This window comes from Pseudomonas atagonensis (assembly GCF_011369485.1).
In the GTDB taxonomy this organism is placed as follows: domain Bacteria; phylum Pseudomonadota; class Gammaproteobacteria; order Pseudomonadales; family Pseudomonadaceae; genus Aquipseudomonas; species Aquipseudomonas atagonensis.
In genome coordinates this window covers 1-56617 of the sequence record NZ_VXCA01000017.1, presented here as the reverse complement: position 1 = coordinate 56617, position 56617 = coordinate 1, and the positions used below count along the sequence as shown (strand labels likewise).

General features: G+C 60.8%; 54 protein-coding genes (1 of these 54 cut by a window edge). 38 read left to right on the top strand and 16 right to left on the bottom strand.

All coding sequences use genetic code 11. The features are described 5' to 3' along the window. From F2P67_RS12170 to F2P67_RS12070, 21 genes are all read left to right on the top strand, one after another. Positions 1-433, top strand: the final stretch of a protein-coding gene (locus F2P67_RS12170) for a dihydrodipicolinate synthase family protein (RefSeq protein WP_166220641.1). It extends 479 nt beyond the left edge of the window; 433 of the gene's 912 nt are visible here — the last part of the coding sequence; its start codon lies off the left edge, out of view; its stop codon occupies positions 431-433. Positions 434-447: 14 nt separating this feature from the next. Next, positions 448-828, top strand: a complete 381-nt coding sequence (locus tag F2P67_RS12165) for an L-rhamnose mutarotase (RefSeq protein WP_166220639.1) — start codon at positions 448-450, stop codon at positions 826-828. Further along, positions 825-1847 carry a beta/alpha barrel domain-containing protein gene (locus F2P67_RS12160; RefSeq protein ID WP_166220637.1) on the top strand — a complete coding sequence of 341 codons (1023 nt, stop codon included), beginning with the start codon at positions 825-827 and terminating at the stop codon, positions 1845-1847. The genes F2P67_RS12165 and F2P67_RS12160 overlap by 4 nt, the downstream gene beginning before the upstream one ends. 15 nt (positions 1848-1862) lie before the next feature. Then, positions 1863-2603, top strand: coding sequence for an HAD family hydrolase (locus tag F2P67_RS12155; protein WP_166220635.1), 741 nt, complete (start codon positions 1863-1865; stop codon positions 2601-2603). Continuing rightward, a complete protein-coding gene (locus F2P67_RS12150) occupies positions 2600-3295 on the top strand; it encodes an SDR family oxidoreductase (RefSeq protein ID WP_166220633.1) in 696 nt (231 codons plus the stop codon). Before F2P67_RS12155 ends, F2P67_RS12150 begins: the two co-directional genes overlap by 4 nt. Positions 3296-3322: 27 nt before the next feature. Beyond that, entirely contained in the window at positions 3323-4048 is a 726-nt protein-coding gene (locus F2P67_RS12145) for an SDR family oxidoreductase (protein ID WP_166220631.1), read from the top strand. Continuing rightward, positions 4045-5058: a hypothetical protein gene (locus tag F2P67_RS12140; RefSeq protein ID WP_166220629.1), complete on the top strand. Its 1014-nt coding sequence runs from the start codon at positions 4045-4047 to the stop codon at positions 5056-5058. Before F2P67_RS12145 ends, F2P67_RS12140 begins: the two co-directional genes overlap by 4 nt. Positions 5059-5168: 110 nt before the next feature. Beyond that, positions 5169-6488: a lysine N(6)-hydroxylase/L-ornithine N(5)-oxygenase family protein gene (locus tag F2P67_RS12135; protein ID WP_166220627.1), complete on the top strand. Its 1320-nt coding sequence runs from the start codon at positions 5169-5171 to the stop codon at positions 6486-6488. After that, positions 6472-7542 carry an NAD(P)/FAD-dependent oxidoreductase gene (locus F2P67_RS12130; RefSeq protein WP_166220625.1) on the top strand — a complete coding sequence of 357 codons (1071 nt, stop codon included), beginning with the start codon at positions 6472-6474 and terminating at the stop codon, positions 7540-7542. Before F2P67_RS12135 ends, F2P67_RS12130 begins: the two co-directional genes overlap by 17 nt. Before the next feature lie 12 nt (positions 7543-7554). Further along, on the top strand, positions 7555-9558 hold the full coding sequence (locus F2P67_RS12125) for a class I tRNA ligase family protein (RefSeq protein WP_246226493.1): 2004 nt from the start codon (positions 7555-7557) through the stop codon (positions 9556-9558). Then, positions 9559-10371: an ABC transporter substrate-binding protein gene (locus F2P67_RS12120; RefSeq protein WP_166220623.1), complete on the top strand. Its 813-nt coding sequence runs from the start codon at positions 9559-9561 to the stop codon at positions 10369-10371. It begins immediately after the preceding gene. Between the two features lie 22 nt (positions 10372-10393). Then, the gene (locus F2P67_RS12115; RefSeq protein ID WP_166220621.1) at positions 10394-11797 is read left to right on the top strand and encodes a pyridoxal phosphate-dependent decarboxylase family protein; all 1404 of its coding nucleotides are present in this window, start codon (positions 10394-10396) and stop codon (positions 11795-11797) included. Positions 11798-12043: 246 nt separating this feature from the next. Further along, positions 12044-13090, top strand: a complete 1047-nt coding sequence (locus F2P67_RS12110; protein ID WP_166220619.1) for an isopenicillin N synthase family dioxygenase — start codon at positions 12044-12046, stop codon at positions 13088-13090. Positions 13091-13117: 27 nt separating this feature from the next. Continuing rightward, the gene (locus F2P67_RS12105) at positions 13118-13927 is read left to right on the top strand and encodes a MetQ/NlpA family ABC transporter substrate-binding protein (protein ID WP_166220617.1); all 810 of its coding nucleotides are present in this window, start codon (positions 13118-13120) and stop codon (positions 13925-13927) included. Beyond that, positions 13924-14724 carry a methionine ABC transporter ATP-binding protein gene (locus F2P67_RS12100; RefSeq protein WP_166220615.1) on the top strand — a complete coding sequence of 267 codons (801 nt, stop codon included), beginning with the start codon at positions 13924-13926 and terminating at the stop codon, positions 14722-14724. The genes F2P67_RS12105 and F2P67_RS12100 overlap by 4 nt, the downstream gene beginning before the upstream one ends. After that, positions 14721-15392, top strand: coding sequence for a methionine ABC transporter permease (locus tag F2P67_RS12095; RefSeq protein WP_166220613.1), 672 nt, complete (start codon positions 14721-14723; stop codon positions 15390-15392). Before F2P67_RS12100 ends, F2P67_RS12095 begins: the two co-directional genes overlap by 4 nt. An 8-nt stretch (positions 15393-15400) precedes the next feature. Next, positions 15401-16957: a sugar ABC transporter ATP-binding protein gene (locus F2P67_RS12090; RefSeq protein ID WP_166220611.1), complete on the top strand. Its 1557-nt coding sequence runs from the start codon at positions 15401-15403 to the stop codon at positions 16955-16957. Beyond that, on the top strand, positions 16950-17975 hold the full coding sequence (locus tag F2P67_RS12085) for an ABC transporter permease subunit (RefSeq protein ID WP_166220608.1): 1026 nt from the start codon (positions 16950-16952) through the stop codon (positions 17973-17975). Before F2P67_RS12090 ends, F2P67_RS12085 begins: the two co-directional genes overlap by 8 nt. A 24-nt stretch (positions 17976-17999) precedes the next feature. Continuing rightward, complete coding sequence (locus F2P67_RS12080) at positions 18000-19055, top strand: substrate-binding domain-containing protein (RefSeq protein WP_166220606.1); 1056 nt, start codon at positions 18000-18002, stop codon at positions 19053-19055. Positions 19056-19520: 465 nt separating this feature from the next. Further along, positions 19521-21908 (top strand): TonB-dependent receptor plug domain-containing protein, encoded by a 2388-nt coding sequence (locus F2P67_RS12075; protein WP_166220604.1) that lies wholly within the window; start codon positions 19521-19523, stop codon positions 21906-21908. Further along, positions 21898-23262: an APC family permease gene (locus F2P67_RS12070; RefSeq protein WP_166220601.1), complete on the top strand. Its 1365-nt coding sequence runs from the start codon at positions 21898-21900 to the stop codon at positions 23260-23262. Before F2P67_RS12075 ends, F2P67_RS12070 begins: the two co-directional genes overlap by 11 nt. On the opposite strand, the gene F2P67_RS12065 is transcribed toward F2P67_RS12070, so the two are convergent. The 7 genes from F2P67_RS12065 to F2P67_RS12035 all read right to left on the bottom strand — a co-directional run bounded on the left by F2P67_RS12065 (position 23259) and on the right by F2P67_RS12035 (position 29186). Beyond that, a complete protein-coding gene (locus tag F2P67_RS12065) occupies positions 23259-23720 on the bottom strand; it encodes a DUF3574 domain-containing protein (RefSeq protein WP_166220599.1) in 462 nt (153 codons plus the stop codon). The genes F2P67_RS12070 and F2P67_RS12065 overlap by 4 nt on opposite strands. A gap of 110 nt (positions 23721-23830) precedes the next feature. Beyond that, positions 23831-26209 (bottom strand): DUF3772 domain-containing protein, encoded by a 2379-nt coding sequence (locus F2P67_RS12060; RefSeq protein WP_166220597.1) that lies wholly within the window; start codon positions 26207-26209, stop codon positions 23831-23833. A 71-nt stretch (positions 26210-26280) separates the two neighbouring features. Further along, positions 26281-26739, bottom strand: coding sequence for a metallophosphoesterase family protein (locus F2P67_RS12055; protein WP_166220595.1), 459 nt, complete (start codon positions 26737-26739; stop codon positions 26281-26283). Beyond that, positions 26736-27161, bottom strand: a complete 426-nt coding sequence (locus F2P67_RS12050) for a PaaI family thioesterase (RefSeq protein ID WP_166220593.1) — start codon at positions 27159-27161, stop codon at positions 26736-26738. Before F2P67_RS12050 ends, F2P67_RS12055 begins: the two co-directional genes overlap by 4 nt. Before the next feature lie 204 nt (positions 27162-27365). Next, positions 27366-27911: a P-loop NTPase family protein gene (locus F2P67_RS12045; RefSeq protein ID WP_166220591.1), complete on the bottom strand. Its 546-nt coding sequence runs from the start codon at positions 27909-27911 to the stop codon at positions 27366-27368. 98 nt (positions 27912-28009) lie between these two features. After that, positions 28010-28450, bottom strand: coding sequence for a thiol-disulfide oxidoreductase DCC family protein (locus F2P67_RS12040; RefSeq protein WP_166220589.1), 441 nt, complete (start codon positions 28448-28450; stop codon positions 28010-28012). Between the two features lie 97 nt (positions 28451-28547). Further along, the gene (locus F2P67_RS12035; protein ID WP_166220835.1) at positions 28548-29186 is read right to left on the bottom strand and encodes a LysE family translocator; all 639 of its coding nucleotides are present in this window, start codon (positions 29184-29186) and stop codon (positions 28548-28550) included. A 181-nt stretch (positions 29187-29367) separates the two neighbouring features. Between F2P67_RS12035 and F2P67_RS12030 the strand changes: the two genes are divergently transcribed. Both F2P67_RS12030 and F2P67_RS12025 read left to right on the top strand, forming a co-directional pair. Further along, on the top strand, positions 29368-29820 hold the full coding sequence (locus F2P67_RS12030; protein WP_166220587.1) for an Lrp/AsnC family transcriptional regulator: 453 nt from the start codon (positions 29368-29370) through the stop codon (positions 29818-29820). An 86-nt stretch (positions 29821-29906) separates the two neighbouring features. After that, positions 29907-30143: a hypothetical protein gene (locus F2P67_RS12025; RefSeq protein WP_166220585.1), complete on the top strand. Its 237-nt coding sequence runs from the start codon at positions 29907-29909 to the stop codon at positions 30141-30143. Positions 30144-30153: 10 nt separating this feature from the next. Here F2P67_RS12025 and F2P67_RS12020 read toward each other — a convergent pair whose 3' ends face one another. Next, the gene (locus F2P67_RS12020) at positions 30154-30312 is read right to left on the bottom strand and encodes a DUF2986 domain-containing protein (RefSeq protein WP_166220583.1); all 159 of its coding nucleotides are present in this window, start codon (positions 30310-30312) and stop codon (positions 30154-30156) included. Between the two features lie 142 nt (positions 30313-30454). Further along, on the bottom strand, positions 30455-31363 hold the full coding sequence (locus tag F2P67_RS12015; RefSeq protein WP_166220581.1) for an alpha/beta fold hydrolase: 909 nt from the start codon (positions 31361-31363) through the stop codon (positions 30455-30457). A 189-nt stretch (positions 31364-31552) separates the two neighbouring features. On the opposite strand from F2P67_RS12015, the gene F2P67_RS12010 reads away from it, so the two are divergent. From F2P67_RS12010 to F2P67_RS12000, 3 genes are read left to right on the top strand one after another with little or no spacing between them, the layout of a single operon-like run. Then, positions 31553-32680: a saccharopine dehydrogenase family protein gene (locus F2P67_RS12010; protein WP_166220579.1), complete on the top strand. Its 1128-nt coding sequence runs from the start codon at positions 31553-31555 to the stop codon at positions 32678-32680. Between the two features lies 1 nt (position 32681). After that, complete coding sequence (locus tag F2P67_RS12005) at positions 32682-33173, top strand: DUF2269 family protein (protein WP_166220577.1); 492 nt, start codon at positions 32682-32684, stop codon at positions 33171-33173. Positions 33174-33191: 18 nt separating this feature from the next. Next, positions 33192-33641 carry a GNAT family N-acetyltransferase gene (locus tag F2P67_RS12000; RefSeq protein ID WP_166220575.1) on the top strand — a complete coding sequence of 150 codons (450 nt, stop codon included), beginning with the start codon at positions 33192-33194 and terminating at the stop codon, positions 33639-33641. Positions 33642-33680: 39 nt separating this feature from the next. On the opposite strand, the gene F2P67_RS11995 is transcribed toward F2P67_RS12000, so the two are convergent. Together F2P67_RS11995 and F2P67_RS11990 are read right to left on the bottom strand one after the other, a co-directional pair. Further along, positions 33681-34082: a GFA family protein gene (locus F2P67_RS11995; RefSeq protein WP_166220573.1), complete on the bottom strand. Its 402-nt coding sequence runs from the start codon at positions 34080-34082 to the stop codon at positions 33681-33683. 105 nt (positions 34083-34187) lie between these two features. Next, positions 34188-36314: a TonB-dependent receptor family protein gene (locus F2P67_RS11990; protein WP_166220571.1), complete on the bottom strand. Its 2127-nt coding sequence runs from the start codon at positions 36312-36314 to the stop codon at positions 34188-34190. A 186-nt stretch (positions 36315-36500) separates the two neighbouring features. Here F2P67_RS11990 and ppk2 point away from each other — a divergent pair, with 186 nt between their 5' ends. Then, positions 36501-37316 carry a polyphosphate kinase 2 gene (ppk2, locus tag F2P67_RS11985; RefSeq protein ID WP_166220569.1) on the top strand — a complete coding sequence of 272 codons (816 nt, stop codon included), beginning with the start codon at positions 36501-36503 and terminating at the stop codon, positions 37314-37316. 12 nt (positions 37317-37328) lie between these two features. On the opposite strand, the gene F2P67_RS11980 is transcribed toward ppk2, so the two are convergent. Continuing rightward, positions 37329-38228 (bottom strand): LysR family transcriptional regulator, encoded by a 900-nt coding sequence (locus tag F2P67_RS11980; RefSeq protein ID WP_166220567.1) that lies wholly within the window; start codon positions 38226-38228, stop codon positions 37329-37331. Between the two features lie 125 nt (positions 38229-38353). Here F2P67_RS11980 and F2P67_RS11975 point away from each other — a divergent pair, with 125 nt between their 5' ends. From F2P67_RS11975 to F2P67_RS11935, 9 genes are all read left to right on the top strand, one after another. Further along, positions 38354-39487: an MFS transporter gene (locus F2P67_RS11975; protein ID WP_246226492.1), complete on the top strand. Its 1134-nt coding sequence runs from the start codon at positions 38354-38356 to the stop codon at positions 39485-39487. Between the two features lie 43 nt (positions 39488-39530). After that, positions 39531-40355 (top strand): hypothetical protein, encoded by an 825-nt coding sequence (locus tag F2P67_RS11970; protein WP_343045153.1) that lies wholly within the window; start codon positions 39531-39533, stop codon positions 40353-40355. 158 nt (positions 40356-40513) lie between these two features. After that, positions 40514-41755: an ATP-grasp domain-containing protein gene (locus tag F2P67_RS11965; protein WP_166220562.1), complete on the top strand. Its 1242-nt coding sequence runs from the start codon at positions 40514-40516 to the stop codon at positions 41753-41755. Positions 41756-41843: 88 nt separating this feature from the next. Further along, complete coding sequence (locus tag F2P67_RS11960; protein WP_166220560.1) at positions 41844-42896, top strand: AbrB family transcriptional regulator; 1053 nt, start codon at positions 41844-41846, stop codon at positions 42894-42896. A gap of 37 nt (positions 42897-42933) precedes the next feature. Continuing rightward, the gene (gene dmpG / locus F2P67_RS11955; RefSeq protein ID WP_166220558.1) at positions 42934-43941 is read left to right on the top strand and encodes a 4-hydroxy-2-oxovalerate aldolase; all 1008 of its coding nucleotides are present in this window, start codon (positions 42934-42936) and stop codon (positions 43939-43941) included. A 14-nt stretch (positions 43942-43955) separates the two neighbouring features. Next, positions 43956-44834 carry an acetaldehyde dehydrogenase (acetylating) gene (locus tag F2P67_RS11950; RefSeq protein WP_166220556.1) on the top strand — a complete coding sequence of 293 codons (879 nt, stop codon included), beginning with the start codon at positions 43956-43958 and terminating at the stop codon, positions 44832-44834. 22 nt (positions 44835-44856) lie between these two features. Continuing rightward, positions 44857-46044, top strand: a complete 1188-nt coding sequence (locus F2P67_RS11945) for an aminotransferase class I/II-fold pyridoxal phosphate-dependent enzyme (protein ID WP_166220554.1) — start codon at positions 44857-44859, stop codon at positions 46042-46044. Positions 46045-46149: 105 nt separating this feature from the next. Next, positions 46150-47673 carry an FAD/NAD(P)-binding protein gene (locus F2P67_RS11940; protein ID WP_166220552.1) on the top strand — a complete coding sequence of 508 codons (1524 nt, stop codon included), beginning with the start codon at positions 46150-46152 and terminating at the stop codon, positions 47671-47673. A 128-nt stretch (positions 47674-47801) separates the two neighbouring features. Then, positions 47802-50006, top strand: a complete 2205-nt coding sequence (locus F2P67_RS11935; RefSeq protein ID WP_166220550.1) for an OsmC domain/YcaO domain-containing protein — start codon at positions 47802-47804, stop codon at positions 50004-50006. 61 nt (positions 50007-50067) lie between these two features. On the opposite strand, the gene F2P67_RS11930 is transcribed toward F2P67_RS11935, so the two are convergent. Together F2P67_RS11930 and F2P67_RS11925 are read right to left on the bottom strand one after the other, a co-directional pair. After that, positions 50068-51249 (bottom strand): PAS domain-containing sensor histidine kinase, encoded by a 1182-nt coding sequence (locus F2P67_RS11930; protein WP_166220548.1) that lies wholly within the window; start codon positions 51247-51249, stop codon positions 50068-50070. Next, on the bottom strand, positions 51239-52054 hold the full coding sequence (locus F2P67_RS11925) for an alpha/beta fold hydrolase (protein WP_166220546.1): 816 nt from the start codon (positions 52052-52054) through the stop codon (positions 51239-51241). The genes F2P67_RS11930 and F2P67_RS11925 overlap by 11 nt, the downstream gene beginning before the upstream one ends. Before the next feature lie 196 nt (positions 52055-52250). Here F2P67_RS11925 and F2P67_RS11920 point away from each other — a divergent pair, with 196 nt between their 5' ends. After that, positions 52251-52946 (top strand): tRNA (adenine(22)-N(1))-methyltransferase, encoded by a 696-nt coding sequence (locus F2P67_RS11920; protein WP_246226491.1) that lies wholly within the window; start codon positions 52251-52253, stop codon positions 52944-52946. 66 nt (positions 52947-53012) lie between these two features. Here the strand turns inward: F2P67_RS11920 and F2P67_RS11915 are convergent, their stop codons facing one another. Further along, positions 53013-53204 carry a PLDc N-terminal domain-containing protein gene (locus F2P67_RS11915; RefSeq protein ID WP_166220544.1) on the bottom strand — a complete coding sequence of 64 codons (192 nt, stop codon included), beginning with the start codon at positions 53202-53204 and terminating at the stop codon, positions 53013-53015. Positions 53205-53435: 231 nt separating this feature from the next. Between F2P67_RS11915 and F2P67_RS11910 the strand changes: the two genes are divergently transcribed. Further along, positions 53436-55355: a tyrosine-protein phosphatase gene (locus F2P67_RS11910; RefSeq protein ID WP_166220542.1), complete on the top strand. Its 1920-nt coding sequence runs from the start codon at positions 53436-53438 to the stop codon at positions 55353-55355. 41 nt (positions 55356-55396) lie between these two features. Here the strand turns inward: F2P67_RS11910 and F2P67_RS11905 are convergent, their stop codons facing one another. After that, positions 55397-56374: a helix-turn-helix domain-containing protein gene (locus tag F2P67_RS11905; RefSeq protein WP_166220540.1), complete on the bottom strand. Its 978-nt coding sequence runs from the start codon at positions 56372-56374 to the stop codon at positions 55397-55399. Between the last annotated feature and the right edge of the window lie 243 nt (positions 56375-56617).

The following is a 56617-nucleotide window of genomic DNA, read 5'->3' as shown; positions in this document are numbered from 1 at the left end:
ACAGAAGGTGCAGTTCAAGCCTGAATCCGCACCGACGGCGCCAAAGGTGTCGCTATTGCGTGATGCCACTGGGGGCCAGGCACGGATCTTCGAAGGTGACGGCGGCATGATGCTGGTCGACACCTATCAGCGAGGTCTGGCCGGGGTGATTCCAGCCACGGAGATTGCCGAGATAACGGTAGCGCTGTGGAATGCCTTGAAAGCTGGCGATGAAAAACTCGCTCGCGCGATTGGCTACCCGTTGTCTTATTTGATGTGTCACATGATGGCGAGCATTGACTGTTACTTGCAGTTGTCGAAACACCTGCTTAAACGCCGTCGACTGATGAGCAATACATTGATCCGCCCGCCGGTGGATTTCAGCATGGACCCGGAAACTCTTCGCGAAGTCGAAAAGGTCTATGACCAACTACTTGAATTCGTCACCCAGTAATAAGGAAGTTACTCATGAAGCGTTTTGGTTTTTCCATTGAACTGACCAGTCAAGAAGCCGTGGAGTTGTATAAGCAGTTACATCGCCAAGTACCAGAGCAAATTGCTGGCGACCACGGAGTTCTGCGAGAAATCGGTCTTCAACGTATGTCGATTTATCTGTTGCCACCGAGAACATTGTTCATGCAGGTAGAAGCCCACGAGCATTTTGACCCGCTGCGCGACTTCAGCCATGCCTTGTCTTTCCATCCGGCGGTGCAGGCTTGGGATGACCAGATGCACGGTGAGCAGAATCCGCTGTTGAAGCGCATCGCCGGCAACCACACTGAGTTGAACTGGTGGCGCCTGGAGCAGGTGTACGACTGGACCGTCGAAAAGGCAGGCAAGCAAAAATGACCGATCGGAGACAGTCATTCGCGTTAATGGATTGCACCTTCCGTGATGGTGGGTTCCAGACCGATTGGCGGTTTTCCGATGCCATGGCTCGGCAGTACTTCGGTACTTGCCAGGCCACTGGCGTGGACATCGTCGAACTCGGCTATCTGAATCTCGATCCCGCTGGCGCTACTTCATGCAAAGGCTCTTACAAGGCGCTGCCGGAGTCGCTGACCGAGCAGCAACGCGCGTTGGTCAATCCCGGTTCGATGAAGGTGACGGTCATGATCGATGCCGGACAGATCGTCGCACAAGCGCCCGAGACAGCTGCGCAATTGATTCTGGCTGCCATCGAACGAGCACCGTTTCGCATCGATATTCTGCGCATCGCGGCCAAGAGCAATGAGGTCGACGCCAGCCTGGCGCTGGCCCGCGCACTGAGTGGCAATGGTTTGCAGGTGATGCTCAACCTGATGCAAATCGGTGAGCTGCCGAGCAATGAGCTGGCGCGGATCGTTCGTGGTCTGGACGGTGAACCGCTCGCAGCGCTGTATTTCGCCGACAGTTTCGGGCGCATGGTGCCCGAGCAGGTTCATCGGCTGTTCCACCAGACGACAGAGATGACGGCGCTGCCACTGGGCTTTCACGCTCACGACAATTATGGGTTGGCTGTGGCCAACACCCATGCAGCGTTGGGGGCAGGGGCGCGATTTGCCGATGGCACCTTTTCCGGGATCGGCCGGGGCGCGGGCAACGCACCAACCGAAACCCTGGCGCTGCTCAAAGGTGAAAGCCCTGCGCAGGCGTCGTGCGAGCGCTTTCTGGCCGAGCATATCGAGCCGTTACGTCAGGTGGCGAACTGGGGGTATTCGCCGACCTATCGTTGCCAGGCCCGACACAACGTCCACCCGACCTATGCCCAGAAACTGTTTGAAGGCGCGCCACTGACCGGCCTTCAGCGCAACGACATTATCGGCAGGATTGCCGGGCATGGCGGATCGCACAAGTTCGACATGAGCATTCTCAACCAATACATGTGAGCACAGGACACGCTTATGACCAGGTTCAAGCTTGGCGATGTCATGGCGGGCAAGAAGCTGGTGTTCTTCGATTGCGACGGCGTATTGCTCGACTCCAACAGCGTGAAGCTGGCGGCTGTCGATCATGCGCTGGCGCATTACCCGCAGGCACTGCGCGACCATTGCAAGGAAAGCTTCAGGCTCAATTTCGGGCGGCCACGGCATTGGCACTTTGAAGCTTTCGAGCAACTGATCGCGCCCTGCGGGCCGGACGCCAGAGACTTCGTCGTTAACAGCATTGCCCGTTACGAACACTACCTGCGCAGGCACTACTGCGCTTCGCCAGTGGTCAACGGTGCGCCGCAGTTGCTGGCCTTGTTACAAGCGCAGGGATTGCTCTGCTTTGTGGTGAGTGGCGGCAAGGAAGAGGAGATCACCGAAGCGCTGGGCATCAATGGCATCGATCGTTACATGGCGCGGATTATCGGTTCGCCGACGGCGAAGGTCGCCGCCATCAATGCCTTGCTTCAACAGCATGATTGCGCGCCAGCCCAGGCAGTGTTTCTGGGGGACGCGGTGGCTGACGCCGAGGCGGCCATCGCGTGCAAGGTGCCATTCATTTTTGTCAGCGGTCATGCGCTGGTTGATCGTTCTACGCTTAGCGCCAAATGGCCTGCCAATTATTGTGCTGTCGAGGTGCCTGATTTGCTGCCGGACAACCCGGTCGTACATTTCGGTACGGCCTGTCAGATCGTCAAGGAGGATTACTCAGTATGAACACCAGGAAGTCGCTCAGGATCGCCATTACAGGTGTCAGTCGCGGGTTAGGCAAAGCCCTGAGTCAGGCACTGGCAGCACGCGGTCATCAGATCTACGGATGTCAGCTGGCAGTGGATGCGGAGTCAGGCGCGCAAGCCAATCCTTTGTTGTTCAACGCCTCGGTCACCGAGCCTGGCGAGATGCTGGAGTTCGCGCAGGCGGTGAGTCGCGACGGCGCGATGGACATTGTTGTCTGCAACGCTGGCGTCATCACTGCCCGCAAGCCAGCGTGGGAAATCGCTGTGGAGGATTGGCAGCGAGTGATGCAGGTCAACGTGCTCGGTGTGGTCAACACTCTGCATGCCTTCATGCCGGCGATGCTCGATCGCCGTCAGGGACTGTTTATTGCGATCAGCTCGGGCTGGGGGCGATCGGCGTCTTGGGGCCTGGCGCCATACTGTGCCAGCAAGTTCGCGGTTGAGGGGCTGATCGGCTCGCTCATTGCCGACTTGCCGGATGGGGTTGGAGCCGTGGCCCTCGACCCGGGCAACGGGGTCAACACCGAGATGCTTTCAATCTGTCTGCCGGATGAGCATGAGCAATACATCTCGCCAGCCATTTGGGCAGAACATGCTGCCGACTACATCGTCGATCAGCTGTATCGGCAGAACATTTCCGGTAGCTGCACGGTGCCGCATCCAGGTCTCTGACGGCTCGCTACTTAAAGGTGGTTAATCATGTTGAACAAGAAACGTGTTGTTGTGACCGGTGGCGGCCGTGATTTCGGTCAAGCGGTCTCGGTCTGGCTGGCGCGCGAGGGTGCCCATGTCGACCTCTGTGCGCGCCAGCTTTGCAGCGCGCAAGCCACGTGCGAAATCATCCAGAGCGAAGGCGGATCGGCCCGGGCTTACCAATGCGATATTGCCGACGCCGCCTCGGTGCGGGCATTCGCCGAACGTCTGCAGGAAGACGCGCAGCCCATTGATATTCTTGTGCTCAGTGCAGCGCAATGGCTGGAAGGGATGCTGGGTGAAGCGGACAGCGACGAGGACATCACCTCGACCATCAACTCCGGTCTGACCGGTTCGATCATGCTGACTCGGGCACTGCTGCCGAGTCTGCGCCGTTCAACGGCTGCCGACATCATGGCCATGGTGTCGGTCTGTGGCGTGCCGCAGTTCACTGACTCCATTGCCCATCCTGCGTTTTTTGCGGCCAAGCATGGTCTGAGTGGTTTCTGCCAGAACCTGGGTCACCACCTGGCCAGTGAGCAGATCCGTGTCACCGGTTTTTATCCGCCGGACTTTGAAGTGACGGGTCTGGATGCTGCGATCGATCCGCACAGCAAACTGCTCAACGGCCGATCCATCTGGGAAACCATGCGTTTCGTGCTGACCCAGCCTCGCAGCTGTCACATCGACGCCGTGCATTTTCGCGGCCCGACCCGCGAGAGCCTGCAATGATCAGCCCGATCACGGCGCGGCGTGTTCCGCCGACGCGTTATCGCTTGTCTTGCGATGACGAGGAGCTGCGCCAAGTGATGCCCGCCAACATCGCCGCCGGTTTCTTTGCGCCCGACTGCCAACCGGCGGTGTTCTATGACAAGTGCGTGCAACATCTGGCGATCAAGCGCTTCGCCTCTGAGCTGGCGTTCGAGGGGCAACAGTTGGCGTCACTTGACCAACTGCCGCCCGACGATGGCCGCGGTTGGGTGGTGCGTCCGGCGCGCTCGCCGCGCTCGCGCGGCTCGGCCGTGTTGCTGTGGGGGGAGGGCGTCAGTGCCAGCGAGGCCGCCGAATTGCTGCGCGAGTCGCCCGGACCGTTCCTGATTCATGTGCACGAAAGCGGTTATCCGGTGTTCATCAATGGCGTATTCGATGCCGGTCAGTTCACCGTCAGTGATGCCTGGCGCTGCCACACGCAAGACTTGCAGGGGCGCCGGCACCTCACGGCCGTGACCAGTCTGAACGTAGCTGCATTACCTGTCGGGCTGATACCGCGCCTGGCAGCGGTTGCGGCTGAATTGGGAATGTTGCAAGGGCCTTTGCATGCCGAACTGGTGATCACCGCCGCCGGCGGCGCGCGACTGGTCAAGTTGTCGCCGCGCCTGGCGAGCACACCGTTGCCGCAGCTGTGCCGGCTAGGTGGCTGGCCGAGCCAGCAGGACTGTTGGCAGCAGCCGGATGATCCGGGCAGGCGCCTGACACCGGCAACCGCAGTGGCCGATTACTCTTTCCTGATTACCCGTCAGGGCCGGATCAAGGCGTTGCGCTTCGACCGTGAAGTTCGTGCATTGGCAAGCTTCAGCCACTACTTCGCCGAGCCGGCGCTCGGTCAGGACGTGGCCGTCACCACGGACGGAACGACTTACGGTTGTACGATTTTTTTGCGCAACCCTGATCCGCTTGCGCTGGACGAGGACATCGCCAGGTTGCAGGCACTCAACCACCACGATGCCTTTGAGTTCGCGTAACCCTTAGTCATACCGGTACCACCCATTTTAAAACCGCCCAGGGGCCGTCGCCGTGCGATGACCTGCCTGCGGCCTCGCGCAGCCTGAAATTCTGTAGAAAAGGAGTTCGAATGAGTTTTGCAACCGATTTGGTCAGAAGCCCTTGCAAGCAAAAAATTCATGATGTGGTGGGGATAGGTTTCGGCCCCTCGAACATTTCGCTCGCGATTGCCCTGCAGGAAATGGCGCCAGAACTGGAAGTGATCTTCCTCGACAGCGCACCCGGCTTCGGCTGGCACAGAGGGATGTTGTTCAAGAATGCGACCATGCAAGTGTCTTTTCTCAAGGACCTCGCCAGTTTTCGCAATCCGCGCAGCCATTTCACCTTCGTCAATTACCTGCACACTAAAGGCCGCATCGCCGCGTTCTCGAACAAGAAAGACTTTTTTCCGGGACGTCTCGAGTTTCACGATTACCTGAGCTGGTGCGCCGCTGAGTTCAGCGATCAGGTGTTCTATGGGCACCGCGTGGTCAATATCAGCGAAGGCGGAATCGACCGCGACGGTTCGCCATTGTTCAGGGTCGAGATGCAGGTCGGCGACACCACGACGTCAGTACTGGCGCGCTCGGTGGTGCATTCGCTGGGCCTTGAACCGCAGTTGCCTGACGGCGTACAGGCCAATGAACGCATCACTCACGTTCATCACTTGCTCGCCCATCTGCAAGACACGCCTTTAAAGGCCGACAGCCATTGTGTCGTGGTCGGTGGCGGGCAGAGTGCTGCCGAGGCGGTGGAGTACCTGCTGGAGACTCACCCGGCGATGCGGGTGACCGCAATCATGGCGCGCTACGGCTACACGCCCGCGGATGACAGCCCGTTCGTCAATGAAATATTCAACGCCGATGTGGTCGACGACTTTCATGCTGCCGCACCGCATGTGCGCAAGCACATCCTGCGCACCCATGCTTCCACCAATTACTCCGCCGTCGACATGGCGCTGATCGAAAAGCTGTATCGCAACTGGTATGACGATGAGGTCAGCGGGCAGCAGCGGCTGATACTTGAGCGCATGAGCCGCCTGCAATCGACGCTCGTCCAGGACAACAACGTCGAGGTGACGTTTGCCCGCCAGATGAGCAACGAAGTCCAGACCATTCATTGCGATTACCTGGTCTGTGCCACGGGTTTTCGTCCGCGCAGCATCGCCGGTGTCTTGAGCCCCGCACTGGCAGCCCGGTTGATTCGCGATGAAGGGATGACACGTGTATCGCGCCATTACCGTCTTGCGTTTCAGGGCGAAGCCGCGCCGCTGCTGTACTCCACCGGCGTTGCCGAGGACTCTCACGGCTTGAGCGCGACACTGATTTCGAACATGGCCATTCGGGCCGGGGAAATCGTCGACGACCTCAAAGTCGCCTTGAAGCGGAGGCACTATGAGAAAGCCGTTTGATGTGATCATCGTCGGGGCGGGCATCATCGGTGCCACCTGTTTTAACGTGTTGAGCGCCGCCGGCAAACGTTGCCTGCTGATCGACGATCGCCAGTTGGGCAGCGGTGTCACCGGGGCTTCCGGGTGCATCGTGCGGGTGGCGCACGCCTCGCAGCAGGCGACCCGTGCCGCTGCGCAGGGCTACCACTTTTATCGTCGGCTGGCGCACGACTCGCAAGGCCAGGTGCCGTTCGCACAGACCGGTTATCTGCATTTTGCCGAGCCGCACGCCCTGGCCGAAATGCAGGGCTGGCTCGAACAGGAAGGCGTCGACGCTCAACTGCTCGATGCCGAGGCGTTGGCTCGCCAATACCCGACGATGCCGATCGCTGCTGAGCTGGCCTTGTTCGAACCCGGCTCTGGCTACATGGAGGCGAAGCCGACGCTGCAGTATCTGGTGCGCTCCTCCATCGACCGGGGTGGCATTTACCACGACGCGGTCAAGGTTCACGCCATCCGTGTCGATCCCGTGAGCCGGCAGGCCATCGGTGTACTGACGTCCAACGGCAACTACGAAGCTCCCCGGGTGATCGTCGCCATGGGCAACGGCACCAGTGAGTTTCTCATTCGCCAGTTCGGCCATTCGTTCGGGCTGTGGAATCAGCACATTCAGGTCACGCGCTTCAAGGGGGAGAGGGCCTTGGCCAGTGCTCCCTGTTTCATCGACGACACCCACCAACTCAATGGTCGCTGGTGCGCGTTGACCGGTGGTTTCTACGTCGGTTACCCCACCGGTCAACGCGTGCCTGCCAGCCAGGGCTATGTGGCTGCCGAGCAGAGTCATGCACAACTGACCCGCGAGCAGGGTCAACGACGGTTCCCGTGGTTGCAGGCAGCGTCGGTGGAAGGCGCGCTGTGTCACAGCGACTGCTACAGCGAACAACCGATTGGTCTGCTCGGTGAGCAACCGGGATTGCCCGGTGGTGTGCTGGTCGCCTCTGGGTTCAGTGGTGGTGGTTTCAAAATGGCGCCGCACGTCGCCAGTCAACTTGCCGATGTCATTACTCAAGGATAGAGAGAACGCAGCATGAAAAAGATCAACATGTTTTCCCCGAGCAAGCGCTTCTACAACGTCGACTCGCGGGTGGTGGATTTGCCTGGCACAGCACTTAACTTGATGGGCTGCACGCTGGCGCCGGGCGAGGAGAGCCAGCCGCACAACCATTTCGAAGACGAGCTGTTTGTTTTCACCGCAGGCCATGGTCTGGTCTGCACCGCGCAGGAAACGCTTGAGGTCAATGCGGGCGATGCGGTGCACTGCCAGCGCTTCGAATCACACACTATTCGCAACCTCAGTGACCGCGAACCACTGCATTTTCACTCGCTGTATTGGGATGCCGGCAAGCCAGCACGGAGCGCGCCGGAGCCGGCTATCGATACGCTGATTTTCTCCACGCCACCCACGCCCAACGGCGATTTGCATCTGGGTCACTTGTCGGGCCCGTACATTGCCGGCGATGTCCTCAAGCGAGTGCTGAGCAACCGCGGTGCCAAGGTGTTTTATGGCAGTGGTCGCGACGACAATCAGACGTATGTGTTGACCTGCGCAGCCAAGGAAAACATCGCCCCGAGCGCCTGCGCCGACCACTATGCGCAAGCGATCCGCGAGACCTGGCAAGGCTACGGCATCGACATGGATCTGTTCATCACGCCGGACAACCAGGGTGAATATGCCGACTTCGCGCACCATTACCTGCAGCGCCTGCACGAACAGGGATTGATTTACGCCAAGGACACCCCGGTGTTCGTCGATGATCAGGGTAATGCGTTGCATGAGGCATTTCTCAATGGCGGTTGCCCGCACTGCGGCGAGAGCAGTGATGGTAACGCCTGCGAGGCTTGCGGCCAGCCGAACCAGTGTACTGACCTCACTCAACCTCGGGTCAAACGCGATGGCCGCCAGCCGCAGCTGCGGATCGAAACCCGACTGTTTTTCCGCTTGAGTGCCTTGGCCGACGAACTGGCCAAATATGTGCAGACGGCCAACATGCCAGCGCATGTTTATCAGCTCTGTCACACCATGCTGACCCAGGGGCTGCCTGATATTTGTATCAGCCATCGCAGTGACTGGGGCATTCGCCACCGGTTGCCGTCGATGCAGGATCAGGTGATGTATGTCTGGTTTGAAATGGCTTTCGGTTATCTCTGGGGCGCCAGCGAGCTGCCGGTGCAAGGTGAAGACCGCTTTGCAAAAGCGGCGACGTGCTACTCCGGCGCCATGGACATCGTCCATTGTTATGGCTTTGACAACGCTTACTACCACACGCTGTTGTTCCCGGCGGTCTACCTGGCGCTGGGCCTGACTCCGCCGCGACATCATGTGGTCAACGAATTGCTGGATCTGGACGGCAGCAAGTTTTCCACCAGCCGTCGCCACCTGATCTGGGGCAAGGATTTTCTCGCTGAGACCGGCAGTGACTACGCACGCATGGCCCTGATGCTGACCCGTCCTGAAGGCATGCGCAGCAACTTCACCGTGGCGCAGATCAGCGAACGCATCAACGATCTGTTCCCGAACAAGTTGAGCGCCTGGATGCAGCGCTTGCAGGCGCGGCTGGCACCACACGGCGGCAAGGTGCCGGAGCCCGGAGCCTGGCTGAGCGATCAGAAAATCTACCACGACGAATTGCGCCAATGGATGGAGGGCTACCAGCAGGCTTGCGCGACGGCGACGTTCTCGCCGTTGCGCATGGCTGAACAGGTGGCGCAGGTCATCGACCGGGTGTCGCGCTTCAGTGCGGCGCAGGATTATCTGCTCAGTGCACCCGGGCAATCGCTGTCCAACCACGCCCGTTCGTCGTTGGCTCTGCAGGCGCTGACCGCGCGTTGGCTGGCGTTTGCTACCTCTGCGTTGATGCCGGACCTCAGCCAGCAATTGAGTGAATTGCTCAATCTTGACGAGCCTGATCGTGACCCGCAGCTAGCGAGCACATTCTTCGCTACCGGCCATGCCCTGGCTGTGCACCCGCGCCTGGAACTGCCGCGCGTGTCGGCCGAAGCGTTGGCGCAACTGATGCCGGGTCAGGCCTAGATGCGCCGCGTCACACCTGCGCGCCCGGTCGGTATCGTCGGGCCACTGAGCGGGCCGCGGGCGGCCTATGGCGAGTGGTTGCGCCGGGCCGCGCACGGTAGCGCGCTGCCCTTGTTGTGGGAGGACGATGCTGCCGATCCGACGGTGGCGATCAAGGCGGCGCAACGTCTGCTGGACGCCGGCGCCGAGGTGGTCATCGGCCATTTCAACAGCGAGTGTGCCAGGGCAGCAGGCCGGCTTTATCAGGACGCCGGCGTGGCCCTGTTACTGCCGGCGGCCACCGCCCCGGATCTGTGCCAGTCCGTCGGCGCCTTCCGCTTGTGTGCCAGCGAAGAGCGCCAAGTGCTGGTCATGGCCGATTATCTGAATCGTCATTCGCTGTGCATCGAGGAATTCTGGACCGATGGATCGGCATACGGGCAACGACTGGCCGTCGCCTTGCGCGCGCAGCTGACGGCTTTCACGGCGCCAGTGGAGGGCCGGGCAATCTGCGCCTTGATGGGCTCGCATGTAGCGGTGGCAGACGAGATCCGTCGCCGCGCGCAACCCGGGGCGCTCTATCTGGTGGCCGATGACTGCGTGGTCGAAGAGTTTGATGCACTGCTCACTGGAACCGCTGTGATCACCTTGTGCCCGCATGCCACCCCGGATTTTGGCGAGTGCGTGCGTCTGGCGCTTGAGCATGTCGCAGCGGCCGGTGCGCTCGGCAGTACAGTGACCGAATACCTGAACGGACACGCCGACTTCGAATGTCGGCAGTACCGTCAGGCCGACTACACGATCGTGCGGCGCCATTACCCGCGATTTGCCTGAAACAGACAAGGACGTGACCACCATGACTCTGCAATTGTCAGGCACTGCGCTTGAACTACCGTGCATCGGCGAGGGCGCTATGGCCCCCGCAGATATCGAACTCATGCTGGCCGCACTGCGCCAGGCCTTGACGCGGCCACGCGGCAAGCTCGCCGCGCCGCAGGAAGCGGAACAGATCACCTTGGCGGCCGAGCGGGCTGTGGGGCAGTCGATCTGCGAAGCCGGCATTGGCCTGCCTCAGGCGCTCGATTTGTACGCCAGCCTGCTTAGCCAGCAAGGGGTGCCCACCGATCACCCGGGTTATCTGGCCTACATCGGTGCTTCACCAACCCCGGCTGCGGCGCTGATGGACGGCTTGCTCTCGGCCAGTGGCATGATCGGTTCCGGATGGCTCGGCGGGGCTGGCCTGATCTGGGCCGAGAACCAGGCCTTGCGCTGGTTGGCTGATCTTGCCGGTTTGCCCGCTGCGGCCATGGGATGTTTCGTCAGTGGTGGCACTGCCGGCAATTTTTCCGCGCTGGTGGCGGCGCGGCATCGCTACCGCGAGAGGGGCGGCATGGGGGCCGGGTTGTTGCTGGTAGCGGAGGGCGCGCATTCCTCAATCATCGTCAGCGCCCGATTGCTCGACCTGCACGTGGTGATCGTTGCCTCCGATGACCTGGGGCGCTTGACCGCAACGGCATTGGCGCACACGTTGTCGGCGCTACAGGTCGAGGGGCGTCTGGACGAAGTGGTTGCGGTGGTGGCGGTCGCCGGTTCGACCAACGCGGGGCACATCGACGATCTGCTGGGGATCGGCCAGATCGCCCGTCAGCAGGGCATCTGGTTCCATGTCGATGCGGCGTATGGCGGGGCGTTTTTATGTGTGCCGGGTGTGCGGGAAAAATTTTCCGGCATCGAACTGGCGGACTCACTGATCATCGATCCGCACAAAGGCCTGTTCGTACCCTATGACTGTTGTGCGCTGCTGTATGCCAAACCGGGCGCGGTGACCGCCGCTTTTACTCAGGACGCTTCCTATCTGGAACAGATCAATGAATCACGGCAATGCAACCCGATGCATTACGCGTTTCATCTGTCACGGCGCGCGCGGGGCGTGCCCTTGTGGTTTTCGCTGGCGGTGCATGGCAGCGCCGCCTACCGGCAAACCCTGGAGCGGATCCTTGAGCTGAGTGCTTGTCTGCGCGAACGGATTACCCGTCACCCACGGTTGCAACTGATACAGGCATCCGGGTTGAGCGTGATCCTGTTCCGGCGCGAGGGTTGGCAAGCGCGGGATTACGATGCCTGGGCACAGGGCTGCCTGAGCGACGGCATTGCCCTGGTGGTTTCGTCGAGCTGGCAAGGCGAAACGGTGATGCGCATCTGCATCATGAACACGCGCCTGGATCAGCAACGTTGCGATGAGTTGCTCGCCGGGCTGTAACGGCCCTTGCAGTTCCTGGCCGTTACTGATCGCGTCAACAGCAACGAAAGGCCCGGCTTGATCAGTCGGGCTTTTTTATGCCTAAGGTAATGCGAAAAAGATATTGGATCGGTGTTTTTAAGATCGTTTAGTTTTGTGGCTACGACGAATCAAACGCATCAAACCGACAGACCTCCCGATTGCCATGACGGCACACGCTGAATCGATCACAGGGCTCTTCAGGTTTGGTTCACACGGGAGTGAATCATGCCGCATACCTTGGACATCACCGCATTACCGACCCTCGACCTGTCCTTGTTCGAGGGCACCGCGCCGCAGCGTTACGAATTTCTCGAAAGCTTGCGCCACGCCGCGCGCGACGTCGGCTTCTTTTACCTCACCGGCCACGGCATCGACAGCGCTTTGCTGCGAAAAGTGCAGGATCATGCGCGGCAGTTCTTTGCCTTGCCCGACAGTGAAAAAACTGCCGTCGGTATGATCCATTCGCCGCACTTTCGCGGTTACAACCGTGCGGCTTCGGAGATCACTCGCGGGCAGCCGGATCTGCGCGAACAGTTTGATCTGGGCGCCGAGCGCGAGGCGTTGACGCTGGATCAGAACAGCCCGATCTGGGCGCGCCTGCAAGGTCCCAATCAATGGCCGGCGGCGTTGCCGGAACTCAAACCGCTGCTGCTTGAATGGCAACAGGCAATGACGCGCATGTCGTTGCGTCTGTTGCGTGCCTTCGCCCAGGCGCTGGCACTGCGGGCAGACGCCTTCGATCAGTTGTATGGCGACAAACCCAATGAACACATCAAGTTGATGCGCTATCCCGGCCAGTCCGCCGGGGCGAGCCATCAGGGTGTCGGCGCGCACAAGGATTCCGGATTTCTGAGCTTTCTCCTGCAGGACCAGCAGGCCGGATTGCAGGTCGAGGTGGAAGAGGGCCGCTGGATCGATGCATTGCCTCGGGAAAACACCTTGGTGGTGAACATCGGTGAGCTGCTGGAACTCGCGACCAATGGCTACCTGCGCGCTACGGTGCACCGCGTGGTGTCGCCGCCAGCGGGCAGCGAACGCCTGTCCGTCGCGTTCTTCCTCGGTGCACAACTCGACGCCGTGGTGCCGCTGTATCCGTTGCCGACCGCGCTGTTGCGCGAGGCGCGCGGGCCGGCGAGTGACCCGCTCAATCCGCTGTTTCGTGATGTCGGCTGGAACTACCTCAAGGGCCGTTTGCGCTCGCATCCCGATGTCGCCCGGCGCTTTTATGCCGATGCGCTGCTGCCGCCGGTTGCGGTTCGCAAAAGCGCCTGATTGCTCACTCGCTCAAGGACTTCGCCCATGTTGAAAAAAGCAGGTTTGACCCTCGCCGTCCTCGGCGCGCTGGTGACGTCATTTTCGGTTCAGGCGCTGGAGCCGTTGCGCGTGGCGGCCGACCCGGTGCCCCACGCGCAGATCCTCGCGTATATCCAGAAAATCGATCCGCAGCTCAATCTCAAAGTCATCGAAATCCCCAACGGCGTGAACTCCAACGAGTTGTTGGTGCACGGCGACGTCGATGCCAATTACTTTCAGCACCTGCCGTACCTGAAGTCCCAGGAACAGGCTCTCGGCGAAAAACTCGCCGTGGCGGCGACCGTGCACATCGAGCCGCTGGGGATTTATTCGCGCCGACACAAAAGCTTCGCCGACGTGCCACAAAAAGGCACCGTCGCCGTGCCCAACAACGTCACCAACCTGAGCCGAGCGCTGTACCTGTTGCAGGACAACGGCCTGATCAAGCTCAAACCCGGTTTTAACGACCCGGCGGCGGATCAGGCCACGCCCAAAGACATCGCCGAAAACCCCCGGCAGCTGAAGATTCTCGAGATCGAATCGCCACAGATTCCGCGCTCGCTGGACGATGTCGATCTGGCGGTGATCAACGGCAACTACGCGCTGGACGCCGGGCTGGTGCCGGCCAGGGATGCGCTGGGGCTGGAGAAGGCCGAGCACAATCCCTACGCCAATATCCTGGTGACCACGCCGAAACTGGAGAACGATCCACGGATCGCGCAACTGGCCAGGGATCTGACCTCCCCACAGGTGGCCAAATACATCACCGACAACTTTGCCGGCTCGGTGATCCCGGTCGCGGGCGGCAAACCATGATTGCCGTCGAGCAGTTGAGCAAGACGTATCCGTCGGCCGTGTCGGCGGCACTCGATCAGGTTTCGTTGAGCATCCCCGATGGCGCGGTCTACGGGATTCTCGGGCGCAGCGGTGCGGGGAAATCGACGCTGCTGCGCTGCCTCAATCTGCTCGAACGACCGGACAGCGGGCGCATTCTGATCGACGGCGTTGACCTCATGACGCTGTCTGACAGCGAACTGCGCCAGCAACGTCAGCGCATCGGCATGATTTTTCAGGGCTTCAACCTGCTGCATTCGCGCAACGTCTTCGACAACATCGCGGTGCCGCTGGAGATCGCCAATGTCGGCAAACCATGGCGCCATACGCGGGTGCGCGAACTGCTGGCGCTGGTCGGTCTGAGCGACAAGGCGCAGTCCTTTCCCTCGCAATTGTCCGGCGGCCAGAAACAGCGAGTTGGCATCGCCCGAGCGTTGGCGGCGGAGCCGGCGTACCTGTTATCGGATGAAGCGACCAGCGCCCTCGACCCGGAAACCACAGCGTCGATTCTCGAATTGTTGCGCGACATCAACCGGCAACTGGGCCTGACCATCGTCCTGATCACCCACGAGCTGGACGTGGTCAAGTCGATTTGCGATCACGCCGTGTTGATGGCCAACGGGCGCCTGGTCGAGGCCGGGCCGGTGCCGAAACTGCTGGCGGATCCGCAATCGACGCTCGGCAGTTCGCTGCGGCCCACGTGCGGATTACCGTTGGGCCACGACGCACCAGGGCTGAGCTTTCTGCGGCAATACGGGGTACGGGCGGCGCAATCATGAATCGCACGATCAACTGGCATGAAATCCTGCAACTGGTGTTCAACGCCACCGGGGAAACCCTGTACATGGTCTTGCTCGCCGGCTGGTTCACGTTGCTGATCGGTTTGCCGCTCGGCGTGTTGCTGTTTGTCAGCCGTCGCGACGGATTGCTGCCGATGCGCCGGCTGAATGCGCTGTTGAGCAGTCTGGTCAATCTCGGCCGCTCATTGCCGTTCGTGGTGATGCTGATCGCGCTGATTCCGCTGACGCGGCTGGTGGTCGGCACCACGCTGGGCAGCACCGCTGCGGTGGTGCCGATCACCATTGGTGCATTCCCGTTCTTTGCGCGCATCGTCGAAAACGCTCTGGATGAAGTCGACAAGGGCCGGATCGAAGCGATCCTTGCCATGGGCGGCGACATTCGCCATGTGATCTTCACAGTCTTGCTGCCGGAAGCGCTACCGGCGCTGCTCGCGGGGATCACCCTGACCCTGGTGATGCTGATCGGTTTCTCGTCGATGGCCGGCGTCATCGGTGGCGGCGGGCTCGGTGATCTGGCGATCCGTTACGGCTACCAGCGCTTCAACAATGAAGTGATGGTCGCCACCGTGGTGGTGCTGGTCATCCTCGTGCAGGGCGTGCAAAGCCTGGGCGACCGGCTGGTGCGTTCACTGGCCCATCGACGTTAAGGAATTTTATGAGTGCGCCTGTCGCCGTGGCCCGCGAGCCACTGATTCGTGTGCGTGGCCTGAGCAAAGTGTTCGGCTCGAACCGCGCGCTGGAGCGGGTCGATCTGGAGATTTATCCCGCCGAAGTGGTGGCGCTGCTCGGCGCCAATGGCGCGGGGAAATCGACGCTGGTGAAGATTCTTGCCGGCAGTCAGACCGCTGATGCCGGCGAGATTCAGGTTGAGGGTCAGCTGCGGAATTTTGCTTCGCCGTTGTCGGCGCGGCGCGTCGGGATAGTCGCGGTGCATCAGCAGATCAACGAGGGCATCGCGCCGGGATTGAGCGTGGCGGAAAACCTGCTGCTCGATGAACTGTGCAAACCCGACGCCGACTTCTGGCTCAACCGCAAACGCCTGCTGAAGCGTGCGGCGAACATTGCTGCAGGCCTGGGGCTGACGTTGCCGCTGGAGCAACCGATCGAGCATCTGGGCCAGGCCGAACGGCAATTGGTGGTGCTCGCCCGGGCCTTCGCCCTGCAACCGCGTTTGCTGATTCTCGATGAACCGACGGCAGCCTTGTCGGACGCCGAGGCGCAACGCCTGTTTGCGTTGATCGATACCTTGCGCGGCCGTGGCGTGGCGATTCTGTACATTTCCCATCGTTTGAGCGATCTGCAACGGGTGGCCGACCGCGCCGTGGTGTTGCGCGATGGACGGCTGGCCGGAGCGTTCAGCGCTCAGCAGTTGCCTGACGCGGTAAGAGCGATGCTCGGGCAGGCGCTGGCGGAACATCACTACAACCCGCGATTGGCGGGGCGAGAGGTGTTGAAACTGAGCGCGCTGCAAATCTTGCCGCGCTCGAGGGCTTTCGACCTGACCTTGCACGAAAACGAAGTGGTGGTGCTGACCGGGTTGCTCGGCGCGGGCAAAAGCGAGATTGCCGAAGTGCTGTTTGGCCTGCGTACGGCGGCTGCGGGTAGCGTGCAACTGCAAGGTCGCGACTGGCGCGCGGGCTCGCCGCGTGAAGCGATTCGCAGCGGTGTGTTCTTCGCCGCTGAAGATCGCGCCAGTCAGTCGCTGGTGCCGGACTTCTCGTTGCGACGCACGCTGACCCTGCCGTTTCTCGAACGCTTCAGCCGCGCCGGTTTTATCCGCAATCGCGCCGAAGCGGCCGCCGTCGAAGCGCAAGTTGCGGCGCTGGGGATCAAGACCACAGGTATCGATGTGCCGATGAGCGCGTTGTCCGGTGGCAATCAGCAAAAAGTCGTGCTGGGGCGCTGGCTGCTCGGGGAAGGGCGGGTGTTGATCCTCGACGAGCCCTTTCAGGGCGTCGACGTCCGCGCTCGTCGTGAGATTGGCCAACTGCTGCGTGACAGTGCCCACGGCCGGGCGACGCTGGTGATCTGCGCCGATGTCGACGAAGCCCTGGAAATCGCCGACCGGATCGTGCTGGTGCGCGATCACGCCGTCGTCGCCGAGTACCCGCGAGCCGGCCTCGAACGCGCCACTCTGGTCGCGGCGCTCGCCGGAACAGAGCTGGACCCTTCCGTTGTTGAAACTACGCCAAGGAGCAGAGCGAGTGCCTGATTCGAGTTCATGGACAGCGAGCGCACCGGCCACCGCCGAGCGTTTGCTGCAAGTGTTGATCCGCTACGGCCTGCTGTGGCTGCTGGCGCTGATCGTGGTTTTTTTCAGTGTTGCCGAACCGGCGTTTCTGCGCGTCGGCAACCTGTTCAGCATTTTGCAGTCGGTGTCGATTGTTGCGCTGCTGGCATTGGGCGTGACGCTGACCATGGCGGTGGGCGGGCTGGACCTGTCCATCGGTGCGGTGGCGGCGATGAGCCTGATGATCGCCAGTTACGTGATGGTGGTACTCGGCTGGGGAGCGCTGCCGGCAGTGTTGATCAGCCTGGCCGGCGGCGCGCTGGTCGGGCTGCTCAACGGCTGGCTGATCGTCAAACTGCGGGTGCCCGACATCCTCGCGACGCTGGGCAGCATGTTCCTGGTGATTGGTGTGCAGTTGATCCCCACGGGCGGGCGCTCGATTGCGGTGGGCATGACGTTGCCCAACGGCGATGAAACCGAGGGCGCATTCAGTGCCGCGTTTCTGGCCTTGGGGCGCGGGCGGTTGTGGGACGTGGTGCCGACGCCGGTGTTGATTACGGCGGTGGTGGCCGTGGCGGTGTGGCTGTTCCTCGAACGCACGCGCATCGGTCGATTGTTCTACGCCATCGGCGGCAATGAGCAGGCTGCGCGACTGGCCGGCGCGCCGGTGCAGCGCTTCAAACTGCTGGCTTACGCGCTCTCGTCGCTCCTGGCGTCGTTGGGTGGTTTGTTGCTCGCGGCGCGTCTGGGGCGTGGCGATGTCAGCTCGGGTAACGGTCTGGTGCTGGATGCATTGGGCGCGGCACTGATCGGTTTTGCCGTGCTCGGCGCGAAGAAGCCCAACGCGTTCGGCACGCTGATCGGGGCGTTGCTGGTGGCCGCGCTGCTCAACGGTCTGACCATGCTCAACGCGCCGTATTACGCACAGGATTTCGTCAAGGGACTGGTATTGGTGCTGGCCCTGATGTTCACCTTCGGCCTCGCGCATCGGGCGCGCTGAGCCGCTATCAGTCAAGGAAGTTGTATGCACGGTTCAATCAAGCAATTCGCCCGTCATTGCCTCGCCGGCGCTTTGCTCTCGGCGCTGGCCCTGAACGTTCAGGCCAAGGCCTTGCCCGGTGCACCCGCGCCGTTCGACAAGGGACAGGTGCAGATCGCATTGGTCGGGTATCTGTTTTCCGGGGATTTCCCTGAGGCTTATCTGCGCGGTGTAGAGCAGCAAAGCGAGGCGCTGGGCGCCAATCTGCGGGTGTTCGACGCGCGGCAGCAGGCGGCAAGTCAGGGCGAGATGATCGATCAGGCGATTGATCTGGGCGTGGACGGGATCATCGTGCAACTCGGTCTGGCGGAAACCCTCAAGGGGCCGATTGACCGGGCCATCGCCAAGGGCATCAAAGTGGTCGCGTTTGACGTTGATTTGAATACCCCGCAAGTGACTCAAGTCGAACAGGATCACCACGCGCTGGCACGTCTGGCGCTGGATCAAGCGCTCAAGGACAACGGCACGCGTTTCGACGCCGGTTACGTCTACATCAGCGGTTTCACCCCGATGGAGCGCCGTGACGAGATCTGGAGTCAGGTGAAGAAAGCCAATCCGGGCATTATCGAGAAGGCACGGTTCGGCACGCTCAACCCGCCGATTGCCAATTCGGTCGCCGATCAGGCCAGTGCCGTACTGCGCGCCAATCCGGGGATCAGCGTGATTTTCGCGCCGTTCGACGAGTTCGCCAAAGGCGCGAAAATCGCCGTGGATGAGGCTGGGCTGGCGAGCAAGGTGAAGATCTACAGCGCCGACATCTCCACCGCGGATATCCAGATCATGAAAGAACCGGACAGCGCCTGGGCCGCCACGGCGGCGGTCAATCCGCAAGTGGCCGGAGCGATCAGTGTGCGCAGTCTGGCGCTGCTTATCGCGGGGGAAAATCCGGGCCAGAAGGTGCTGGTGCCGCCGACCCTCATCACCCGCCAGCAGTTGCTTGATCTTGACGTAAAGAACGTCCGCGACCTGGCACAGAAACTCCCGGCGTTTGGCGATACGGCGAATGTAGCGCGGGCGCCGTGGATTCCTGTCGCCAACTGAACAGTAAAGAGTGGCTGATCTACCGCCTTCGCGAGCAAGCCCGCTCCCACAGGTTAATCGCATTCCAATGTGGCAGCGGGCTTGCTCGTGAAGAGGCCGGTGCAGTCTCGACCACTGTTGACGGATCACCACTTTCGCCAGTAAGCCGAAGTTTCAGTTAGTTATTGTTAGTTTGATTTGCTGTTGGCTCAGCAACACTTGTGTTGGACTGATAACAGCCACTAAGTGCGATCTAACCTAAGTGTTATTGGTTCTTTTGCTAAAGTCTTTCGCTCGTCTAGCATCGGGCTTCAAGGGGGAAATCCAGGTATTGCGGGGATACCGCGCTCGATCCACACATAACGTTTCAACAGCCTTCGCTGCCTTCCTGATTTTTAAAACTACAGCAGACATTGCCGTGCATTGATTGCCGACCCTTATTGTCGGCAACGGCCGGGTATTAGCTGCGATAAAAGGAGCTGTTACATGTATTACCGTTCCCGTTCATTACTGGCCGCTGCCGTCGTCAGTGCAATCTGGCAACTTCCTGCACACGCCGAAGAAACCACGACAAGTGTCGACAACGAATCGCGCCTGGGCACCGTGCTGGTCACCGGTACGCGGGGGACTTCGCGCACCGTGCTGGACTCACCCGTACCGGTCGATGTGCTGACCGCCGAAGACCTCAAAACGGCCGGGGCGGCGGACGGTGAACTGGGCGCGGCGCTGCAGACACTGTTGCCGTCCTTCAGCCTGCCGCGCCAGTCCAACTCCGGCGGTGCCGACCACATTCGTGCGGCCCAATTGCGCGGCATGAGCCCGGATCAGGTGTTGGTGCTGGTCAACGGCAAGCGCCGTCACACCTCGGCGGTGGTCAACGATTCCTCGAAGATCGGCCGTGGCACCGCACCGGTGGATTTCAACTCGATCCCGATCAGCGCGATCAAACGCATCGAAGTGCTGCGCGACGGCGCCGGTGCACAGTACGGTTCCGACGCGATTGCCGGGGTCATCAACATCATCCTCGATGACGCTCCCGAGGGCGGCGAAGTGTCCACCAGTTATGGCGCTTACCACACCCGTCAGGACGCCATCGACAAGACCACCACCGACGGCCAGAACAGCGTGACCACCGCCAAGATCGGCACGCGGCTCGGCGAGGAGGGCGGGTTCATTCGCGGCGGTACCGAGTACAAGGATCGCAACCCGACCAACCGCGCCGGTTTCGACGGTTTCGCCGACACACCGGGGCAGCGCAATTACGTGATGGGCGACGGTCTGGCGCGGGACGTCAACCTCTGGTTCAACAGTGAGTTGCCGCTGGCCGGCGGCAAGGCGTACAGCTTTGGCACCTACAACCAGCGCCACACCACCGGTGCGGAGTTTTATCGCTATCCGTACGAGCAACCGCAGTTTTATCCCAACGGCTACTTGCCGCAGTCACTGGGTGACAACAAGGACATCTCCGCCACCGCCGGTTTCAAAGGCCTGATCGGCGATGAATGGGACTTCGACAGCAGCATCACCCATGGCCGCAACCGCTTTGAGTCGTCGACCCGGCGCACGCTGAATGTCAGCCTCGGCGAAGACTCGCCGACGAAGTTCGACACCGGCGATTATGAACTGCGTCAGACCACCGGCAACCTCGATTTCAGCCGCGAACTGCGCCTCGGCGAGCGCTCGTTTGTCCTCGCGGTGGGGGGCGAGTACCGCTACGAAAACTACCTGACCTACGCCGGTGACGAGGCTTCCTACATCGGCTCCGGCGCCGATGGCGCGAACGGTCTGCGCCCGAGCGAAGAGTCGGATCTGGATCGCAACGTGTTCGGCAGCTACGCCGAACTGTCCGGTGATCTGACCGATCGCTTCTTCGTCGACGCCGCAACGCGCTGGGAGCATTACGACGACGCCGGCAGCAAGCTCACCGGCAAACTCAGTGGTCGCTACAAACTGACCGAGCAATGGGCGTTGCGCGGGGCGGTGTCGAACAACTTCCGCGCGCCGTCCCTGGCGCAAAGCGGCTTCCAGAACACCACCAGCAACTTTGGCGACGGCGGCACGCTGACCGATATTCGCGTGCTCTCGGTCAACGACCCGATTGCCCGTGCACTCGGCGCGGAAAAACTCGATCCGGAAACCTCGAAGAACTTCAGCCTCGGCCTCACCTTCCAATTGAACGAGCGCTTCGATGCGTCGCTGGACGTGTTCCGCATCGACGTCAAAGACCGCATCACCCTGTCGCAGCGGATCGGCAGCGACGCCCTGGAAAACTACATCAACGACAATTTCGGCGTGGCCGGCGTGCACGACGTCAACTTCTTCACCAACGCCGCCGACACCAGCACCCACGGCGCCGAACTGGTGCTCAACTACCACCAGCCGTTCTACGAAGGGCAGTTGGGCCTGACCACCGCGTACACCTACAACCACACCAAAGTCACCAGCACCAAAGGCACGCCGTCGCAGCTGACCGCGCTGGGCATTGGCAACGACGCACTGGTCGGTGTCGAGGAAACCAACACCCTGACCGACGCGGCGCCCAAGGATCGCTTGATTTTTTCCGCCAACTGGGCGAGCGAACATTGGGGGCTGCTCGGACGTCTGACCCGACAGGGCGAGACCACGCGGGTGTTCGACTTCGGTGACTCGCAACCCGAGCAGACCTATGGCGCGGTGTGGCAACTGGACGCCGAGGTGGCTTACAAATTCACCCCGAAATTCAACATTGCCGTGGGCGGCAACAACCTCACCGACAACTACCCGGAGCGCTCCGGCTCGGCGATCAATTACGGCGGCAACCTGCCGTATGACGTGCTCTCGCCAATCGGCACCAACGGCGCGTATTACTACGCCCGCGCCACGTATGGCTTCTGACGCCGGGCCGGGCCGGCACCTGCCGGTGTTTCAGGCGTTGCTGATCACGCTGGGCATGGTGATCACCACCGACATCCTGAAAACCGCACCGACCGTGGCGCTCAATGTCGGGCCGGCGCACTTCTATCTGGTGTGGGTGCTGGGCGGGGTGGCGTCGATGATCGGTGCGCTGTGTTTCGCCGAGATGGCCACAGCGTTTCCGCATCCCGGCGGCGACTACCACTTTCTGCGCATGGCCTACGGCGAGCGCATGGGATTTCTCTTCGCGTGGTCGCGGTTCTCGGTGATGCACACCGGGTGGATTGCCTTGTCGGCCTTCATGTTTGCCGACTACTTCAACGCCGTGGTGCCGCTGGGCCAATACGGATCGGGGCTGTTCGCCGGCACGGTGATTGCCGCGCTGGTGCTGCTCAACCTCAGCGGCAAACACATCGGCTTCATCACTCAGACCCTGCTGGTGGGGTTGTTGGCGCTGGGCTTTTTGAGCATTGCCAGCGCCGGGGTGTGGCTGGCGTGGCAGGGTATCGAACCTCCGTCGCCAAGCATCGAAGTCGTCCCGCAACACACGGGCATGGCCGGGTTTTCGGCGGCGATGATTTTTGTGTTTCTGGCATTCGGCGGCTGGAGCGATGCGGCGACGCTGTCGGCGGAAGTGCGTGACGGTCGCCGAGGGATTTTCATCGCCATGATTGGTGCGCTGACCGTGCTGATGGCGATCTATCTGGCGTTGAACTGGGCGTTCGTTCAGGGCCTGGGATTCGCAGGACTGGCCGCCAGCAATGCGCCGGCGGTGGAACTGCTGAACCGCGCGTTCGGTGCCCCCGGCGTTCTGTTGATCCTGCTGATGGTCGGCATTGCGGCCATCGCCACGATCAACTCGACCTTGCTGGTCGGCGCCCGCACCACTTACGCCGCCGCGCGCGACGTGCCGCAACTGCGCAGCTTCGGCGCCTGGGACGATCGCCACGGCGTGCCGCGCAAAGCCTTGCTCGCCGAAGGTGCGGTGGCGTTGCTGCTGGTGCTGTTCGGCAGTTTCACCCAGAGCGGTTTCAACACCATGGTCGAGTATCTGACCCCGGTGTACTGGTTGTTCCTGAGCCTGAGCAGCGTGGCGCTGATCATCCTGCGCCGACGTTTTCCCAAAGTACCCCGGCCAGTCAGAGTGCCGTTGTATCCGCTGCTGCCGCTGCTGTTTTTCGGGCTGTGCCTGTACATGCTGTATTCCAGCGTGACGGTGGTCGGGTATGGTGCGTTTCTGGGGATTGGCGTGTTGCTGGTGGGAGCATTGCTGCTGGCGGGGTTGAGCCGCGTGGCGTTGACGCCTCGGCGAACTCTTGAACAGGCCTCGGACTAAAACGAAACCTGCGCCGGTTGCGACAAGCGCAGCACCGACAAATCTCCGGTGATGCGTTTGTACGCCAGGCGAATTGCTTCGATGTTGTCGGCATTCTTCGCGCTGTTTTCATGCAGGATCACAATGACCTTGGTGCTCAGCCGCTCCGGCTCTTTCGCCCCATGATCGCGCCACTGTCCGTACGCATCGAAGACGCTGAAACCGTCGGGAAACCGCGAGGTGACTTCCTGATCGAGAAACTCGCGCCAGCGCGCAGGGCTGACCGCACCTGCCTTGCCATCAATCGACCCCACCGAAAAGTACAACTCGGTGCGAATCCACTGCGCCTGCGCCGGCCGCGAGGCATCGCCTTGCAGGGTCGAACTGGCGGGGTCATGAGTATGAACGGAAGCAGGAGGAGGGCTGGCACAACCGGCGACGGCAAGGAACAGCGCCGCGAGTAAAAGACGTTGAGGCATGGAACATCCTTATTGAACGAGGGGTGAGCCCGGTGAGTATAAGGTTGCCGATGGGCGGCCAATAAAGACCTGAAAAGCAGTTTGATAGGCGTGGCAGGAATAACGGTTCGTCAGGCCGAAGGCGGCTTCGCCAAGGCTATTCCCGCTGCGCCCAACCGCTTGAGAATCTCGAACAGCAAATCACTCTTGGTCACCCCGACGATCCTCGGGCTGGCCACATACCCCGTCACCGTCAGGGTGATCCCGTCCGGCGAGAGTTTGCTGAAGCGCACGAACGATGCCGGTTTGTCGAGGATGGTTTCGTTCTCGTGATAGGTGTTGAGCAACAGCTCCTTGACCTCTTCCGGGTCGATATCCAGCGGGAACATCAATTCCAGCGAAGCCACGCCTTGGGCGCTGCCGCCGAGGGTGACGTTGCGCAGGTTTTGCGAGATCAGTTGCGAGTTGGGCACGATCACGATCGAACGGTCGCTGAGTTGAATTTCGGTGGCGCGTACGTTGATGCGGCGGATGTCGCCCTCGACGCCGCTGATGCTGATCAGGTCGCCGACCTTGACCGGGCGTTCGGTCAGCAGAATCAGGCCCGAGACGAAGTTCTTGACGATTTCCTGCAAGCCGAAGCCGATGCCCACCGACAACGCACTGACGATCCACGCCAGGTTGGTCCACTTCACGCCCAGCGACGACAGGGTCAGGAGGATCACGAAGGCGTAGCCGATGTTGGAGAACAGTGTGCTAAGCGACGCGCACATGCCCGGATCCATGTCGGTCTTGGGCAGGAACTCGTTGTCGAGCCAGCGGCTCAGGGCGCGAACCAGCCAGATGCCGATCAGCAGCGCCAGCACGGCGTTGAGCAAATGCCCGGGAACGATGTTCAGCTTGCGCAACCCGGCGCCGCCAAGAATAGCCATGATATTGCTGGCCAACTGGCCGAGCGTGGTGCCGATGCCGCCGACAAACAGCGCGATCACCGCCAGCAGCAACAACCCCGCGCGACTGACCCCGGACAGCAGAATCGAAATCTGGTCGAGGCGCCGGTCACTGATGCCCAGCAGTTGCTTGAGCGCCTTGCCGCTCGCATGTCTGGGCGAGAACAGGTGCTCGCAGGCATCCTTGACCACCTGAATCAGCAAGTAGAAACCGGACAGCACGATATAGCCCCAGACCAGTTCATACGTGATGAACCGGGCCAGCGACACGTAGCCCGTGAGCAGTGCAATCGCGGCGACGAACATTGCCAGGCAGGCGACGGTGTAAATCACCCCGGCGAAGGTGCTGCTCGCCACCGCATCGTTGGCTGCCAGCAACGCTTTGCGGACTTTGCCGGTGCGTAACAGCATCGTCACGACAATCGCCATGACCACCATGGCGATGACCCCGCGCCCGGCGATCACCAGTTGCCCACTCATGCCCGTGGCGTTGCCGACTTGCACCAGCGTCACCAGCAGCAGCAGGGTGGCCGCGAGGATGCGTGGAAACGGCTTGAGCGTCAGCGCGACCGGATCGGCAATCGCCGGGAGGCGCCACGACGGGTGTTCGGTCGACAGCAAGGCGCGGCTCAGACCGGTGATCAGCACACAGGCATACACCACTTTTTCGAATTCTTCGGAGAAGGTCGACAGCAGCGGTGTCAGCGGTGCGTGGCGGGTGCAGGCGTAAAACAGCACTTCCAGTGCGATGGCGGTGGTGGCGATGGTCGCCAGCGCCGAGGCGAAGGCCAGCGCACTGCGCCGCAAACGCCCTTCGGGCATGCGATGAATGCAAACCCAGGTCAGGCCACGCTCGGCGAGCCGGCGCCCGAGTGTCCAGACGATCAGCGCCAGCAACACCAGCATCACCGTATAAAAGTGCTGCCCCGGCGCCCACACCGTGGCCCAGGTTTCCTGTACTTGATCGATGAAAAAACGCAAACGCTGACGATCATCCGCCGACGGCGAAACCAGCGGCGACCAAAAGTTGGGGCTCAACACGCTGTGCGTGCTCAGGGTCAGTTCGCTTTCCAGCAAGGTGCGGCGAATACCGGCGATCTGCGTGATCAGGTCGGCAGCGCTCTGCTTCAGCGCCGCGAGGTTTTTCAGTGTCGTATCAACCTTGTTCTTCTGCTCGGTCAGCGATGCGCGCTGCGCCGCGATATCCGCTTGCTCTGCCGCGACCTCGGTGTCCGGTGCCGCTCCCAGCACACTCAGTTGCACGGTCAGTTGCGCCTGCTGCGGCAACAGCGCAGCGGACAACCGATCGACATCCAGAATGAACGCCTGCACCCGATCCTGCGGGCCTTCGAGCTGGTTGTAATTATTGGCCGAGGAGATTTGCTGTTTGAGGCCGTCGAGGCGTTGCTGCAGGCCTTGCAGGTCACTCTGCGAAATGACCGGCGGCGCCGGCACACTGCCGACCGAAGGCGCAGGCAAATCCGCCGCCCACGGCGAAAATCCGCCCGGCGCAAGCAGCAGTAGCGTGACAAACAACAACGACTTCAATGTGTTGCGCATGGACGGCACAGCTCACGTTGATCACACAGTCTATGAGGTTAGGTGATCAAGGCGCGCGTCGAGGAAAAGTTTCACGGCAACAGGTGGATCAGCTGCGGGACGAGGGCTGTGGCGCTGACCTCGAGCAGCGCCAGCGTGACAGGAAGTTTGAAACGCCGACGCCCGGCGCTGCCTGGATTCAGGTACAGACACTCACCGCGCCATTCGATGCAGGGTTTGTGCGAATGGCCGGTAATGATGAGTCTGGTGTCGCTCTCAATAAGGGCCGGGACGTCGGCGATATCGTGAGTCAGCAGGGTTGGCCAGCCTTGCAGGTCAAAGGTCAGGCGGTCGGGGATCTCGCAGGCCCAAGGCAGATTGAGGTCGTTGTTCCCGCGCACGGCGTGAACGGGGGCGATTTGTGCGAGTTGGGTGAGGATGTCGGGATCGCCAATGTCCCCCGCGTGGATGATGAGCTCGCATTGTTCAATGGCTGCGAGGGCTTCGGGGCGCAGGAGGCCGTGGGTGTCGGAGAGGATGGCGGTTTTCATGGCGGGGAGGAACTCATTGGCACAGCGAACACCGCACTGGCGCGTGCAACTGTTCGCTCACCGACATGCAGGCTGACGGCGGCGAAGGCAAGTTGACGGCCTTTTTTGGAGTATTCGAGGCGCACTTCCAGCCACTCATTGATTTGTACTGCGCCAAGATAATCCAGGGTCATGCTCGCCGTGATCAATGGCTGCGGCGGGTCGCTGGAAAACGCCATCGCATAACCCATGCCCACATCGGCCAATGTCGCCAATATACCGCCATGCAAGGTGCCGCGACCATTGGCATGTCGTGAGTCAGTCAATAATCCCAATTCCAATTGCAGCCCGTTGCCCCTCGCATAAATCGGTCCAAGCAAATCAAGTAACGGACTACTGCGAGTAAATGGAGTGAAACCTTCAGGGATTGCGGCCACATTCATGATCCCTCCTTGTGCCAGCTACTGACCGGCGTCGTTGACCTGACTGCGTCGATACATTCGGAGGTTTATGGGTAATCGCGCGATGGGGCAAGAACTATACGTCTGTGGAATCTGCCGTGATAAACCGTGGAGAAAGGGGACGGGTCTATTTTCCGGTTCACTTCGATCTCGACAATCCTTACCCCATCAACTTCTGGATTCATATCACACGCGTGGAGTTTCAGCAGTTCGAGCTTGAGTCACCCGCTGCGCCAAAAACGCTGAAACCTGCCGCGCCCCCCGAAGATGAATGACAGGCACCTCTGGCGCTGTGACCAGGCGCAAGGCTTCGATGGCGGGGCGGTTGGCTCGATGATGGTTCCAGACGTACTTCAGTAACACCAGAAACCCTTTGTCCAGTCGCTCCGTGCAACCTGCCGGCAAGTCGGCGCGAGGACGGTTCAGTGCACTTCGCAGGATGACCCGGTGCAGACAGGTCAGACGCGGCGTGTCGAGCCAGATAATCAGGTCGGCGCGAGGCAGGCGCAGATCGAAGGTTCGCCGCGAATAATTGCCTTCGCACACCCAGGCATCCCCGGCGATGGCCTGGCGTACCCGCTCGCGGAAGGCTTCGTTGTCCGGCTCGATCCAGCCGGGTTCCCAGAACAGCGGATCAAGGTGCACTACCGGCAATGCCAGGAGGCGGCCAATGTCCCGCGCCAACGTGGATTTTCCGCTGCCCGAGTTGCCCAGAATAACGATGCGTTGCATGTGCAAATCCTTTGCGGCAAAAAAGTCGGCAAGTCTAAATCAGGCGCTGTGCGAATACCTTTTAATAAGTCCGTCCCCTTTTCACTTTTCATACTTTTCTACAAAAACCGCCGCTCATGATCCGGACTCGGCAGCAGGCACGTGTCGTACTTGCCGAACAGCCGATAACGATTCAGCGCAATGCGATCGTAAGCCCAGTCCCGCCAACTGCGCGGGAATACCCGCAGCAGCTTCAATGGTTGCCAACGGGCGGGCAGTTGGCCGATGACTTCGAGAAAGGCGTTTGAGCGCTCCCAGTAGTGACGGTCACGGATCACCGCCATGGTGTCGAACTGATCCACCGGCAAACCGGCCCACGCCAGCAGTGCCTGACCCTCCGGTGATTGCACGGCGGCCAGGCGCACTCGGTGCTGATGATCATGCCGAATCAGAAATCGCGCCCAGCCATTGCACAGCTTGCACACGCCGTCGAACAACACCACGGTTTCGCCTGGCTTGAGCAGCGGCGCGGGAGTGGAGCGCAGACTTGAGGCGGGCATAAGCGTGAGTCCATCAGTGGGCGCGAGGTGACCGATAATAGCAGGGGTGCTGCTTCGTGTTCAGCGAGGTCCTTTTATCTTTGCTGAACATCGCGAGTTACGCTGCCCCCCAGTCCAAAAGGCCGTGCGACGCCTCCAGCAACAAAATCAGCGCAATGACGATCATGATCACACCGGACAGGCGACTGACCCGTTTCGCCGCATCAGGTCGCGCCCGCAGCACGACTTGCGAGCCAAACCCGACCGCCAGATAGACCACGGCACAACTGGCAGTGTGGACCAGCCCCAGGGCGATCATCTGTAAAGGCACCGGCCATGGCACGGTGGTGCTGGTGAACTGCGGCAACAAGGCCAGAAACAGCAAAAACACTTTCGGGTTCAGCCCGCTGACACACAGCCCTTTCAATGCCCAGCGCGCCCACGAATCGGTCGCCTGACTCTCATCGATCTGCGGCGTGGATGGCCGTAAAAACAGGTTGGCCCCCAGCCACAGCAAATACGCTGCGCCAGTCACAGTCAGCGCGGACAAGGCTTGTGGGTGACTGGCGATCAGTGTGCCGACGCCGGCGGCGACAATCACCGTCGCCAGCAAGTGCCCGGATAACAGCCCTGCCACGGCGGGCAGAACGACGCGGTGCCTCAAACCGGCGGAGATCGCGTAAGCCCAATCGGCCCCCGGGGTAATGACGAACAGAATAGACACTGCCCAGAACGCGGCGAACACGCTGAAGGTCATCGCGTCACCCATGCCTGTCGAAACACATTTACGTTTGTCATGGTTACTTCCCGTCAATGGTTGACCGTGCCCTGTACTGGGCATTGGGTCGTTTATCGTTGAGGGAAGAATAATGAAGTTCCACTGGAATCTTCTTTCAAAGATACTCGTTGCAACGTTGAAAACTGGAAGGAACTACTGCATGGACAGAATTGACCGGAAAATTCTTGCCGAGCTGCAAAAGGATGGCCGGCTGTCGGTGACCGATCTGGCTGAGCGCGTGGGTCTGAGCCTTTCGCCGTGTCATCGGCGGGTGCGGGCACTGGAGGAGTCGGGCGTATTGCTGGGGTATCGCGCGCAACTGGACCCCACTGCGCTGGGCCTGAATTTTTCGGCGATGGTGTTTGCCACTCTGCGCGAGGGTGACCGGCAAGCGGTCGAGGCCTTCGAGACGGCGCTGGTGGAGATCCCTCAGGTCATCGATGCGCAACGACTGTTCGGCGAGCCGGATTACTTGCTGCATGTGGTTGCGCAGGATCTGCCGGCGTTTCAACGGCTCTACGACGAGAGCCTGTCGACGTTGCCCAACGTGCAACGGCTGACGTCGACGCTGGTGATGAAGCGGGTCATTCAGGATCGGCCGCTGCCGTTGTGAGCGGGCAGGGCACTTTGTTTGAACTAAAAACTGACTGTTGCGTCAGGATATTAGGTTGTTTTTCTTCCACTCACGCAGACGACGCCATGTACAACTATGTCCTGACTTACCTGTTCAACGACAAGCCGCGCACCCACGAACTGGAAATCAAAGCCGCTCAGCTAGCCGAACATGAGGCTGCCCTGCATCTGCTGGAATTGCATTTGGGCGACGCCGAAAACGGTTTGCTCATGCCCAACGCCAAGGCCACACCGGAGCAGATCCTCGAACAGGCCGAGCGGGTAGGGTTGACGCAGATTCGGGTGGTACATCGAAACTACTGAGCCGCAAGGCTCAGCTTTCAACCGTTGTGGCCGTATTCGCCTCGGCTTCTGCGGCCATCTTCAAACGGTCAGCCTTGCTGATGTATTTGGGCTTTTTCGGGGCCAGTTTGGCGCTGGCTTTTTTGGCCTTTTCCTTGAACAACTGCTGCAATTTTTTCTGACGGTTCATGTGTCCTACTCGACTTGGTAAATCTGAAAGGGTGCAGTGGTTGGCGCAAGAGGCCGTATGGTAAGCGTGAACCGCCACAGAGGCCAGATGGTTGTATGCAATCTACGCCAGTAAAAAAAAGACTTGAGGCGGCATCTGCCTGTCACTGCGCAATGAAGTCCCGAACGGCTTTGATGGTCGCCGTCGGGGCTTCTTCCATCAGCCAGTGTCCGGCACCGGGGATGACCACTTCCGTGACAGTGTGAGCCGCGTTGCGCATGACGATGGCTTCGTTGTTGCCGAACGACTTTTCACCACCGACCGCGAGCACTGGCATGGGCAGTTTGTTTTCGAGAACGGGCTTGTTGTCGTTCTCGTCTTGCCGAATCGCGCGGAACTGGGCGAACGCGGCGTGCATGGCGCCGGGGCGGGCGTAGAGTTTTGCGTAATGCTGGCGGGTTTCTTCGTCGATTTTCTGCGGCTCGCCGGCGAATTCGTTCCAGAACCGATCCAGGTAAATGCGTTCACGGCCCGCCACCAGACGTTCCATGTCGGCACCGCCAAAATCGAAATGCCAGAGCATTGGCGAACGAACAATATCGTTCCACGGCGTAATGCCCGGCACCGGCGCATCCATGACGATCAGGCGATCAGTGCGCTCGGGGTAGCGCGCGGCGTAGGCGAAGGCAACCATGGTGCCGATGTCGTGCCCCACCACCACCGAATGCTCGATTTTCAGCGAATTCAGTACAGCGCGGATGTCAGCGGCCTGATTCTTCTTGTCGTAGCCACCCGCAGGAATCGACGACAACCCCATCCCGCGCAGGTCTGGCACGACCACCGTGTGATCGCGCGCCAGATCCGCTGCCAGCGGTGCCCACATATCTCCCGTGTCGCCAAAACCATGCAACAACACCACCGCCGGGCCTTTGCCGCCGACGCGCACGTGCATCGTCGCGCCTTCGACGGCGATGTCCTTGACCTGGAATGATGCCGGGAACGCCGGAACGACAGCTTGCGCCTGCAGGCTCAACGCGAGCAGGGGTAATGCGCACAGCAGGGAACGGATCATGTCAGTGACTCCGGGCATGCGGGGGGAGGGAAACGGTTGATTCGCTGAGCGTAGCGCATCCCGGCATTACTGCAGGCGGCGCGGCGTGACTGGCGCTTGCCTCCCCAACGGATATCGGAGAAGCTCCGCCCGCCAGCGTCGTTTCGACCCGGTCGGGCGGCGCGATCAGATTATTCAGGGAAAAGATGCATGGCGTTCAGGGTGTTGGTGGTCGGTGGTTACGGTAATTTTGGCAGCATTGTTTGCCGGCATCTGGCGACAATGCCGGGCGTCGATCTGCTGCTGTCGGGGCGTGACCCGCACAAGCTGCGGAGCAAGGTCGACGAGTTGAAAGACCTGTCGGGCCGCGATTGCGAGAGCTGGTGTGGCGATGCCATGGGCGCGCAGTTCGCTGCGGCGCTGCAGGCATTGAATGTTCAACTGGTGGTTCACACGGGCGGCCCGTTTCAGAGGCAATCCTATGCCGTTGCCGAGAACTGCATCGGCGCCGGCGTCCACTATTGCGATCTGGCCGACTGCCGCACGTTCGTCAACGGCATCGGGCTGCTGAACGAGCGCGCCAGATTGGCGGGTGTGGCAATTCTCAGTGGCTGCAGTTCGGTGCCGACGCTGTCGTCGGCGCTCATCGATGAACAGCGGCATCGCTTCGAACGCATCGATTCGATTGAACATGGCATTTCTTCATCGGCGAAAATGCCGGGTCTTTCGACTGTCGAAGGCGTGTTGGCCTATGCCGGTAAACCCATCAAGCAACTCAAGGATGGCCGGGTGCACGAAGTATCGGGTTGGCAAGACCTGACCCTGCGCAAGATGCCGTCACTGGGCACGCGCTTGCTGGCCAATGTCGATGTGCCCGACATGGACATTTTTGCCGGCCGCTATGGCGCTCACACCTTGAGCTTCAAGGCCGGCGCCGGGCTGAAAGCGGGCGGCGTCGCCAACGCTGTGCTCGCCCAGGCCTTGAAGATCGGACTGGTGCGCGACTCGAAACGCTGGGCGGCTCGACTGCATCGGCTGGGCACCTGGTTCGAACGGTTCGGCGATGGCAAAAGCGCGATGTACATCGATGTGCAAGGCCGCGGCGTTGGCGGCAACCCGCTGTCGATGACCGTGCAATTGACGGCGTTGAATGACAAAGGCCCGGAGATACCCAGCTGCGCCGCTGTTGCCCTCGCCGCGAAAATGTCTCAGGGCTACGTGCCCGAGTCCGGTGCCCGCCCTTGTGTGGGCGAGATCAGCGTCGCTGAGTACATGGCCGCGATCAATGATCCGCACAACCTCAGCCTGTCGGTGCACTTCTCGGACGAGCAGCGCTGAAATGCTGTACCTGGGCTTGAAGTACCTGCACGTCATCGCCGCGATTTTTCTGTTCGGATTCGGTATGGGTTCCTACCTTTATCTGATCGCCGCCAGCCGCACGGGCAACCCGCAAGTGATCGCTCACGTCGCGCGGATGGTCGTGGGTTTCGACACGTGGATCACCACGCCCGCGGGCTTCATCCAGATCATTACGGGAGCCATGTTGGTGAGTGTTGCCGGGTTGCCAATGAACACAACGTGGGTGCTGACGGCCTTGCTGATTTTTCTGTGCGTCGGGCTACTGTGGCTCCCGGTATTGAAGTTGCAGGCGCGCATGCAAGCTATGGCCGAGCAGGCGGCGACTGGCGGCCAAGGCCTGGGTGACGAGTTTCGCCGTGCTTACAACGCCTGGTTCTGGATGGGCGTGTGCGGGTTCTCCGGCATGTTCGTGATCGTGTTGATCATGGTCACCAAGATGACGCCGTTGCAGTGGTTCGAGTTATTGATTTAGTCAGAAGGGGGAGAAGGCATGCAGAAGATTCGTCAGGCCCGGCTGGAAGATGCCGCCGCCATCGCCGCGTTGGTCAATGACGCTTACGCACCCTACATCCCTCGGCTCGGCCAAAAACCGGCACCGATGCTGGACGACTATCGCCAGGTGCTGAGTGAAACCGACGCCTTCGTGCTCACTGATGGCGAGCAAATCGCGGGCGTTCTGGTGATGAACGTGGAGCACGGCGAATTGCTGCTGATCAACGTCGCCGTATCACCGGTGTTCAAAGGCCGAGGCTTGGGCAAACGGCTGATGGCTTATTGCGAGGAACATGCGCAGAGCAAGGCCTGCACGGCGGTGCGCCTGTACACCCACGAACGGATGACCGAAAACATCGAGATCTACAAAAAACTCGGTTATCAAGAGACCCATCGGGCCACCGAAAACGGCTTTGCCCGAGTGTTTATGCGTAAAGTGCTTTCCTGAAAGGGGACGGATTTATTTATCTCGCCGTCCTCTTTCAGGTTAGCGAGTTTGTGGCCAGTCATCATGAATCGCATACCACGGTGCTTTTGACGTCACCTCAACATGTCGCTGTTTGTCGGGTGTGAAATCCGTATCCAGCGTGCCCAGCGCGATAGATACCCAATCCGCGTATTCACCTTGGTCTCTCGACCAGAACAACGACGAACCGCAGTGGCTGCAGAACTGGCGAAGCACTGATTCAGAGGAGCGGTAAGCAGTCAGTTGCTCTGCGCCCTGAATAAGGCGCAGGTCGCCACGAGGTACGCTTCCATAACTGGCAAACGCTGCACCGTGGCCCTTGCGGCATTGGCTGCAATGACAATGGGCTACGGCTTTGGGGCGTGACTGGATTTCGTAGGTGACTGTGCGGCAGAGACAACTGCCGTGGAACGTTTCGATCATTGCGCAGGCTGCCAGATTTCAAGACCTGACACCTTAAACGGTGAAAGTAAAAAGGGGACGGATTTATTTACTTCACGACTGCGAAAATAAATCCGTCCCCATTCTTTAGAGCAAACTCCACGAAACCCCGACGTAAACCCCCATCCCTTCACCCGGCGTCGGCCGTGCCGCGTCCAGCCCCTTGTCGTCGTAGCCCGGCGTAACCGTTGCGGCGTAGTGCTTGTTGGTCAGGTTGCGCATGTCGAGCCAGGTCTGCCAGTCACCTTTCGGTGCGTTGTAGCCCAGTGTGGCGCCGAACAGGGCGTAGGGATCGGCGTAGTAGCTGTTGGCGTAATCCACGGCGACTTTTGACACCAGTTGCGTGTTGGCGGCGGCGAAGAAACCCTGAGGCCAGTCGTAGCGCAGTTCGCCCTGGTAGTAGTGCATCGGCAGGCCTGGCAGGCGGTTGTCGCCAAAGCGCTCGTCGTCGCGGTAGTGGAAGTCGCTGAAGGTGTAGGCCTGGCGCAGGCTCAGTTGGCGGCCATCGGCGGCAGACCAGAGCTGGCTGTGCAAACTGGCTTCCACGCCTTGGTGCACGGTCGGGCTGGCGTTGAGTTCGTAGGGCGTGGTCGCGTTGGCGTCCGGCAATACCGAGAGCAGTTCGTGGCGCACTTGTGCGTAGTACCAGGCCAGGCTCCATTCGCCGACGGCGCTGTCGCCACGCCCGCCGAGTTCGAGGGTGGTCGCGGTCTGGTTTTGCAGTTTGATCGGGTCACGCTGAGTGCCGGTCGCCGCGCCGCTGCCGGCGGGGAAGCGCACGTTGGAGCTGTAGATCAGCGACCAGGGGTGCGGTGCCTCGACCGAACGGCTGAGATTACCGAATACCTGCAGATCAGGATTGATCTGGTAGCGCAGACCCAGGCGCGGCGCGTAATCCCAGTCGTTCAGGCTGGTCTTGCCGCCACCTTGCGGATAAGTGACTGCGCTTTCACGGCGGGTGTAAATGGCGGCGAGGCCGGTGGTCAGCCACAGATCGTCAGCGATCTCCAGGTCATTGCCGAAGTGCAGAACGGTGTCGGAACCCTGATACGTAAAGTTGCGCATCCGTGTGCCGGGCGCATACCCGGCGGTGTTGCCAGTGGGGATACGCACGAACTCACTGGCGCCGTCGTTGGGCAGGTGTTTGGTCACGCGCAGGCCCACATTGCTGCGACTTTCCATGCCCCACAGGGTGTCGCGTCGTTTGTAGTCGAACGTGCCACTGACATCGGTGTACGCCACTTTCAGGCGGTTCGGGCCTTCGCGCAGGTCCATCGGGTAATCGTGATAGACGAGTCCGGTCTGAATGCTCGAATCATCGTCGATGTAAAACGTGGTCTTGTTGCCGATGAAGGTGCTGCCCGGTTGCTTGCGGCTGTCGTCGCGCGCCACGTAGGACGGGTTGGCGGCGCGCGGAGAGTGCTCGATGGAATGCTTGCTCACGCGGCCGGCGAGGTCGTTGTCGGTCTCGCGGTAGCGGAAGTAGAAGCGCGTTTCCAGGTTCGGGTTGAAGCGGTAACCGAAGTTGGCGACCACGCCTTTGCTCTCGCTGGCGGTGTGATCCTGATAGCCATCGGCGTTCGAATCGGTCAGCGACACGTAGTAATCGAAGTCGCCCAACACTTGCCCGGAACTGACCTGACGCTGCTGATAACCATGGCTGCCCGTCGCATAACGCACTTGCAGCTTCGGTGCGTTGTAGCCGGTGTGGCTGACGTAATCGATGGCGCCGCCGAGGGCCAGCGCGCCGCGATCAAAGCCGTTGGCGCCGCGCAGGACTTCGACGTGATCGACCCACAGCGGTTCAAGCAATTCGTAGGGCGTGCCACCCGGGCCGGTCAGCGGCAGACCGTCGAGCAGGGTGTACAGCCCGGAAGCGTGGGCGCCCGGTGCACGGTTGATGCCCGAGCCACGGATCGAAATCTTCACGCCCTCGTTGCCCGCCGACTGCGCATAGACCCCCGGTTGATACGCCAGCACATCCTGATTGCTCGCCACGCGACCCTGCAGCGGTTGGCGCATGTCGACGACATTGCTGGCGCCGGGCACCTGCTCGAGGCGGGTTTTGGCTTCTTCAACAGACGCATCGCTGGCGTCGCGGTCTGGCGCCGAAATCAGCACTTGCCCCAGTTCCAGACCTTGGGTCTCGGCCATCGCCGGACAAGCGAGGGCCAGGCCCAGCAGGGCAGTGGGCAGGGATTTTGGCGAAGGCATCGAAAAACTCCAGACAGACAAGGGCGGGCAATGAACAGTGCGACGCCAGAAAGAACGAACGAAACACATGGCAATTTTGCTTTTTGCCCGGCAATGGCAAACAGCACGTCATGGACTAACCTCACGGGTCTGATGTGCCCGGTCAATCAACATTGTGTTGGCGCAATCATTTGTGAGGATTCGGTCATGGCGAAGAACAAAAAAAGCGCCGTCAAGGCGCCTGAAAGTCCCAAATTGAAGAACAAGGATTACCTCGAACAGTTGCGCAAGCTGCACGTTGAACTGGTCAAGTTGCAGGAGTGGGTGATCGCCAGTGGCGCCAAGGTGTGCATCGTTTTCGAAGGGCGCGACGGTGCCGGCAAGGGCGGTACGATCAAGGCGCTGACCGAGCGCGTCAGCCCGCGGGTCTTTCGCGTGGTGGCATTGCCGGCGCCGACGGATCGCGAAAAAAGTCAGATGTACGTCCAGCGCTACCTGCCCCATTTGCCGGCGGCGGGCGAAGTGGTGGTCTTTGACCGCAGTTGGTACAACCGCGCCGGCGTCGAGCGGGTCATGGGGTTCTGCACCGAAGAACAGGCCGAAAAATTCCTCAAATCGTTGCCGCTGGTCGAGCGCGCAATCGTCGATTCGGGGGTGATCCTGATCAAATACTGGCTTGAGGTCAGCCCGGAAGAGCAGACACGCCGACTGGAGGCGCGGATCAATGATGGCCGAAAGATCTGGAAACTGACGCCGATGGATCTCAAGTCCTACAGCCGCTGGTACGACTACTCACGCGCGCGTGACGAAATGTTCAAGCACACCGACACCGAACACGCCCCGTGGCGCGTGGCCGATTCCAACGACAAGCGCAGGGCGCGGCTGAACATCATCACCGATCTGCTCTCGCGGATTCCTTACGAAACCGTAAAACGCGAAAAAGTAGTGCTGCCGAAACGGCAGAAACCGGGCAAGTACCGCGAACCGGATTACCCCTATCGGCACGTCGCGCAAACGTTCTGATGGGCGGGCCAATCACTGGCCCCGCACCGTGCGCTCGATCATCTCGACGAACGCCTTGACCAGCGGGCTGCGTTCACGCGTACGCGTCAACACCAACAGCGGCGCGGTGGCGCCGTCTTCAGCCAGCGGGCGATACGTTACGCCGCGCATGGCCAGGGTCTGGGTGCACTGTGGTACCACGGCGACCCCCCGGCCCGCAGCGACCAACGCGATGATCGACGTGATCTGCTTGCCCTTCGGCCCCGGCAACGGCGTCAATGCCTGGCGGCGATACAGCGTCTCGATGATGTCATTCAAGCCGGAGCCGTAATCGGTCGGAAAGGCAATCAGCGGATAGGCACTCAGCTCGGCGAGGGACAATTGTTCCTGGCGGGCGAGGGGGCTGTCACTCGGGATCGCTGCGACCAGCGGCTCGTTGTCGAGGCAGATCACTTGAATCTCCGCGCTCTCGGTCGGTGGTTGCATGCGGCTCATGCCGATGTCCAGACGCCCCTCGATGATCTGTGACCATTGCGTGCTGGACGCGCCTTCCTCGACGGTCAGTTGCACATCCGGGTACGCCGAGCAGAACGCCCGAATCGTCTGACTGAACGTGTCCGACAGCGCAATCGAACTGGCGTAACCCACCGCCAGATGCCCCGCTGAACCCGCCGCCAGTTTGCTGGTAATGCTGGCGGTCAGATCGACTTGCTCAAGCACGGCCCGGGCGTAGGGCAAAAAGTGTCGACCTTCGGAGGTGAGCGAGACGTTGCGCGTGCTCCGGTCGAACAGGCGAAAACCCAACTCGGTTTCCAGTGCGGAGATCTGCCGGGTCAGCGGCGGCTGGGCGATGTGCAGGCGCGTAGCGGCACGGCCGAAGTGCAATTCATCACTGACAACCAGAAAGTAGCGCAGGCGGCGGAGGTCGATCATCGTCATCCTTGAGGTATCAATCGGTCAGAAATAGGTATTGGATCCTAATCTGCCTATCCCTAAAACTGTTTAAAAATATTTCTTACAGTCTTGGGAATCCTGTTGTGAGTTGTCCTCGAGTTGCTTTGTTTCTGGCTGGATGTGCCGCGTTTATTAACCTTTATGCCACTCAAGGGTTGCTCAACGAATTGGCGGCGGCGTTCAACATTTCTGCCCGCCAGGCCAGTTGGACCATCACGGTCACCACGTTGGCGGTGGCGATTACCGCGCCGTTCGTTGGTCGTCTGACCGCGCGAGGCGAGCAGCACCGGGTAATCGGTGTCGCAGCGATGTTGCTGGCGTTGCCGGCGTTGATGGCTGCGTGGTCGGGCAGTTTCAACGAGTTGCTGGTCTGGCGGGCGGTGCAAGGCATGCTGATTCCGGTGGTGTTCGCCACCAGCGTGGCCTACATCGGCGTGCGCTGGAGTGGTGGCGCGGTGACCGAAGTCACCAGTCTGTATATCGCCGGCACCGTGCTGGGCGGTTTTTGCGGACGCTTTTTGACGGGGCTGGTGACGGAGTTCGATGACTGGCGCTTGGCACTGATGGTGCTGGCAGCATTGAACCTGTTGATCGGTCTGGGCATTTCCCTGTTGTTGCCACGCAATCCGCGCGTCCCGGTACAGACGGCTTTTGAACGTCAGGCCATGCGTGCCGAACTGTTCAACCGGCCGCTGCTGGCGACTTACGCCGTGGGCTTTTGCGTGCTGTTTGCCCAGGTCGCCACGTTCACTTATGTCGGCCTGCACCTCAGTCGTGCGCCGTTCTCCCTCGGCACCGCCGCACTCGGCTCGATCTACGCCGTGTTTCTGCTGGCGCTGGTGGTCGTGCCGGTTGCCGGGCGCCTGAGCAAATCCCGTCCGCGCAGCGAATTGCTCAAGATCGCCGCCGCACTGGGCGTGGGCGGTTCGCTGCTGACCCTGGCGCCATCGCTGTGGCTGATTGTGCTGGGCCTGGCCTTCAGCTGCACCGGGGTGTTCCTCGCCCAATCGGCCTCCAACGCGTTTATCACCGCCCACGCCCGGCAAAACAAGGCCGGCGCCGTGGGCCTGTACCTGACCTGCTACTACCTGGGCGGCAGCTTCGGCGCTGCGGTGCCGGGCGTGTTGTGGGAGCAGTGGGGCTGGGCCGGTTGTATCGCCCTGATCGTGGTGTTCCAGGTGTTGCCGCTGCTGATCGTGCGCAGCCACTGGAAGTCATCGCCGCTGCCGGCCCTTTAAATCCATCGAATCATCATCCAACAAGGAAAACAGTCAGATGACCGTGAGTAACCTGCTGACGCTGCAAAGCCAGTTGTTGAGCGTAATCGAACCAGTGCTGGACGAGATGCCCGCCGGTGTTCTGAAACAAGCGTTGGTGGATGCGTTTCGCAGCCAGGAAACCGAACTGCTCGACATCGAGCAATCCTTTCAGACGCTCACCGCGCGTCACCATGGCGCTGCGCAACTGCGCACATTCTTCGGCAGTTGGTCGAAAACCAACAACTCGGCGGCCAGCGTCTCCGGCCTGGCCAGCCGTATCACCTTGCTGGCGCGCTCCGAACAGGGCGGCGCCGCGGCGGATCAGCTTTACCGCGTCTGCGGCAGCCTGCAACGGATCACCGACGAAGACCTCGGTGCGCTGGGCAATACGCTGCACTCCGAACTCTTCTACAACATGGCCACGCCGATCTGCGGCGATGACCAGTGGCTGCTCAAGGAAAACTGCCTGCCGGCGGCACAAGCGTTCAAGGACTGGACTGACGCCCGACGCCTGCGTGATCGCGACCTGTTGCAGGGGCTGCTGACCACGCTGGTGCACGAGGTTTATACCCACGGCGAAGTGGAGTTCATTCACCCGCTGTTCAAGCAATGGTTCGAGCGCGACATGGGCGTGCCGGCCGCCAAGGTCAGGTCTACCGTGGCCTGGGTCACCGTGCACACCGGCGGCACCGAGAGCAATCACTTCGCCCATGCGACGGCGGCAGTCGAAGGATTCGTCGAGGCGATGGGCGTCGATGTGGTCAAGTCAGCGGCGCAGGAGATCTTTATCGAGTACCTGCAACGCAAGGCAGCGGTCATGCGCGATTGCGCACATTGCCTGAATTAAGTGGCAAACATGTCGGCAAGTGTCGACAAAAGTATCAATAACGACGGAAACAGTATTGGCCTGCTTCGCAGGTTTTTATCAAGATACGAAGCTGCGGGCTCGCGCTGAAAGGGCGGGTCTCAGCTTTACGAACTTTGGAAGATTGCAAGGAAAGCCGTATGCAGCTCATCGTTTTTTGCCCGCCGAAAATTATTCTCCAGCACAGCGCCGAACAGTGGTCCGCCGCGCTTGGCCGTGAAGGCGTCCTGTTGAGCTGTGCTTCGCGTAACCAGGAAATCGCCGCGCACCTGGGCGACACCGTGCGTTTTCAGCTGTTCGACAACTTCAATGACAGCGCGCAGGTCGAGATTGATGTCTATGAAATCGCCCGTGAACTGCACGCACCGTTGTGCGTTGCGCTGGCCGAGATCGACGTGTTGCGCGTGGCGCGAATCAATGACCGCCTCGGGATCACCGTGGGCGCCGAGGATCGCGCGATGTTCTACCGGGACAAGTTCCTGATGAAACAGCGCACCCGCGAATGCGGTTTTGCCATCGCTGAAATGGCCACGATCAGCAATGCTACGGAAGCCGTGCGCTTCAGCGATCTGCATGGGTTTCCGGTGGTCATCAAGCCCCGCGACGGTCGCGGTTCCAACGGTGTGGAAGTGATCAGGGACATGGAGCAGATGCGCGAATGGCTGCGCTCGCGCACCTCCACCACGTTCCATAACCTGATGATCGAAAGCTACGTGCGCGGCAGCCACTACATCGTCAACGGCCTCTACATCGATGGTCAGGCGATTCTGGTGTCGCCGGTGCGTGTGATGACCTCGGCGCTGGAATTTCTCGGCGGCAAGTCCCACGACTTGCACATGCTCGACGCCAGCAATCCGATGCGCGACCGCTTGGTGCGCTATGCGCGGTCGCTGGTCGAAGACGTGTTGCCGTCCGATCCGACTATGCTCTTTCACCTTGAATTGTTCGTCGATGAAAACGACGAAATCGTCCTCTGCGAAATCGCTTCGCGGCTGGGCGGGGTGTTCTTCAATCAGGAAATCACCCACGCCTGGGGCATCGACCCACGCATGAGCCTTTTGCGCGCGCTCCACGATCCGTACTTCCGTCCGGCGCCGATGGTCGAGCCACTGCAAATGGTCGGGCACATCAGCATTCCGCCACGCGTCGGTCTGCTGCGCGATGTGCCGCAGGATTGCCCGCTGGACGGCGTTCTGCAGTACCGCATCTCTGCAGAGAAAATGACCTCCTACAGCAACATGAAATTCACCAACTCCGAAATCCTCAACGCCATCGTTGCAGGGGAGAACGAAGCCGAACTGCGCGACCGGCTGCATCAGGTCGAGCATTGGTTTCACGCGAGTTGCGACTGGTCGGGCAGTGAAACCGCCGCCGCGGTGTAGCGCCTGACACAACGTCCCAACGACATTTATTGAGCTGACCTTCCGCACCTGGATGGAATTGTCACGCCTTGAGAAAAGTGGATATTCAATGAACAAGCTGATTGAAAGCCTTATCCCGATTCCGGTGGCGGCCCTTGGCGCATGGATCGGCTACCAGACCGGTTTTCCCCTTGGCGACCTGATTGGCGCGATCTGCACGGTCACGATATTGAGCAAACTGGGCGTACGCATGCGCATGCCGTACCCGTTCGTGGCCACGGTTCAACTGTTGCTGGGGATCAGCGTCGGTTCGATTGTCACCGCGTCGATGATGCATGAGCTGACCGACTTCAGCATTCTGGTGGGCCTGGTCATCTGCATGACCACGCAGATTTTCGTCGGCTACAACTGGCTGCGGCGCATGGAAAAGTGGGGGCACATCGAAAGCCTGCTGGGCTCGATTCCCGGTGCGATGGCGGCGGTGATGACGGTCTCCGGCGAGCAGGGCCCGGCGTCCGGGCGCATTGCCTTCGTACACATTGTGCGTCTGCTGGCGTTGTTGGCGGTGGTGACGATCATTGCCGGCGGCCACTCCGACAGCATCGCCCCGACACTGGGGACGCTGGATAACTACCTCGGCGTTATCCCGCCGGCGATTGCGGCGATTGTCGCCGGCTACATTCTCGAGCGTTTCGATGTGCCGGCGCCGTACATGCTGACGGGGCTGATTTGCACCGCCGCAGTCAATGTCGGTTTTCCTCAAGCCAACCTGCACGTGCCCGATCCGTTCGCGGTGGTGGCGCTGATTCTGCTCGGCGGCCTGATCGGTATCCGCCTCAAGGACATCACCTTCAAGGACTTCGTGCGCTACATCCGCGCCGGTCTGGTGGTCACCGCTCTGACCTTCTGCACCACGCTGCTGGTGGCCTTCATCATGAGCAAACTGACCGGCAAACCGTTCCTCACACTGTTCATGTCGTGGGTGCCCGGCGGTGTCGAAGTGATGACCGCCGCCGCGTTGCTGCTCAAGCTCGACCCGGCCTTCGTGATGCTCAATCACGTGGTGCGCATGTCGATCATCCACATTTCCCCGGTGTTCCTGCCCAAGCGGCTGTTCCAGGAACAGCCTCAGCCGTTGCCGCAACCTCAGACCGAACAGTAATCGCTGCCACCTTTCGAATGACAAGGATTTGATCTCGATGAGTATCGCTATTCACGACCCAACCCTGCGTGACGGAAATCACGCGGTCTCCCATTCGCTGAGCCTGGAAGACATCGCCTCGTATTGCCGCGCTGTCGATGGCTGCGGCCTGAGCGTGGTCGAAGTCGGCCACGGCAACGGTCTGGGCGCGTCGTCGCTGCAACTGGGGCTGGCGCGCTACAAGGACACCGAGATGCTGGAAACCGCGCGGGCCAACCTCGCGCATTCCAGACTCGGCGTGCACATGATCCCCGGCTTCTCGCGCCTGAGCGACATCGACACGGCGCTGAGCATTGGCGTCGACGTGCTGCGCATTGCCTCGCATTGCACCGAGGCCAGCGTTACCGAGAGCTACATCGAACATTCGCGGGCCAAAGGCGCGTACGTCCACGGTGTGTTGATGATGACGCACATGGCCAGTGCCGAAACCCTGCTCGAACAGGCGTTGAAGCAACAAGGTTACGGCGCCAATGCGCTGGTGTTGATGGACTCCGCCGGGCATTTCGACCCTGACAGCACCCGCGAAAAAATCGGCCTGCTGGCGCGTGAACTGTCGATTCCCGTGGGTTTCCACGGCCACAACAACTTGGGCCTGGCCGTCGCCAACTCGCTGGCGGCGGCGCAGGCCGGCGCGACGATCATTGACGGTTGCATGCGCGGTTTCGGCGCCGGTGCCGGCAACACTCAGCTGGAAGTGCTCTGCGCCGTGCTTGAACGCTACAAGTTTGACACCGGCGTGAACGTTTTTGACCTGTGCAGCGCGGTCGAGAAACTGGCGGATTTCACCCCGGTGAAAACCCCGACGGTTGTCAAAACCGCCAACCTGATCAGCGGCCTTTACGGCGTCTGCAGCGGTTTTGAAAAACACGTCGCACGGGCGGCCGCCGAGTTCGGCGTCGAGCCCCGCAAGATTTACGAAGAGCTGGCGCGCTGCAACGCCGTGGCCGGTCAGGAAGACCTGATCATCTCGGTCGCCAGCCGTCTCTCTCAACCTGCCGTCGCCTGATTCCGGAGCTGAACATGACTTTGAAAACCGCCATCATCGGCAGCGGCAACATCGGCTGCGACATCCTCTGCAAAGTGCTCGCCCACCCACAACTGGACTGCACGCTGGTTGCCGGCCGCTCGCTGAACTCGTCCGGCCTGGCCTTCGCCCGCGAGCGCGGCGTCGCAACCACGGCGGACGGCATCGAGGGACTCTTCGCGCGCATCAACGATTTCGACGTGGTGTTCGACGCCACCTCGGCCGCCGACCATGAACAGCATGCGCCGCGCCTGATCGACGCCGGCAAGGCGATCATCAACCTGACCCCGGCGTCGCTGGGCGAGTTGTGCGTGCCGTCGCTCAATGGCGTCGAGCTGGCCGACGCCAACAACATCAACATGATCACCTGCGGCGGGCAGGCGTCGATTCCGCTGGCGGCCGCCATTGCCCGGGCCAATCCGGGCGTGCGTTACATCGAAGTGGTGTCGTCGATCAGCGCCGAAAGCGCAGGGCCGGCGACGCGGCGCAACCTCAGCAACTACATCACCACCACCGAAAATGCCCTGAGCCATTTCACCGGCTGCAAGGACGTCAAGGCGATCCTCAACATCAACCCGGCCAAGCCGAACGTGTACATGCAGACCGCGGTGTCGGCATTGATCGAGCAGGTTGATCTGGTTGCCACCCGTCGTGAAATCGAGCGCGCCGTGGCGCAGGTGCAATCGGCGGTGCCGGGGTATGAAGTGATCGTTGATCTGCATTACAGCGAGGGGCGTCTGTTCACCATGGTGCGCGTCGAAGGCGCCGGGGATTTCCTCGATCCGAGCGCCGGCAACCTCGACATCATCACTGCGACCGCCACGCACATGGCCGCACTCATGGCGCGCGGCCGAGTGGCCGAGCGCGCAGCCTGAGTCAGGAAAACGGAGCGACTTTATGCCTACTCTTTCGCCCGATCTGGAATTTGCGCGGTTTTGCCCGATCCTCGGCGTCGTGCAAAAGGTCAGGGACATGCAGCAACCGGTGATCGACCTGGGCGTCGGTGTGCCGGGTTTTCTGCCAGCGCCGCATATCGTTGAAGCGGCGGTCAAGGCTGCGTGCGAACACAGCGGCGGTTATGGCTCCAGCCAGGGGGATGCGGCGTTGCTGGCCGCCTACCTCGGCTATTTGCATGGCCAGGGTTTCGACTTTTATTCCACGAAGAATCTGGTGGCCGGCCTCGGCGCCAAGCACCTGCTATTCAGCGTGCTGCGCGCGATCATTCAGCCGGGCGATGAAATCCTTGTCGCGACGCCGTGCTGGCCGACTTATTTCGACATTGCCGATCTGGTGGGCGCGGGTGTGGCTAACGTCGTCTGCACGGCACACACCGGCTACAAGATGACCGCCCAAGCCCTCGAAGCGGCGCTTTCGCCGCGTGTGCGGGTGGTCATGCTGAATTCGCCGGGCAACCCGACCGGCGCGGTGTACACGGCGCAAGAACTGGAAGCATTGGCGGTTGTGCTGCGCAAAAAAGACGTCTGGATCATCTCCGACGACGTCTACCAGCGCTTCGTCTACGACATCCCTGATTGCCCGAACCTGCTGACGGTCGCGCCGGACTTGCGCGAGCGCATCATCAAGATCGACAGCGTTTCCAAGATCTACGGCATGCCGGGATGGCGCGTCGGTCTGCTGGCGGCCAGCGAGCGAATCGCCACGGCCGTGACCACGCTCAATTCCAACTCGATCTCCAATCTGCCACCGATTCCCGCAGCGGCGGCAGCGGCGGCGTTCAAGGGTGATCAGGGGTTTTCCTTTGCGGCCAAAGAGCGTCTGGCGACACAACGACAGGCGTTGCTCGAGGTTCTGCAAGACGCGCCACACCTGAAGTTCTGTGCGCCACAAGGCGCGTTTTACCTGTTCATGGATATCAGCCAGACCCTCGGCAAATCGCTGCGCGGGAAAGTGATTACCGATGACGAAGCGTTCTGCTCGTTGTTGCTCGACGAGTACGGCGTGGCGCTGATTCCGGGCAGCTTTTTTGGCGCGCTGGGGCATGCGCGCTTGTCGTACTCAGGTGCTGCCGAACAGGTCAGCGCCGGCGCGGTGCGCATCAGAGAGTGCCTGACAGCCATCGAATGACCCGCGCTGCGGCGGCTGTGGAGCAGGGGCGTGAAACACCCCGACTCGCGGCCGCCAGGCCAGCGGCAACGGAAGGAAAGCGGTTCTAGATAAGGAAAGACCTTGATGAAAAATGCTTTTGCAATCGTCGGCTGCGGCGCGACGGCTATCGCATTCCTGCAGCGTCATCTGGATCGCGTCGCGGCAGGCAGCGCGCCGGCCGGGCCTGTTTATCTGTTCGAAAAGCGTCAGGAATTTGCGCGTGGCGCGGCGTACGAGGCCGATCTGCCGAGCAATATTCTCAACACCAAAACCGGTTTCATTTCGCCTTATCCGCATCTGCCCGGGCATTTCCATGCCTGGCTCGAAGCGCATCCGGCGGCGTGGCGCGCTGCGTTTCCTGATTTTCAGCCATTGGCCGAAGGCTTCGCACCACGGGCGCTGTTCGGCGTGTACCTGCAGGATCAGTTGCGCAAACTGGTGCTGCGTGGCGCTTCGCTGGGTTGTCAGATCGTTTTGATGAACGCCGAAGTCTGCGCCATCGACCTGATTGACGGCATGGAGACCGTGCGCACTCGTTGCGGCGTGAGCCTGTCCACGCAAAAGGTTTTTCTGTTCTGCGGGCCGCTGGGCAAGAAGCCTGACCCGGCGCGCCATGACGAGCGCGTGCTGCCGACGCCTTATCCGGTGTCGCGGCTGCTGCAGACCATTGCTGCGCATGAGCGGGTGGCGGTGGTCGGCGCGCGGTTGAGCGCCATCGACACAGTGATCGCGCTGATCGAGGGCGGCCATCGCGGGCCGATTCGCATGCATTCGCGAAGTGGTTATTTCCCTGTGGTGCGCGGCACGCAGGAGCGCGTCGAGCTGAAGTATCTGACCCGCGAAGGTGTTCGCGCACTGGTCGCGCAAAACGGGCCGTTGCAGATCAGTGATCTGGTCGGCCTGTTTCGCAAGGAGCTGGCCGCTCACGATCCCGGCTCGACCAGTGCCGTGATCCCGCTGCCGGCGCCGCCGAGCGACATTCAGGGTTTCATCGAAAACGAAATCAGCGTGTCGCAGGCACCGCGCATCTGGCAGGCGATTCTCTACGCCACCAACGGCTTCGTCGAACACCTGTGGCAGGCGCTGGATGACGCGGCGCAAGCGCGCTTCATGAGCGAGTATTTCAGTTTCTTCATGGCTTACCGCGTGTCGATTCCGACGCAGAATGCGCGCAAGATCCTCGGTTATCTACGCAGCGGCCAGCTCGAATTCGTCGCCGGCGGCTTTGCCGCGCCCGAGTCGACGGAGCGCGGTGAACTGCTGCTGCGCGGTGCAGGCTGGGCGCATGAATATGATCGGCTGATCTATGCCACCGGTTTTGCCCGCGACGCCCATGTACTGGATTCGACCTTGCTGGCTTCGTTGATCAAAAACGGTGTGGCCAGCAGTCATCCGATGGGCGGAATCTGCGTCGATCCGGACACCTATCGCATTCAGGGGCGGGTGGGCGCGGCGCGGCAGATTTATGCGGTCGGCGAGCTCACGGTGGGGCAGTTTTTCTTCACTTCGGCGCTGGAGATCAACGGCCGCCACGCCTTCCGTTGCGCCGACGCGATGCAGTGGGGCGAGCACGCGCAACGGCTTGAACGTCTGGAAGAACACGTCTGATCAGGTCGATGCCCGCAGCCCCCGGTCTGCGGGTTGCCGGCCAGCGGCGAATCCCGAAAGCACAAGACTTCCCGCTCAAAAACCGGATAATGGCCGCCATTCGTTTAGCCGTATTCTGGTAATCCCGCATGGAAATCAAGGTCAACTTTCTCGACAACCTTCGACTTGAAGCCAAGTTCGACGACTTCACGGTGATCGCCGATCAGCCCATTCGCTACAAGGGCGATGGCTCGGCACCGGGGCCGTTCGACTACTTCCTGGCGTCGTCGGCCTTGTGCGCGGCTTACTTCGTCAAGCTGTACTGCGAGACCCGCAACATCCCGACCGACAACATTCGTCTGTCACAGAACAACATCGTCGACCCGGAAAACCGCTACAACCAGATCTTCAAGATTCAGGTTGAACTGCCGGCGGACATTTCCGAGAAGGATCGCCTGGGCATCCTGCGTTCGATTGATCGCTGCACCGTGAAGAAAGTCGTGCAGACCGGCCCCGAGTTCATCATCGAGGAAGTCGAGAACCTCGACGCCGATGCGCAGGCTCTGCTGATGCCAGCGTCCACGTCGGGCGCGGGCACCTGCATTGCCGGCAAGGACTTGCCGCTGGAGCAGACCATCGCCAACATGTCGGGCATTCTTGCCGACCTCGGCATGAAGATCGAAATCGCTTCCTGGCGCAACATCGTGCCCAACGTCTGGTCGTTGCACATCCGTGATGCGCAGTCGCCGATGTGCTTCACCAACGGCAAGGGCGCGACCAAAGAGGGCGCGCTGGCCTCGGCGCTCGGTGAGTTCATCGAGCGGTTGAACTGCAACTTCTTCTACAACGATCAGTTCTGGGGCGAAGATATCGCCAATGCCGAGTTCGTGCATTACCCGGACGAGCGCTGGTTCAAGCCCGGCGCGAAAGATGAATTGCCGACGGAAATCCTCGACGAGTATTGCCTCGAGATTTACAACCGCGACGGCGAACTGCGCGGCTCGCACCTGTACGACACCAACTCCGGCAACACCCAGCGCGGCATCTGTTCGCTGCCGTTCGTACGTCAGTCGGACAACGAAGTCGTGTACTTCCCGTCCAACCTGATCGAAAACCTGTTCCTGAGCAACGGCATGAGCGCCGGCAACACCCTGGCTGAAGCACAAGTGCAGTGCCTGTCGGAAATCTTCGAGCGCGCAGTCAAGCGTGAAATCCTCGAAGGCGAAATGGCCCTGCCAGATGTGCCGCAAGAAGTGCTGGCGAAATACCCGGGCATCCTCGCCGGGATCAAGGCGCTGGAGGAGCAGGGTTTCCCGGTGCTGGTCAAGGACGCGTCGTTGGGCGGTGAATTCCCGGTAATGTGCGTGACCTTGATGAACCCGCGTACCGGCGGCGTGTTCGCCTCGTTCGGCGCGCACCCGAGTTTCGAAGTGGCGCTGGAGCGCAGCCTCACCGAGTTGCTGCAGGGCCGCAGCTTCGAAGGTCTCAATGATCTTCCGCAGCCGACGTTCTCGGGGCAGGCCGTGACCGAACCGAACAACTTCGTCGAGCACTTCATCGATTCCAGCGGCGTGGTGTCGTGGCGCTTCTTCAGCGCCAAGGCCGATTTCGAGTTCGTCGAGTGGGACTTCTCCGGCAATGGCGAAAACTCCAACGCCGAAGAGGCCGCGACACTGTTCGGCATCCTTGAAGACATGGGCAAAGAAGTCTACATGGCGGTCTACGAGCACATCGGCGCCAAGGCTTGCCGCATCCTGGTGCCGGACTACTCGGAGATCTATCCGGTCGAAGACCTGATCTGGGACAACACCAACAAAGCGCTGCAATTCCGTGCCGACATTCTCAACCTGCACAACCTGAGCAAAGTCGGCCTGCGCAACCTCGCCAAAGGCCTGGAAAACAGCGAGCTGGACGATTACACCGACATCACCACGCTAGTCGGCATCGAGTTCGACGACAACACGCCGTGGGGCAAGTTGACCATTCTCGAACTGCGTCTGCAGATCTACCTCGCCTTGCAGAAGTACGAGCAGGCCAAGGATCTGGTCGAAGCGTTCCTGCAATACAACGACAACACCGTCGAGCGCGGCTTGTTCTATCAAGCGGTCAACGTGGTGCTGGAGATGGAGCTGGACGAGGATCTGGCGCTGGAAGACTACGAAGCGAACTTCCGCCGCATGTTCGGCGACGAGCGCATGGACGCGGCGATCGGTTCGGTCAACGGTAGCGTGCGTTTCTATGGTTTGACGCCGACCAGCATGAAGCTGGAAGGTCTCGATCGCCACCTGCGTCTGATCGACAGCTACAAAAAGCTGCACGCGGCGCGAGCAAACGCGGTAGCAGCAGGGCGCTGACAGCGCTTTTGCCCAAGCACAAAAAAGCCAGGTTGATACCTGGCTTTTTTGTCGGTGACGGTTAAGTCGCCTTGCCCGTTGCCGGTAGCACCACAGTGAATGTCGTGCCTTGTTCAGCGACCGAGGTGACTGACACTTCACCGCCATGAGACCAGGCGATTTCCCTGATGATGAACAAGCCAAGGCCGACGCTTCGCGCGTCGCTCTGGATTGCCGTGCCACGGGTCATCGGTTCGAACAGTGCGGCCATCAAGGCTTGTTCAATGATCGCGCCGCAGTTGTGCACGGACAGCACGGCCTGGTCGTCTTCGAGTCGCGATGTGATGGTGATCGGTTGTGTCAGGTCGCCGTAGGCCACGGCGTTGGCGACCAGATTGCCGATGACTTGCTGCACCCGGTCTGCATCTATAAACGCCAGGCCGCTGCCTGTGCTTTGGTGAATTAGCGTCGCCTGAATAAACGCTACACGCAGTTCATCAACGCTCTGGCTGACCAGCGCATGAAAGTCCAGAGACGTCGGTGCGATGGAAATCCCACGCCCGGCCCGGGCCAGGGCGAAGTCCAGCAGGTCGGCCACCAAACGGTCGGCGCGGTCGGCGGACTGGCTGATGTGCCCGAGCATCTTGCTTTCTCTTTCGGTGCGCTCGCCGCGAGCCAGAATCTGCGAGGCCATTTTTATCGCAGTCAACGGGTTCTTCAGGTCGTGGCTGACGATGGCGACCATTTGTTCGGCAAATGAAGCGCGGCGTTGCGACTTTTCGTAAGCGATGTTCAGCTCATCCTGGGCCCTGCGCAGCGCTTCTTCGGCGGCGGTTTTTTCCTTCAGCAGTGCTTCGGCGGTACGGCGGGCGTTGAGCAGTTCGCGCTCATATTTGTCACGGTCGGTGGTGCCAAACAGCGCCAGTTCATAAAAGGCGCCGCTGGCGTGTTCGCGGCGCACGCCGTTGAGCAACATGGTCACCGTGCGTTTTTGCGGGTGAAGCAGATCGAGTTTGACCTCGGCCACCGAGCCTTGCATCTGCATCAGCGGCGCCCAGTGGGTCTGGTGAAAGATCCGCCCGCCCATGGTCAGCAAGTCCTGAAAACGCCGGCCGACCAGCGCTTGAGCGTCGCAGCCGAGGGATTGGCTGAACGTGCGGTTGGCACGCAGGATCGTGCCGTCCTCTTTGGTCACTACCAGTCCGCACGGCGCGTCATCGAACAGTTGCTGAACATCGGGCAGTGGCTGCAGATCAGACGGCATGTGCAGCCTTGAATGTCGCCAGGAAGCTGTCCATTGCCTGGGAGCAGGCACTCGGCGCGCTCATGTGCGGGCAATGCCCGACGTTCTCGATGAGCGCGTAAGTGCTGTTGGGCATTGCCGCGTGCAGGTATTCGCCGACCGCAACCGGGGCGATCAGGTCGTCGGTCGATTGCAGGATCAGCGTCGGGGTCTCCAGGCCCTGAATGTCCTTGCGGTTATCGGAGGTGAACGTCACGCGGGCAAACTGCTTGGCAATATCGGGGTCGGTTCGACAAAAACTGTTGGTCAGTTCTTCGCCGAGCGCCGGTTGGCCCGGCGCGCCCATGATCTGCGGCGCCATGGTGCTCGACCAGCCGAGGTAGTTGCTGTCGAGGGTGTGAAGTAACGAATCGATGTCTTCAGATTTAAAGCCGCCCACGTAGTCGTCGCTGTCGATGTAGCACGGTGACGGGCCAATCATCACGTGGGCGGCGATCTTGCCCGGCAGCAACCTGTCCGCCAGAGCGCCGATCATGCTGCTCACGGAGTGGCCGACAAGAATCACCGGGCCGCGGGCGTAGTGTTCGACGATGTCCTTGAGGTCTGCGGCGTATCCGGACAGCGCGTTGTATTTCTCATGGTCGTACGCGCCGCTATCTGACTTGCCTGCACCGACCAGGTCATACAGGACTACCCGGAAGTTATCGGTGAAATGCGTGACGAGATAACGCCACATCGACTGATCACAGCCAAAACCGTGGGAAAAAATCAGTGTCGCGGGACCGTCACCCATCACTTTCACGTTATTGCGATGTTGAAGATCCATTCACCTTACCCCGAGTGCGCCAAATGCATTTTCAGCGCTGTCGGCAGTGTAGTTAGTCAGGGCAGGACGGTCACGTGATAAAGCAGCCCGGAGCGACGCTCGGCAAATAAAGTTGAATTGCCCGGCCCGGCCGGACAGAATCGCGCCCCGATCCGGCCAGTGGCGCCGGACGTTCAGGTTGAAAAGAGGCGGTTTTTTGAACGAGCAGACATTGTCCATGCGTCTGGAACGTGTGGCAGCGCTTGTGCCGGCGGGCGCGCGGCTGGCCGATATCGGTTCGGATCACGGTTATCTGCCGGTGGCCTTGCTGCGCCGTGGCACGATTTCGGCGGCGGTGGCGGGGGAGGTGGCAATGACGCCGTTTCATTCGGCCGAGCGCACGGTTCGCGAGAATGGCTTCGAAGCGCAGATCAGCGTGCGCCTGGCCAATGGCCTGGCAGCGATCAAGCCGGACGACGGTATTTCCGCGATCAGCATCTGCGGCATGGGTGGCGAAACCATTCGCGACATCCTCGACAGCGGCAAAGCGCACTTGAACGGGCACGAACGTCTGATCCTGCAACCCAATGGCGGCGAACAACCGCTGCGCCTGTGGCTGATGGAAAACGGTTACCGCATCGTGTGTGAAGAGCTGCTGCGGGAAAACCGCTTCGATTACGAAATCATCGTCGCCGAACGTGATGGGCCGGTGCTCTACAGTGCTGAAGAACTGTACTTCGGCCCGTTGCAGATGCAGGCACGTACGCCGGCGTTTCTGCGCAAATGGCAGCATCGCTTGAGCCAGAAGCAGAAAACCCTCAGTCAGTTTTCCCGTGCCCGGGAAGCGGTGCCGCAAGAGAAGGTGCAGGATGTGGCGCGACAGGCGCGCTGGATTCTTGAGTTGCTGGCGTGAGGCGGGCGCTGGTCTTGGAGCATTAATAGACGACGCTTCCTTGCGTCTGACCCTGATCGATCAGGATCACTGATTTACATGCTTGGGCCCCGCCAATGCCCAGGCGATCAAACCCAACAACGGCACAAACACGATCAATACAATCCACACGCCTTTGTTGCTCGATTTCCCCTCACTCTTGCGCACGCGGTTGATGGCCCAGAGCTCGATCACGAGAAGAACTGCTGCCAGTACGATCCACACGGTTTCGATTTGCATTGGCTACCTCCTGATGGTCTTTCAGTTAGGTGGCCGGTGCTGGCGTGGGTTCATTTAATTTGTCGAGGTGTTTTGCCTGCTTGGTGAGTGCCGGCCGCTGATTCACGGACAGAATGCGCCGGTCATGGACCGAACGCGCAGCCATTTTCATCCTGTCTCAATCTGTCATATTTGGTATCAGTTACTTTACAGATAGTGGTCAGCCCAACGCTTATTCAATGAGGCTGCACTGTGTTTCAACGTCTTGTGTGTTCGCTGTCCGTCTTGAGCCTGTCCATCGCCGCCGCTCACGCTGCCGAGCCGGTTACCCTCGATACGCCGCATCTGCGCAGCATCGATAACTTCCGTGACATCGCCGGCATCACCACCGCGTACTCCACCGCCCATGACGGCACCATGCGTGCGGGTGTGTTCTACCGTTCGAACGCGCTGACCCCGTCGCCGGCTGATCTGGCGACCCTGAACAGTCTGGGCATCAAAGCGGTTTACGACTTGCGCACGCCGAGCGAAATTGCCGGTACGCCGGACACTATGCTCACTGGCGCGACTTACCAGAATATCGACATCATCGGCAGCACCACGTCCGGGTCGAACATCACCACCGTGTCGTTCAAAAGTGCCGCCGACGCCATCGCGATGATGCAGGAGACCAACCGCGCCTTTGTCAGCGACGCGGGGATGCGCGGCCAGTTCGGCAAACTGTTCAATGAACTGGCCAGTGTCGATGCCGCACAGTTGTTCCATTGCACCGCCGGCAAGGACCGCACAGGCTGGACTGCCGCTGTTCTGCAAAGCATTGCCGGTGTCGACAGCGCAACCATCATGGCCAACTACCTGGCGACCAACGATTACACCGCTGCCCGGGTCGCCGCGACCCTCAAGGCCTTGCCGCCGAGCATGGCAAGCATTTACGCGCCGCTGCTCGGCGTCGAGGCCAGTTATTTGCAGGCGGGCCTCGATGAAGTCACTGCTCAGTACGGCAGCATGGACAACTACCTCAAGCAAGGCTTGGGGCTGTCGCAGGAAACGATTTATGTGCTGCGCGGCAAAATGGTCGAGTACAACAGTTTGCCGGGGCAGGCTGGCCTGATCGGCAACGCTGCCGCTGGCGCCGAATTGTTGCGTGAATTGCAGAACAGCAAACTGTCCGGCACTTACAGCGCCTACAACTATTACCTGCAATCGGCGATTGACGCCGGCACGCTGGGTGGCGTCGAGTCGACTGTCGGTGGCCAGGTGCATGCAGACGCGGCCAGTTACTTGCTGCGTCAGAACGCAATGATCGAACAGGCTGCCGCGCCGTTTGCCAGTGGTACAGACCTCAAAGTCGGCCAATACCGTCTGTGGAGCACGGCGCTCGCGGGTTACCTGGGCACCGATGGCTCGGCCCATGCCGAGAGCAGCAACGAACACAGTCAGGGACTGATGGTCGGCATCACTCAACGGCTTTCCGAGCAGCTTAGCGCTCGCGGCGGTATTGGTTACAGCAAGGGAACTGTGGGTGGCGCGGGAGGCGAAGCCGATACCGATTTCACCTTCGTCAACGTCGGTGCCCGCTACGGCTTCGCCAGTCTGGAGCATGGCCTGTTTGTCGACGCCAATGCCAGTGCCGGTTATGTCGACTACGACAGCAAGCGTGATCTGGGCGGCGGTCTTGGTTCCGCGAAGGGCGACACACACGGTAACCTCAGTGGCGCCACATTGGCGCTGGGCTATCGCCTGCCGGTGAGCAGCGTGATTCTCGAGCCGAGCCTCGGCGTGCGCGTCAGCCATCTCGACCTGTCGGGCTTTAAAGAGAAGGGCAGCGAGTTGGCGCTGGATGTCGACGACAATAAAGAGACGCGGCGCAGCGCGGTGGCCAATCTCGATGTGTCCTTCGCACCGGTCGCCGTAGGCAGCTGGAGTCTGGTGCCGGGCTTGCGCGCAGGTTACGAGCACGTGCTGGGCGATCATCAGGTGGAGAGCGAGGGTCAATTGCTCGGACTGGACATCGAGCAACGCGCCGCTTTTGATAATCGCGACCAGTTCACTGGCGGCGTCAACGTCATGGCCAGCCTCGGCGCATTGAGCGTGGGTGCTGAAATCGGCGCCAGTGGCGGCGGCGACAGCCATGGCTTTAATGGTGGGCTCAAGGCGAGTTACGCGTTCTAGATCGGTGTGATCCCGGCTGCCTTTATATAGGCCGCCGGGTTTTAACGTCCGCCGCGTGATTGCAAATCCTTGGGGCTGACGCCGTAAGCATTCTGGAAATACTGACAAAACCGTCCGACATTGCTGAATCCAAATCGCAAGGCCACTTCGGTCACTGAGGCTGAATGCCGCTGAGCCAATGCTTCATGCGCGCGCTCCAGCCGCACTTGGCGCTGATACGCGACTATGGAAGTGCCGACAAACCGTCGAAAACCTTCCTGCAACGCACGCTGGCTGACATTGCTCAGTCGCGCTAAATCCACGCCGCTCACCAACTGTTCCGGGTGCTCTTGAATGAACTCGATCGCCAACTTCACGTGCCGTGGCGCAACCATCGGCGCCGGCCGGCGCATGGCTTCGGTGAAATTGTGCGGCCAGGCTTCGAGAACCGCGTCGATCAACATCTCCCGCAAGCGGGAAGGCATTAATGTGCCGCTGTTGATCAGTAAATCGAACTCGGTGCCTGTCGCCAGATCGATCAGCGCCTTGACGCCCTGAAACGCGGCGGTGTTCAGATCAACCGTGGGCGCGAAGTGCAGCTTCTCCAGAATCGGCTTGCCGAGCAGCGTCGATAAGCGCTCGGTGAGCTGACGGCGGTTGATCGACATGCCGTGATGGGCATGGTTGTCGCGAAACTGCATTGAGCGGATGTCGGCCTTGTCGATGGCCAAGCCGACGTGCGAGATCCCGATGGACTCGGCGGCGTGGTGGAAGACGATCTTGCCGGCGGTAGGAATGACGAAGGTGATTTCGTCTTGCGGGTCGGGGAAGCGAACGGTGAAGTCACCGTGGTAATGCATGCGTCGGAAGCTGACGCCTTCATGTCGACCGTAAACACCGCCGATGATGATGTTGGAGGGCGGAGGAGGGGAGTCGGCGTAACGGTTGCCGAACAGACTGGAGAAGAGTGCGCCGAAATCGTCGGAGCAAAGGTTTTCCGAGCGCAGGATGATTTTTTGGCGAGGTGAAGTTGGCAGCACCTGGGTGGTTCCTTGGTGGGAGGCTCTTGGGCGCGGGGACAAGTTGCGGCCACAGGAGGTTAGCAGGCAGGCATGACAGGTCTGTGACTGACCGAGTGTGAGTGGTTGGGCGTTCTCTCTATATATAAGAGGAAGGCAGAGCTGCGTTTGGGCTTTTTTGACCGATATGACAGATTTATGAAAATAGGGGTTGACGGCGAATTTCAGATGTCTATAATTCGCCCCACTTCCGGCGCAGTCGAA

What these genes read in the sequence shown, in the direction of transcription:
- F2P67_RS12165 (WP_166220639.1), top strand. Translation starts at nt 448, where the DNA reads ATGAAGCGTTTTGGTTTTTCCATTGAACTGACCAGTCAAGAAGCCGTG.
- F2P67_RS12160 (WP_166220637.1), top strand. Translation starts at nt 825, where the DNA reads ATGACCGATCGGAGACAGTCATTCGCGTTAATGGATTGCACCTTCCGT.
- F2P67_RS12155 (WP_166220635.1), top strand. Translation starts at nt 1,863, where the DNA reads ATGACCAGGTTCAAGCTTGGCGATGTCATGGCGGGCAAGAAGCTGGTG.
- F2P67_RS12150 (WP_166220633.1), top strand. Translation starts at nt 2,600, where the DNA reads ATGAACACCAGGAAGTCGCTCAGGATCGCCATTACAGGTGTCAGTCGC.
- F2P67_RS12145 (WP_166220631.1), top strand. Translation starts at nt 3,323, where the DNA reads ATGTTGAACAAGAAACGTGTTGTTGTGACCGGTGGCGGCCGTGATTTC.
- F2P67_RS12140 (WP_166220629.1), top strand. Translation starts at nt 4,045, where the DNA reads ATGATCAGCCCGATCACGGCGCGGCGTGTTCCGCCGACGCGTTATCGC.
- F2P67_RS12135 (WP_166220627.1), top strand. Translation starts at nt 5,169, where the DNA reads ATGAGTTTTGCAACCGATTTGGTCAGAAGCCCTTGCAAGCAAAAAATT.
- F2P67_RS12130 (WP_166220625.1), top strand. Translation starts at nt 6,472, where the DNA reads ATGAGAAAGCCGTTTGATGTGATCATCGTCGGGGCGGGCATCATCGGT.
- F2P67_RS12125 (WP_246226493.1), top strand. Translation starts at nt 7,555, where the DNA reads ATGAAAAAGATCAACATGTTTTCCCCGAGCAAGCGCTTCTACAACGTC.
- F2P67_RS12120 (WP_166220623.1), top strand. Translation starts at nt 9,559, where the DNA reads ATGCGCCGCGTCACACCTGCGCGCCCGGTCGGTATCGTCGGGCCACTG.
- F2P67_RS12115 (WP_166220621.1), top strand. Translation starts at nt 10,394, where the DNA reads ATGACTCTGCAATTGTCAGGCACTGCGCTTGAACTACCGTGCATCGGC.
- F2P67_RS12110 (WP_166220619.1), top strand. Translation starts at nt 12,044, where the DNA reads ATGCCGCATACCTTGGACATCACCGCATTACCGACCCTCGACCTGTCC.
- F2P67_RS12105 (WP_166220617.1), top strand. Translation starts at nt 13,118, where the DNA reads ATGTTGAAAAAAGCAGGTTTGACCCTCGCCGTCCTCGGCGCGCTGGTG.
- F2P67_RS12100 (WP_166220615.1), top strand. Translation starts at nt 13,924, where the DNA reads ATGATTGCCGTCGAGCAGTTGAGCAAGACGTATCCGTCGGCCGTGTCG.
- F2P67_RS12095 (WP_166220613.1), top strand. Translation starts at nt 14,721, where the DNA reads ATGAATCGCACGATCAACTGGCATGAAATCCTGCAACTGGTGTTCAAC.
- F2P67_RS12090 (WP_166220611.1), top strand. Translation starts at nt 15,401, where the DNA reads ATGAGTGCGCCTGTCGCCGTGGCCCGCGAGCCACTGATTCGTGTGCGT.
- F2P67_RS12080 (WP_166220606.1), top strand. Translation starts at nt 18,000, where the DNA reads ATGCACGGTTCAATCAAGCAATTCGCCCGTCATTGCCTCGCCGGCGCT.
- F2P67_RS12075 (WP_166220604.1), top strand. Translation starts at nt 19,521, where the DNA reads ATGTATTACCGTTCCCGTTCATTACTGGCCGCTGCCGTCGTCAGTGCA.
- F2P67_RS12070 (WP_166220601.1), top strand. Translation starts at nt 21,898, where the DNA reads ATGGCTTCTGACGCCGGGCCGGGCCGGCACCTGCCGGTGTTTCAGGCG.
- F2P67_RS12065 (WP_166220599.1), bottom strand. Translation starts at nt 23,720, where the DNA reads ATGCCTCAACGTCTTTTACTCGCGGCGCTGTTCCTTGCCGTCGCCGGT.
- F2P67_RS12060 (WP_166220597.1), bottom strand. Translation starts at nt 26,209, where the DNA reads ATGCGCAACACATTGAAGTCGTTGTTGTTTGTCACGCTACTGCTGCTT.
- F2P67_RS12055 (WP_166220595.1), bottom strand. Translation starts at nt 26,739, where the DNA reads ATGAAAACCGCCATCCTCTCCGACACCCACGGCCTCCTGCGCCCCGAA.
- F2P67_RS12050 (WP_166220593.1), bottom strand. Translation starts at nt 27,161, where the DNA reads ATGAATGTGGCCGCAATCCCTGAAGGTTTCACTCCATTTACTCGCAGT.
- F2P67_RS12045 (WP_166220591.1), bottom strand. Translation starts at nt 27,911, where the DNA reads ATGCAACGCATCGTTATTCTGGGCAACTCGGGCAGCGGAAAATCCACG.
- F2P67_RS12040 (WP_166220589.1), bottom strand. Translation starts at nt 28,450, where the DNA reads ATGCCCGCCTCAAGTCTGCGCTCCACTCCCGCGCCGCTGCTCAAGCCA.
- F2P67_RS12035 (WP_166220835.1), bottom strand. Translation starts at nt 29,186, where the DNA reads ATGACCTTCAGCGTGTTCGCCGCGTTCTGGGCAGTGTCTATTCTGTTC.
- F2P67_RS12030 (WP_166220587.1), top strand. Translation starts at nt 29,368, where the DNA reads ATGGACAGAATTGACCGGAAAATTCTTGCCGAGCTGCAAAAGGATGGC.
- F2P67_RS12025 (WP_166220585.1), top strand. Translation starts at nt 29,907, where the DNA reads ATGTACAACTATGTCCTGACTTACCTGTTCAACGACAAGCCGCGCACC.
- F2P67_RS12020 (WP_166220583.1), bottom strand. Translation starts at nt 30,312, where the DNA reads ATGAACCGTCAGAAAAAATTGCAGCAGTTGTTCAAGGAAAAGGCCAAA.
- F2P67_RS12015 (WP_166220581.1), bottom strand. Translation starts at nt 31,363, where the DNA reads ATGATCCGTTCCCTGCTGTGCGCATTACCCCTGCTCGCGTTGAGCCTG.
- F2P67_RS12010 (WP_166220579.1), top strand. Translation starts at nt 31,553, where the DNA reads ATGGCGTTCAGGGTGTTGGTGGTCGGTGGTTACGGTAATTTTGGCAGC.
- F2P67_RS12005 (WP_166220577.1), top strand. Translation starts at nt 32,682, where the DNA reads ATGCTGTACCTGGGCTTGAAGTACCTGCACGTCATCGCCGCGATTTTT.
- F2P67_RS12000 (WP_166220575.1), top strand. Translation starts at nt 33,192, where the DNA reads ATGCAGAAGATTCGTCAGGCCCGGCTGGAAGATGCCGCCGCCATCGCC.
- F2P67_RS11995 (WP_166220573.1), bottom strand. Translation starts at nt 34,082, where the DNA reads ATGATCGAAACGTTCCACGGCAGTTGTCTCTGCCGCACAGTCACCTAC.
- F2P67_RS11990 (WP_166220571.1), bottom strand. Translation starts at nt 36,314, where the DNA reads ATGCCTTCGCCAAAATCCCTGCCCACTGCCCTGCTGGGCCTGGCCCTC.
- ppk2 (WP_166220569.1), top strand. Translation starts at nt 36,501, where the DNA reads ATGGCGAAGAACAAAAAAAGCGCCGTCAAGGCGCCTGAAAGTCCCAAA.
- F2P67_RS11980 (WP_166220567.1), bottom strand. Translation starts at nt 38,228, where the DNA reads ATGATCGACCTCCGCCGCCTGCGCTACTTTCTGGTTGTCAGTGATGAA.
- F2P67_RS11965 (WP_166220562.1), top strand. Translation starts at nt 40,514, where the DNA reads ATGCAGCTCATCGTTTTTTGCCCGCCGAAAATTATTCTCCAGCACAGC.
- F2P67_RS11960 (WP_166220560.1), top strand. Translation starts at nt 41,844, where the DNA reads ATGAACAAGCTGATTGAAAGCCTTATCCCGATTCCGGTGGCGGCCCTT.
- dmpG (WP_166220558.1), top strand. Translation starts at nt 42,934, where the DNA reads ATGAGTATCGCTATTCACGACCCAACCCTGCGTGACGGAAATCACGCG.
- F2P67_RS11950 (WP_166220556.1), top strand. Translation starts at nt 43,956, where the DNA reads ATGACTTTGAAAACCGCCATCATCGGCAGCGGCAACATCGGCTGCGAC.
- F2P67_RS11945 (WP_166220554.1), top strand. Translation starts at nt 44,857, where the DNA reads ATGCCTACTCTTTCGCCCGATCTGGAATTTGCGCGGTTTTGCCCGATC.
- F2P67_RS11940 (WP_166220552.1), top strand. Translation starts at nt 46,150, where the DNA reads ATGAAAAATGCTTTTGCAATCGTCGGCTGCGGCGCGACGGCTATCGCA.
- F2P67_RS11935 (WP_166220550.1), top strand. Translation starts at nt 47,802, where the DNA reads ATGGAAATCAAGGTCAACTTTCTCGACAACCTTCGACTTGAAGCCAAG.
- F2P67_RS11930 (WP_166220548.1), bottom strand. Translation starts at nt 51,249, where the DNA reads ATGCCGTCTGATCTGCAGCCACTGCCCGATGTTCAGCAACTGTTCGAT.
- F2P67_RS11925 (WP_166220546.1), bottom strand. Translation starts at nt 52,054, where the DNA reads ATGGATCTTCAACATCGCAATAACGTGAAAGTGATGGGTGACGGTCCC.
- F2P67_RS11915 (WP_166220544.1), bottom strand. Translation starts at nt 53,204, where the DNA reads ATGCAAATCGAAACCGTGTGGATCGTACTGGCAGCAGTTCTTCTCGTG.